Raw genomic sequence first — 57,003 nt, 5'->3', positions numbered from 1 at the left:
CTTTTCCGTTCCTGTCTGCTCGGCGCGCATCGGGGCTGGGGATGCGCACGAATTGCTGGCGTGGTCAGCGGGCGGTGTAGCCGCCGTCGGCGACCCATACGGCTCCGGTCACGAACGAGGCTTCAGGCGACAGCAGGAAGGCTATGACGGGTGCAATCTCATCCGGCCGGGCGAGCCGCCCCAGCGGGATGTTCCTGGCTGCGTCCTCGACTGTGAAGCCAAGGCGCTTCTGCTCGCGCTCCATCATGGGCGTATGCACACCGCCTGGAGCCACCGCGTTGAAGCGCACGCCACGCTGAGCATATTCCAGCGCCAGCACCCGCATCAGGTTGATGACGCCCGCCTTTGCCGATGCATAGGCACTCAAACCCACCTGCCCGACCGTGCCGAGTTCGGAAGCCGTGGCGACAAAGGCGCCGCGACCGGAATTCACCAGCCAGGGCGCGGTGACCCGCGCCAGAAGATAGACGCCGCGCAGATTGACCCGCATGACGGCATCCCAATCCTGGGCGCCGGTCTGCTCCAGCGCCGCCGTGAAGCTTATGCCGGCATTGGCGACGGCGGCGTCCACCCGGCCTTCGGCGGCGGCGATGCGGGCGACCGCCTCGCCAAGCGCCGACTCGTCGGCAATGTCCACCGTCACGCGTTGCAGCCCGTCCAGTTCGGGCAGCGCGGCAAGTGCAGCCTCGTCGCGGTCCAGCACATGGACGCGATAGCCTTTGCCGGCCAGCAGGATGGCAGTGGCGGCTCCAATTCCGGAGCCGGCCCCGGTTACCAGGGCAACAGTCTGTGCGGTCATGTTTTTTACGTCCTTCCAGTTTGTGGCTTTTCGACTTCAGGCGGCGGCTTCACCTTGCCCGGCAAGCATCAGCACGGCGTTGCGCTTTGACGCGCCCGACCATGCGAGAAAGAGCCCTGCCGCCGCGAAGACCAGGATTGTGAGGCCGAACATCAGGGCCGAAATCGCGGCGATATCTCCCTTCAGCCCTTGCCGCACCGAAGCCAGGATGTAGACAGGCAAGGGCGTGGTCTTCGCGGTGCTGACGAACAGCGAGACGATGACGTCGTCGAAGGAGATGGTGAAGGCGAGCAGTCCTCCGACCACCAAGGCCGGCGTCAAGAGCGGAAGCGTAACCGTCATGAACGCCAGGCCGGGGCTCGCGCCGAGATCGGCGGCCGCTTCCTCGAGCCTCGGGTCGAGCGCGCTGAGGCGCGCACGCACGATGAACGCCACAAGCGCACCGCCGAACAGCGTATGCGCGATGATCATGCGCACCAGCCCGGCATCGAGGTCGATCTTCACGAACCAGATGAGATAGGCGACGGCTTTGACGATCTCCGGAAAGGAGAGGACCACCAGCAGCAGCAGGCTGAGCGGGACGGCGACAGCTGCCGACCGGCGCGCAAGAACGGTCCCGCACACGCAACCCAGAACAATGCTTGCGATCGCTGTGCCGAGCGCCACGGTGACGCTGGTGCGCAGGGTCGAAAGGATGTTCTGGTCGGAAAGCACGCGCCCGTACCAGCGCAGACCCGCCCCCTTCCAGATGATCAGATAGTCGCCGACATTGAACGAATAGGCCAGCACCGCCACGATCGGGGCAAACAGGAAGACGGCCACGAGAAGCGACCACAGGCCGAGCATGATGGATCTTGGTCCGGGTACGGTGCGGCTCATCGGGTCAACTTTCTCGCCAAGGCCGGCAGGCGCTGGATCGCCGATGCCGCTCCCGCCATGAGGAGCACGCTGGCGACGACCACTCCCACCAGGGAGAGGGCCATTGCGGAGGCCAGCGGCCAGTTCTCGCCTTGCAGGAATTGCGAATAGATCAAGGTGCCTATCATCATGCCCTTGGCGCCGCCCATCAGTTCGGGGGTGACGTAGTCACTGGTCATGGTGATGAAGACGATCATCGCTCCGGCCGTGATGCCGGGCGCCGTCAGAGGCAGCGTTATGCCCAGAAAGGTCTGCCAAGGCCGGGCATAGAGGTCGCGGCTGGCCTCACGCTGATCCTTCGAAAGCCTGTCTATCGAGACGTAGATCGGCAGGATCATCATCGGCAGGAAATTGTAGACCAGGCCGAGTTGCACGGCGGTTTGCGTGAACAGCAGGCTTTCGCCCGTCCGCAGCAGCCCGACCGCTTGAAGCGCCTGCGAGACCATGCCGTTGCCGCCAAGCAGAATGCGCCAGCCGAGCATCCGCAACAGGTAGCTCGTCCAGAATGGCACCACGACCAGCACAAGCAGCCACGGCTTCAGCCGGTCGGGACAGCGCGTGCTGATGAAATAGGCGACGGGATAGCCGACAGCGATGCAGAGCGCCGTACCGAGCAGCGCATTCTGCACGCTGGCGGCGAACACCAGGCGGAAGGTCGGCGTGAAGACGTTGAGATAGTTGTCGAAGGTCAGAGCGCCGGCGACTGCGTCCGCGCCGTGGCCTTCGCCATTGTAGGTGGCGAAGCTTTGCAGCGCGATGAGCAGGACCGGGACGATGAAGAACGCCGCATAGAACGCGAAGGGCAGGACCACCAGCCACCAGTCGCGCACCATCCGCCCCAGGCGGCCCGAGACCGCGGGACAGTTTATGCTTTGATGCCGTTCGGCTGCTGCGTGCACGGATGCCATTCCTTGAGACGGCCCGACGGCCGCTGCATCGCCGATCAGGCAAACGCAGCGGATTGGGGCGGACGGCTCGTTGCCGGGCCGTCCGCTGGTGCGGTCAGCCGCGCGAGGCCGCCGCCTTGATCTCGTTGAACATCTCGATCCGCTTCGAAGGGTTGGAGCCTTCGACCTGCTGGAAGACGAGCCGTTGCGCGACGCCGTCGGGGAACACAATCATGTCCTTACGAACGAGGTTGGCGGGGAGCTTTTCGACCACGCCCTTCACACCGGTGTCGTAGCCGATGAAGGCCACTTCCTCGGCAGCAACGTCCGGGTCGAGCATGTAATTGATGAAGGCGTGAGCCGCCGTAACGTTCTTGGACCCGGTCGGCACCGCGTAGTGATCGCTCCAGATCACGCATTGCGGAGTCGGGTAAACCCAGGTGTAGCTGTCCGGGTCCTGCTCGAAGATATGACGGCAGCTGCCGAGATAGCCCTGCCCCAGGACATAGTCGCCGTTCAGCATTCCCTGGACCGGGTTCGCGTCGAAGGCCTTCAGATGCGGCACCAGTTCCTTGAGCAACACGTCCCTGGCATGTTCCAGGCGCGCCACGTCACCGGTGTTGTAGTCCTTGCCCTCCCGCCAGAAGACCAGCCCGAAAACGCTCGGCTGGTCGTTGAGGACCGATACGCGGCCGCTGACATCAGGCAATGCCGCCGCGCGGAAGAAATCGTCCCAGCTCTTGATCTCATCCTTGACGACGGTGTGATTGTAGAGGATGCCGATCGTGCCGAAATTCTTCATCACCGTGTAGCGATTGCCGGGATCGAACGGAGGATCGCGGAAATCGGTGCGGAGATTTTCGAGGTTCGGGATCTGCGCGTGGTCGAGCGGCTGGATAAGCTTGCGTTCGACCGTCTGCTTGACGTAGGCGTCGCCAAGCACGACGATGTCGTAGTCGGCGGAACCGGAGATTTCCAGCTTCGCGATGGCCGCCTCGACTGAATCGAAGGTGGCGACCTGGACCCTCGGGCCGGCGCCGGCGCTGAAACCTTCAAGCACCGCCGGGTTGGCGTAGCCTGCCCAGGAGTAGATGAACAGGCTGTCGCCGAGCTTGGCGGCGCCTGCAGCCGCCTTGGCATGCGCCGGCAGATCGGTTTCGGCAAAGGCGGCCGAGATGCCGTTGACGCTCAGCGCCGCTGCGCCACCGGCCATTGTCGCCAGGCGCAGGAAGTTTCTTCGCGTCCATTCCTGGGAAGCAAGTATCCGGATAGTCCCATTGCTGTCGTTCATGGTCGGTTCTCCATCTTGAGGTTTGTTGGAACTCCCGGTTGATCCGGGATTATTGTGCTGTGATCGGGGTGCCATGTGACCCAGACTTCGGCTCCGGGCGCGATGGCAGCATCCGCAATCCGGCTTGTGCAGGTGACGGTCTCGCCACGTCTGGTCCGGGCCATGATGCAGTGGTGCGAACCGAGAAACTGGCGCTCCACCACCGTCGCGCCGACCCGGCAAAGATCGGCGCGCGGCTCGGCTCCGAGCGGCATCAGTTCGACGCTCTCGGGACGAACGAGGACGGTGTTGGCGCCCTGCCCGCCATGGGCTGGAAGCCAGATGAATTCATCTTCGGCGATCTCGATGAGGCGGTGATCGCCTCGCCTCGATACGCTCCCGGTAAAGAAGTTCGACTGGCCGACGAAATCGGCAACGAAGCGGCTTGCCGGGCGGTGGTAGAGATCGGCCGGGGTGCCCACCTGCTCCAGGTGCCCCGCATTCAGGATCGCGATGCGGTCCGACATCGCGAAGGCTTCGTGCTGGTCGTGCGTGACGAACACGAAGGTGATCCCGACCTCCTGCTGGATTCGTCGCAACTCCGTCTGCATCGTCGCCCGCAGCTTTGCATCCAGCGCCGCAAGCGGCTCGTCGAGAAGAAGAACACGCGGGCGGTTCACCAGGGCGCGCGCCAGCGCCACCCTCTGCTGCTGGCCTCCCGACAAGGCGGCAGGTCGTCGCTTGGAGAGATCGCGGAGCTGAACGAGATCGAGGACCTCCTCGACGCGCCGGCGACGTTCGAGGCGCGCGACACCCTTGCGCCTCAGTCCGTATTCGATGTTGTCGTAGACATCCAAATGCGGAAACAGCGCGTAGGATTGAAACACGATGTTCACGTCCCGCTTGTGCGGCGGGATGCCGGTTACCGGATTTCTGCCGAGCAGAAGTTCGCCGCCGCTCGGACGCTCGAAACCGGCGATCATCCGCAGTGCCGTCGTCTTGCCGCATCCGCTCGGCCCGAGCAGCGAGAAGAACTCCCCTTCGCCGATTTCGAGATTCAGCTTATCGATGACCGGCGTAGCGCCTGCCCTCGAGGTGAAGACTTTCGAGATGTCCTTGAAGGTGATGGCCGCTTCTGCTTGCAACACGCTCACCTCACCTGTCCTTTTCGAGAACGGATCGACGTACATTCAAAGCCCCCGGAAATGTCCGCCACTGATGTTGAGCACGCTGCCGCTCATCCAGTCGCCGCCCTTGCCGAGGAGATGCAGAACGCCTTCGGCGATTGGCCGAGCGCCGCCAAAACCCAGCGGATGGGCGGCCAGATAGGCCTTCCTGCCTTCATCGGAATAGGGCCGGCCGGTATCACCTGTCGGCCCGGGAGTGATGGCGTTGACCAGTACCCCGTGCGGCTCCAACTGGGAGGAGAGCGATACCGTCAGTCCGATCAGGCCCGCCTTGGCCGTCGCATAGGCGGGAGAAAGCGTCGGCGAGCCGACGCGCGCGGCAAGAGAGCTTACGAATATGATCCGCCCGGCTCGGTTTTCCATCATCCCCGGGATAACCGCCCGCGAACACCACCAGGCGCCGTTGAGATCGACCTCGAGCACATGGCGCCAGTGGGCCTCATCGATCGTCGCCGCCTGCCCATGCGGCGCATCGAGGCCGGCATTGTTGACCAACGCGTCGATCCGGCCATGCGCCGCGACCACGTCCTCGGCCAGCTGCATGGCGCTTTCGGGATCCGTGATGTCGACATGGCTATGGCTGGCCTGTCCTCCGCCCGAGCGGATCGCCTCGGCGACGGCAGCCGCTTCGTCGAGCAGGATGTCGGCGACGACGACATGGCCTCCTTGCGCGGCCACTCGTTCAGCGATGCAGCGGCCGATGCCGCGCGCCGCGCCGGTGACGATGACGGTCTTGCCTTGGAGCCCGCCCATCAGGCCGCCTCGTCCCGCATGTCGCGCTTGAGGTGGGCCAGGACTTCGGCCAGAGGCAGAACGTCGGCGTAGCGGGCGTTGATGTCGAACAGGTTGGCGACATGCGCCGAGGCGCAACGGTCGCCGACGGCTTCTTCCGGGACAATCGCGTGAAAACCGTAATCCAGCGCGCTTTCGCAGGTCGAGCGAATGCAGCCGCTCGTGCTGCAGCCGGTGATGACGACGGTATCGATCTTCTTCGAAACCAGGATGCTCAGCAGATTGGTGTTGAAGAAGGCGCTGGCGCGTGGCTTTTCGATGAGCGCTTCGTCATCGCGCCGCTCAAGCTCCGCAATCAGCCGGACGCGATCGGAGCCGCGTATCATGTTCCGGCTGTGCGGGGTCTTCAGGCGGGTCACCGCCGGCAGGTCGGACTGGCTGGCATCGTAGGCCATCGTGGTGAAGATGACCGGGACATCGCTCCGAGCGCGCGCCACGGCGAGCAGGCCCTTGATGGACTGGGTCACGCGGCCGAGGTCGGAACCGAGTTCTTCCTCGGTTCGCGTCCACGCACCCGCCATGTCGATGACAAGGAGTGCCGGCCGCTCGCCCCAGCCGACACGCCCGGCAAAGCCCGCCTTGCGGTATTGTTCGAGCAGCTCGGCGTTGCCGAGGCGATGGACCATCTGCGTAGCTTGCATATCGTTCTCCAGGAATGCCGCCTCGACGGTGCGAAGGTCAGATCCAGCGCAGCGCCGGCGGGGACAGTTCGTCGGCCGAGCGGCCGGCCCAGTCATTTCGCGGGATCGTCGCCATGGCGCGCAGCTGCGCTTCGGCGAGACGGGCGGCGGCGGCGGCATGGTCGATGGTGAGCACCTTGCCGTCGCGCACCACCGGCCGGCCATCGACATAGACGTGGCGCACGGCGCGGTCGGACGCGGAAAAGACCAGCGACCGCAGCGGATCCCGGCACGGCTGCATGGCGGGAGCCGTGCAATCGACAAGCACGATGTCGGCCTTGCATCCGGGCGACAGGCGGCCAATGTCATCGCGGCCGAGCGCTTTGGCGCCGCCTACCGTGGAGGCCTCAAAGACGTCGGCAAGGCGCGCTTCCCGCGGATTGCCGGCCGTCAGCCGCGCCGCATAGATGGCAAGCCGCATCTCATCGAGCATGTTGTGCGGATAGACGTCGGTGCCGATGCCGATGTTGACGCCGGCCTCGCGATAGCGCCCAAGATGATTAAGCGAGATGCCGCGGCGCGCGAACACTGTTGGACAGTGGGCCACTGTCGCGCCGGCTTCCGCAAGCCGCTCCAGATCGCCGGTCCGCTCCCAATGCGTCCAGGGATGATGGTCGAGGAAGATGCCGTGGCCGATGATGGTGCGAGGGCCGAGGACGCCGAGCTCCGACATCCAGCCGATCGGCGTGAGGCCGTGGCGCCGCGTGATCTCCTGGAATTCGACGATCGACTGAGCGGCATGCGTCTGGAACGGCACCGAGCGCCGCTCGGCCTCGGCATAGGCGTCGCGCAACAGGCCTTCGCTGCAGGTGTCGATCTGCGCTGGAGTGACCATGCCCGTCAGACGGCCGCTCGGATGCCGTTCAGCCAGGTCGACCTCCTTCAGCGCGCGCTCGAAGGCCAGGCGACCTGCCGCTTCATCCCATTCGTATTCGACACGATGACCATCGCGGGTCAGCCAACGTCCGGAGCGGAACATCGGCGCCACGCAAACGCGGAGGCCGGATTCCGCGTGAATGTCGAGCCATCCTTCGCTGGGAACCGCCAGGTCGCAAAGCGTGGTAACGCCGGAGAGCAGCAGCTCGGAAAGCGCAACACCGTAACAGGCGCGCGCGCTGTCGGCATCGCGGTCGAGCACGGTGAGATATTCGTAGAGCGAGGAGTTGTAGAGTCGCGGGCTGCCGACCTCGTCCCACAGCCCCTTGTTCAGCGGCTCCTCGCCCGGATGCGAATGGATGTCCACCAGGCCCGGCATGACGAGATAGCGGCTGCCGTCGATCGTCTCGGCAGCGGGTCCGTCGTAGTTCGGTCCGACATGCAGGATGCCGTCCAGCGAGAAGGCAACGTCGACGTCGCGCATATAGACGTGGCACCCGGCCTCCTGGTCCCAGCCGACCACGGTGCGCGCCTGTTTGACATGCGTGATGGTTGCTCTCTCGGAGGGCAGTCGGTCGGTGGTCATCGGAGCTCCCATTGTTCTGTATATAGAACTGTATTCTTATTACGGGACACTGTGTTGCGTCGGACCTTTCCTGTCAAGATGATTCTTGGCCGGCTTCAGTCTTTTCGGCAGCGGGCGCGGCGACCGCGCGGGGCAAGGCGAGGACGCCGCCGAGAGCTATCGCGCCTGTCCCCGCAAGCATCAGCGCGTCGGGAGATTCGCCGAGCAGAACTGCTCCGGCGATCAGGGCAAAAGGGATGGCGCTGTAGCGATAGGGTGCGATCGCCGGCAGCGGCGCCGAGCGCACCGCCACGATCATCAGCAGGTTTCCCGCGGCGACCAGCCCCCCCAGCATGCCGATCAGCACCGCGCTCTCCAGATCGACCGCATGCCAGGTTTCGCCGGATAGCTGGGGGATGGAGATGACGGGAATGGCAAGGGTGGCGCAGGTGGCGACAACGAGCGAGGGAACGCGCTGTGCGCTGCCGCGCGTTATCACGTCGCGGGTGGTCAGGAGCACGATAGCGGCAATGCCGAAGAGAAAGTGCATGCCGACGCCCTCCGCCGAGGGGCGGGTGATCATGACGACCCCAAGCAGCCCGATGGCCAATGCCAGGCTCTGGCGGCGCGTCATCACGTCCCCGAACATCAGAACCCCGGCGACACTGGTCAGAATGGGCACGAGCTGAATCAGGGCGGTGATCGTTGCGACCGGCATGCCGACCAAAGCCATTACAAACATCACGCTTGCCATCGCATCGCATAAGGCGCGCAGCAGGACGGCTGGGCGAAGCGCCATCCAAAGCTGCCGGCCGATACCCAGTACCAAGCCGAGGGCGAGCAATATTGCGCCGCCGACGCAGCCGCGCAGCAGCATGACCTGGGCGGGGCCCAGCCGCTCCGCCAGGATCTTGATCGTCGCATCGTTGGCGGCGAACAGAGCCATGGCAAGACAGACCGTCACGATGCCGCGGGTCTGCGCCCCAGCGCGGATCATGCCGGTGACCTGGCCGCCATCCAATCGGCGAAGCGGCCGCAGGCCGCCCGCAAGTCGTTGGGATCGCGCGCGAAGCAAAGACGGAAAAAACCCTCGCCGCCCAAACCGAAAGCGGAGCCGGGGGCCAGACCGACGTCGGCCTCGCGGATCAGCGCGCTGGCGAAAGCGGTGGAATCGCTCACGCCGTCGACGCGGAAGAACAGGTAGAAAGCTCCGGGCGGCGCGAAGTCTATGCCCGGGAGTCGCGCCAACGCACCGGTGACGATGTCGCGGCCGGCACGCGCCCTTTCCATGAGCGCGGCGAGCGCGACCTCGCCCTGGTTCAGCGCCAGTGCCGCGGCGCGCTGCATGAAGACGGCGACACCGGAGGTGGCGTATTGGATCAGGTTTTCGACGGCAGGCCCGAGCGCTTCGGGCGCTTCGATCCAGCCGATCCGCCATCCGGTCATCGCCCAGTTCTTGGAAAACGTGTTGACGAACAGCACACGGTCGTCGGCAGCGACAACGCTGTGCAGCGAAGGCGTCGACCGCCGTGCGGGGTCATAGGTGAAGCGCGAATAGACCTCGTCCGCTATGATCCACAGGCCGTGGCGGCGGCAGAGATCGAGGATCGCGCCCAACTCGGCCTCGCTCGCCGTCCAGCCGGTCGGATTGGAAGGCGAGTTGAGGAACAGCGCCCGTGTGCGGGGCCCGATCGACCGTTCGATGTCGTAGAGATCCATGTGCCAACCGGTCGAGGCGAAATGCAGCGGCACTTGGCGCGCCACCACGCCCGCCACGCCGACGGCGGCGGCGAAGTTCGGCCAGGCCGGGGTCGGCACGATCACCTCGTCGCCTGCTCCCGCCGTGAGACGGATTGCGATCTGAATGGCCTGCATGCCGGATCCGGTCGCGAAGAACCGCTCGGCGCGGAATGGCGCGCCGAAGAGCCCGCCATAGAGCCTGTCGTGATAGGCGCCGAGCGCGCCGCGAAGCTCGGCCAGCCCCGCCTGTGGCATGTAGAAGGTCTCGCCACGAGCGAGCGCGGCGGCTGCGGCTTCGCACAGGAAGGCCGGCGTCGGCTGGTCGCCTTCGCCGACCCAGAGCGGAATGATGCCGCTGCGGCCGAAGCCATGGCGCATCACTTCGGCGATGCCGCTTGCCGGCGCCGCTGCCGCTTCAGCGCTCAGCCGCGCGCGCCAGTCGGCGGAGGAAAGTCCCGAGATCGACGTCATGCCCGGCTACCCGAAGTAAGTGGGATGTACCGCGCTCACCCGCCCGTCTGGACCTACGCCCCAGACGAGACGCCAGCGGTCGATGCAGGTGCAGGGGTGAGAAATTCCGAGCGAGACGATGTCGCCGACAGCGAGTTCCGTCGCTGGCGGCAGTGACATGAAAGCGTGCTGGTCGTTGAGCCTGTCGATCGTGCAGCCGGCGAGCGCCGCCGCGACGAGCCTGCCATCGCGGTGAAGCTGCAACGGCACCGGGAGACCCTGGTCGACAGGAGCGTCCCTCATGCCGAAGCCGAGGATCGCCAGGCCGGGCTCGGGTCGCGAAAGCACTTCCGCCCAGAGCTTCAAGGCGGGACGGAAGGAGCCGGAGGGGCCGTCGGGGTTTCGGCGCGTCATGGCCGCCATGGCGCGGGCATAGATACCGTGATCGTGAAAGAACAGGGCACCGCTTCTGAGGACGAGCCGCGCCGGCAAGAGATCGGCAATCACAGGTGCGAGACGATGCACCACCAGATCGAAATAGGCCGAGCCGCCCGCCGTTACGATCAGGGAGCGGGCTGGATCCATTCGGGCCCGGGCGTGGATTGCGGCATCGGCCAATCGATCGAGGAGCTCCGCAATCGAAGCCTCGACGGCCGGCGCGTCGAAACCCGGCAGTGCAGCAGCCCCTTCATAAGCAGCCACGCCTTCGAGATAGAGACCTTTCGTTCCGGACGTCCCGGCATTGAGCACGGCGTCGATCAGGGCCTGCGCGGCCTGTCGCGAACGCACGCCGCCCCGGCCCCTGCCGACCTCGACGGCGATGCCGAGCCGGGGAAGATCGGCGCGGTCGCGCCAGGCATCGGCCAGCGCCGCCAGACCTTCCGTCGAATCGACGAAGACCGTCAGCTCGGCCTTGGGATAGCGGGCCAGGAGGGTTGCGAGGCGCAGTGCAGCGCCACGGCCACCGATCTGATTGGCCAACATCACACGCGTAATGCCGTGCGAGAGCAGCACCGCCGCCTGCCTCGCATCGGCGACCGTCATGCCGTCGGCCCCCGCGGCCAGCAGGCGCAGTGCAAGCGACGGCGCCATCGATGTCTTCAGGTGCGGAAAGACACCGAGGCCATGCTTTACGGCAAAGCCGAAAAAAGCCTTGGCATTGCTGTCGAACACCGCCTCGTCGAGCGTGAGCAGCGGCAGGCTCATCTGCCCCGCTGCCGGATCGAGGCGCAGCGATACCAGCTCGGCCGCGGTGCCATCTTGCATAGCCGCGGGCATGCCGCGCAGATGGCCGCCGAGCGTCGCGCTGGTCATCGATCTATCCTTCGCCGGAGGGCGATCATTGATGGTCGTAAGGATTTCCGCGCGTCACGAAGGGAGCGATGACGACCTTGCCGGAAGCATCGGCCGAATAGCCGCGCACGCCCGCATAGGCGACGCCGTTGTCGTCCAGAAGCTTCTGAGCTTCCGCTTCCTTTCCGGCGGGCACATAGAGGAAGAAAATCCGCGTGCCATAATCCGGCAATTCGTCGCCGGCCGCCGATGCGGCCTTCCACAAACCGACCTTGGCGGAATCCAGCACCTCCTCGACATCGCCGATCTCGCGCGTCTTTCCCTTGGCGTCGATGACGACGATGTCAGGAAAATACTCACCGCCTTCGGCCGGCACCGACCGTTGGCGTGCCGGTGCATTGGTCAGCGTGACGTAGTCGGCGGGCCAGGTCTTTTGACCTGGAAACGGGAAGCGGTTGTTCGCGACGAACTGCACGACGTCGTCATGGCTGGGAACGGGCATTTTGTTGCTCCTGTCGTTGAAGGAAATCAGAGAATCGACCATTCGCGCCCGCGGGGCGTATCCACCCATTCGGGCCAGTTATAGCCGGTCGGCGCCTGGAAGTCGGACGGCAGCAGCGGCGCCACCCATCTGGAGCCGCCAATTCCGCCGCCGGTGCGCTCGCGGAACTCGGCTTGCGCGCGCCGGAGGATGGACGGATCGGTCATCAGGTCGAGGATCGTCGTCGAGATCACCTGCGCCGCCTTGCTCCACATCGGATCGATGCAATCCGGATCGCCGTTCATCGCGTGGCGCAGCCACTCGGGATAGCGGGCGCCCGAAGCCGGCGCCTTTAGCGTCGGCCGGGCCACGTAGAGGCGCACCGTCGGCGCATGCCAGGTGTAGTCGACATAGTCGTCGGCCGCGTAGTTGAACTGCCAGGCCGGAAGCTGGCCGCGGAAAGCCGCCTCGGCTTCGGCGGGCGGCGTGAGACGGGTCATGTTATCGATGAACGGTTCCGGCATCGCTTCATGGCCGAGATGCCGCTGGCCTTGCCTTGCGAACTCCTTGGCCTTCTCGCTCCACTGCGGCGCCCCCACGCGTTCGAAATTGCGGAACGTCGCCTCGGCCAGCGCATGGTTGGGCAATCCGGCGCGTGTCTTGGTGATCCAGGCCGAGCTTACCGAGCAGTGGGTCATGGCCGCTACATGCGCCGCGTTGCGATCGAGCACCGTGAAGGCGGCAGCGCACATTTCGAGGGTCGGCGCACGCATCGAATACTGGATCTGCGAATAGGCCGGAGCGAGATTGTCGGCGGCGGCCTGACCGGCGACAGGGATGAATTCATTCAGCGTCCAGGTGCCCGTGTGCGGCAGCATGGATTCCTTCATCAGCTTGGAATTGGTGTACATCAGGCAGACGGCGTCGATGGCGCCGGGAGCCCGCGCGGTGGCGTGCGCATGCGCGACGCTGCCGCCATGGCCCTCATTCTGCCAGGTCTCCGGCGCCTCGCATTCGAAGGTGTAGATCTTGCTCCAATAGGGTGCGCTGGTCGTGTCCCAGAAGACGCCGTTGGTCAGGGCGTTGAAGGAATGCGGGTGGAACGAGATAGCGGCATCGAGCCCGTCATAATAGCCGTGCGCCGCATGGACCGGCTTGGAGCCGCACATCTTTTCCGCCGGCTCGCCAAAGAATACGAGGGTGCCGGCCACGCCATGCGCTTCCATCGCATGCTTGGCGGCAAGGAAACCGGCGAATGAACCCAGGCCGAGGGCCGAGTGCGGGTCGGTGTGTCCCGCGGCGTGCTTTGTCGTGCCCGGGCGCGGCGCGCGGTAGGGCGCCGCCACCTGGGACTGACCCGGCACCGCATCATACTCCGCATAGCCCGCCACAACAGGCCCGCGCCCCTCGCCCGCCGGGTTCGTCCACCGCGCGCAGAAGGCGGTGGGCATTCCGGCCGAGCCCTGCTCCACGTCGAAGCCTTCCGCGCGCAGCCGGTCGACATACCATTGCGACGACCGGTACTCCCGCCACGAAGGTTCGTGGAAAGACCAGATCGTCTGGTGATCGCGCGACAGCGCCGCATGGGAGGATGCGAGAAAAGCGAGCGCCGATTTTTGGGGAATGGAGAGAGGTTCGACAGACATTGTGCACCGTGTTCAGCGCCGCGCTAATGTCGCGCGGCATAGCAATCCCCGACGCCGGAAGCGGAACATCCGGCGTTAGGCAAAACTGTCTTTTCAAGGGTGCAGGCGGAGCGGGGCTCGAACCTGACAGCTTGAAGCTATGCCAAGAGCCGGCGTCTCGCAATAGAAATTTTGGAGTTAAATCTAAAAATGGAGCAAGCTGCTAATTTTTTGCCTGTGTCAGGGACGTTGTGACGCCCGACAGGACGAGCCGCAAATGCGGCAGCCCGATTTCACGCATGGTTTCCACCTGCATCGCCGGCGACGTGACAAGCTTGGCGAGCGCCGCATTGCCGATCCCGATCAGGATGTCGCATAGCACCGAAATATCCACATCAGCGCGAATCCGCCCCTTCCTCTGATAGTCCGCGAGGATCGCTGAATACTGGCGTCGTATGATGAGGTCGAGCCGACGCGCCGTGCGGTGCGCGACGCCGTCCGTGTCCACAAATTGCGCTGACATCACCACCCGCCAGCATTCCGGAGTCAGATGACGCACGGCCTGATCCGCCAGCAGTTTCTCGAACTCTATGATGCCTTCCATCGGATCGTCCGGGATGTTGGCGATGAATTCGCGTCGCTCCGGCACCGCCGCCCGGATGTGGCGGAGCGCGATCTCCATCAGCAGGTTCGGCTTGTTCTTGAAATAATTGTAGACGGTGGCCGAGGCGACGGACGCCAGTTCGGCTATTTCCTCGATCTTGGTCTCTTCATAGCCCTGGTCGCGGAAAAGCGCGTCCGCCGCATCGAGCACCTGCTCTGTGCGTTTGATCTTGTGCTTTTCCCAAAGACCCTTTGCCATCTGCCGCCCTCCGTGAATCAAATCGTTCCATCCTTAAACCACGTTCGAGGGGCAATTATCTACCCTCAACTCAAATAATAGAGTTGACACTAAATTTACAGCGGGCAATATCAAGAGCGCCTAAACAACGCTTTTCAAACCCGTGAAGGCAGGCATGCTCAAGCTGATCGACAACCCTCCGGCATGGCCGAACGGAGCGCGCTGCGCCGTCTGCTTCGCCTTCGATTTCGATGCCGAAAGCCTGCTGCACCTCTATTATCCGGAGGATTCGCGCCGCCGCATCACGCTCTCGTCCACCTTGCGCTACGGTGCCAACGTCGCAGTGCCCCGATTGGTCCGGATATGGCAGCATTTCGGTATTCGCCAGACCGTGTATGTGCCGGGATGGTGCATCGAGACCTATCCGCGCGCCGTGGAAGCGCTGGTCGAAGCCGGACACGAGATCGGCCATCACGGCTGGCTGCATGAACGCGTCAACAGCCTGACGCCGTCCGACGAAGCCAAGGTCCTGCGGGCAGGCATCAAGGCGATCGAAGCCGTGACCGGCAAGCGTCCGGCCGGCTATCGCTGCCCCTCGGGCGCGTTCTCGCCGGATACACTCAATTTGCTCCTGGACGAAGGCTTTTCCTACGACGCTTCGCTTTCGGGAGACGACGTGCCCTACCTGATCGAAAGCGACCGCGGAGCCATGATCGAATTGCCGTCGGACCACGCGCTGGACGACTGGCCGCAATATATGAACAGCCGCGATTTCAACCATTTGTTGCCGATCCAGTCTCCGGAACAGGCGATGAAGGTTTTTCGCGCCGAGTTCGATGCCGCCTGGGAAAATGGCGGCCTGTGGTCGTCGGTCTGGCATCCTTTCGTATCGGGCCGCCCGGCGCGGGCGCAGGCCATGGTGGACCTATTGGAATACATGGTTGCGAAGGGCGGCGTCTGGTTTGCCACCATGGAAGAGATAGCGGCCCATAGCCGCGGCCTCATCGACCGGGGCGAGTGGTCGCCACGTCGCGAGCGCCTGCCGTTTTGGGAAAAGCCCGTGCCGCAGATCGCGCGTCCGGTCTTGTGACGCACGAAACTGTCAGCCGGTGCGGGTGCCGGCGCAACAGAGAGACAAGCCTCCCGCGTCGTTCAGAAAAAAGGGGAACCTATGCTGAAACATCTAATCGGACTCTCCGCCGTCATGCTGCTCTCGACGGCGGCAGGCTGGGCGCAGCAACTGCCGGAGCGCATCGCCCAGGCCGGCATCATCAAAGTCGGCATCGAGCGGGATCATCCCCCGATGGAATACGTCGATCCGGCATCGGGCGAGCTGGTCGGTTTTGACGTCGATCTGATAAACGCCATCGCCAAGGAGCTTGGCGTGAAGCTCGAATATGTCCATTCCCGCTTCGAGGGATTGACGCCCAACCTGCAATCGAAGCGCATCGACCTGATCATCAGCGGCATGTACGACACGCCTGCGAGGCGCGAAAACTTCGATTTTGTCGACTATCTCAATGCCGGCGCCGTGTTCTTCACACTGGACAAGAATACCGATATCCAGAAGCCACTTGACCTGTGCGGCAAGGTGGTGACGGCAAACCGCGGAACCTCGTATCCGGGCTCGGTCGAAAAATGGAGCACCGAGAACTGCATCCCTGCCGGCCTGCCGGCAATCCAGGTGATCACCGACACGGATATGGCGTCGGAATTCCTGTATCTCAATCAGGGACGGGCCGTTGGGTCGGTGCAGGGAACCGAGGCAATCCCGACGGTCCTAGCCAGCAAGGAAGGCCCCTTTCGCACGCTCAGCGGACCCTTTACCAATGTGAAGCTGGGTATCGGTTTTCGCAAGGAAGACCCGGAATTGCGCGACGCGGTGTTGGCGGCTGCCGAAAAGGTGTTCACCGGCGGCAAATATGCCGAGCTGATCGCGAAATGGAAGCTGGGCGCCAGCGCTATCGAAAAGCCCACGCTGAACGCAGGAGCGGCGCCGTAAGGCGCCTCCATCCCCGTGGTGCCAGGAAAGGGGCTTGCCTTGGAAAGTGTCGACATATCCGCGCTTCCGCACGCGCGACCTCATCACTATGGGCGCTGGTTCGGAGCGACGCTTCTTGTCGTCGCTCTGGGCTACATCGTATGGGCCTTCGCGGTCGGCAACATCGATTGGGCGACCGTCGGCGACTACATCTTCCATCCACGCGTGCTGCATGGTGTGGCGATGACCATCGTGCTGTCGGTGATTTCCATGGCGCTCGGTGTCCTGATCGGCACGGCTACGGCTATCGGGCGCACGTCGCACAATCCGGTCATCTCGATGGCCGCGGCTTTCTATACATGGCTGTTCCGGGGAGCGCCGATCCTCCTGCAGCTTCTCATCTGGTACAATCTCGCGTTGATCTTCCCGGTGATCGGAATCCCCGGCCTCTGGCAGGCTCCGACGGTGACGGTGATGACACCGTTCGTCGCGGCGCTGATCGCCTTCAGCCTGCACGAAGGCGCGTATACGTCGGAAGTGATCCGTTCGGGTCTCCTGTCGATAGATGCCGGTCAGCACGAAGCGGCAAAGTCGATCGGCATGGGCTACGCGCTGACGTTTCGCCGCATCGTGCTTCCGCAGGCGCTGCGCGTGGTTATACCGCCGCTCGGCAACGAATTCATCGGCCTCCTGAAAATGAGCGCGCTGGCCAGCGTGGTGGGTTTCCTGGAACTGACCGGCACGGCGCAGGACATCTACTACGTCAACACCAAGATCATGGAGATGCTGTTCGTCGCTACGATCTGGTATCTGGTGATCGTCTCCTTCTTCTCGATCCTGCAGATGTGGATCGAAGGGCGCGTGTCGCGGGGCTTCGTCAACGGAGGCAAACACTGATGGGCGTCGGCGAGCAACTTCCGATCGTGTGCGCGCGAGGCGTCGGCAAGCGATTTCAATCCTTCCATGCCCTCAGCGACGTGAACATGGACGTTCTGCCCGGCGAGGTCGTCTGCATCGTCGGCCCGTCGGGCTCGGGAAAGACGACATTCCTGCGCTGCATCAACCAGCTCGAGCGCATCGACGCAGGCTGCCTCTATCTCGACAACGAGTTGGTCGGCTACCGCGTGGAGGCCGGGGTCGTCCACAGGCTGAGCGAGCGAGAGATTGCCCGCCAGCGCCGCGCCACGGGCATGGTGTTCCAGCGTTTCAATCTGTTCCCCCACATGACCGCGCTGGAAAACGTGATCGAAGGGCCGGTGCAAGTCCTGGGCCATCCCAGGGCCCAGGCCATCGCCGAGGCCGAAGCTCTCCTGTCGCGGGTCGGCCTGGCGGCAAAGGCCGGGAGCTATCCCGCGCAGCTTTCCGGGGGACAGCAGCAGCGCGTGGCGATTGCCCGCGCGCTTGCGATGAAGCCGAAGCTGATGCTCTTCGACGAGCCGACTTCGGCGCTCGATGCGGAACTGGTCGGCGAAGTGCTGGCGGTCATGCGCAACCTGGCGAGCAGCGGGATGACGATGGTGATCGTCACCCACGAGTTGAACTTCGCCCGCGAGGTCGCCGACAAGCTGATCTTCATGGTCGAAGGCAAGGTCGTCGAAACCGGCACGCCGCGGCAAGTTCTGGACAATCCGGCTGAGCCCCGCACCCGCGCCTTCCTCTCCGCCGTCCTTTCGGGCAAGGCCGAGGCTGCGTAGCGACAGCGGCCGGAACGGTATCTCAGACGGTTCAAGAACAGGTATCCAATGAAGCTGGAGATAAATCCTCAACGTCTCCTCGCGGAGCTGCGAGAACTCGCGAGCTTCGGCGCCTATCGCACCGGCGTCCATCGCCCGACATTCTCGCCGCAGGATATGGCAGCCCGTCGCTGGATCATGGGCCGAATGAAGGCGGCCGGCCTCGATCCCCAAATGGATGGCACCGGGAACATTCTGGGCACGGCGGCAGGGCAGCGCCGCAGGCTGCTGGTCGGTTCGCATTCGGACTCTCAGAATTACGCCGGCTGGCTCGATGGTGCGATGGGCGTGGTCTATGCTATTGAAATTGCACGCGCCGTTGCAGAAAGCGGCCGATCCGACATCGCGGTGGAACCGGTGGACTGGGCCGACGAAGAAGCGCATTTCGCGAGCTTCCTCGGCAGCCGTTCGGCAATTGGAGAGGTTTCGGAGGAGGAGATCGATACGGCCCGCTGCGCTACGACCGGAAAGCCGCTGCGCCAAGCACTGACGGACGCCGGCCTTGGCGGACGCGAGCGGCTCAGGATCGAACCGGGGAGATATCTCGGCTATCTGGAAGCGCATATCGAGCAAGGCGATTATCTCGACGCCCACGGTCTCGCCGTTGGCGTCGTCACCACCATCGTTGGCATATGGCAATATCGGCTCACTTTCCGCGGCCAGCGCAATCATGCGGGTACGACGCGGATGGCGGTCCGCAAGGATGCCGGTGCGGCCCTGGTGGCGTTGATCCATCGCGTCGAGGAACGCTTTCGCGTGCTGGCCGGTGAGCGCACGGTGTGGACAGTCGGCAAAATGCGGCTCGAGCCCGGCCAAGTCAGCATCATTCCCGATCTCGCCGAGATGATGCTGCAATTGCGCGACGCCGATCCGGAGGTGCTTCGGCGCATGGATGTGGCGCTGCGCGACCTCGTGGACGAAACCAACGCCGCGGGCCCGTGCTCGGCCGATATGGAATTGGTGAGCCGCTCGGCTCCGCATGCCATGAGCGCCGCATTCAAGGAGGCTCTGGAAAGCGCGGCCGACGAGGTTGCGCCGGGCCGCGCCATCCGGATGCCAAGCGGCGCCGGCCACGACGCCCAGATCCTCGCGCAGGTGATGCCGGCCGGCATGCTGTTCGTGCCTTCCATCGGCGGGATCAGCCATCACTGGGACGAGAACACCCGGGACGAGGATCTCGTGCTCGGGTGCCGCGCGCTTGCAAGCGCCTGCGCCAGGCTTTTGACGAAAGCAGCATCATGACAATGTTCGCGACCTGGATCGTGCAAATGCTTGCCGCCAACGGCGTGGACACCGTGTTCGGAATTCCAGGCGTACATACGGTAGAGCTGTATAGAGGTCTCGCCGGGAGCAGCATACGACACGTGACCGCCCGACACGAGCAAGGCGCGGGTTTCATGGCCGACGGCTATGCGCGAGTAAGCGGTCGCCCCGGCGTCTGCTTCATCATCACCGGCCCCGGGCTGACCAACATCGCGACGGCCATGGGGCAGGCCTATGGCGATTCCATCCCGATGCTGGTGATCTCGACGGTCAACCCGGCTGGATCGATGGGGTCGGGCGCAGGCCATCTGCATGAATTGCCGGATCAGCGGCAGCTCATGACGCAGGTTTCTGCGTTCAGCCACACCGTACTGACCATCGACGAATTCCCCACGGTACTGGCCCGTGCCTTCGCGATATTTGCATCGGCTCGCCCGCGGCCGGTTCATATCGAGATCCCGGTCGACCTGCTGTCGGTCGACGCCTCGCGCCTGGGCCCGGCGCGCACACTGCCTGTACCGGATCGCCCGGCGGCCGCCGAGTCCGGTCTGGCGGCGGCAGCGAAGGAGTGCGCGCAGGCCTCGCGGCCATTGATCATTGTAGGCGGCGGCGCGACAGCAGCCGCCGATGCCATCTTGACGTTGGCGGAACGTCTCGATGCGCCCGTGCTGATGACGACCAACGCGCGCGGCATCCTGGCTCAGGATCATCCGCTGGCGCTGCCGATCTGGCCGGGAGGTGACGTCGGCGCATCGGTGATGGCCGCGGCCGATCTGATCCTCGCCATCGGCACTGAACTCGGGCCGACCGATTTCGAGGACCGCCTGGCCAATCACCGTGAGCTGACCGGTCGTCTAGTGCGTTGCGACATCGATCCCGAACAGACAGTGCGGGGACGCTTGCCCGACCTTGCGGTGGTTGCCGACGCCCGCGATTTTGCCGAGCGCCTGGCGGAACGCATCGAGGGGCGGAAAGCCGGAGACGGCGCGCTTCGAACGGCAAGGGCACGGGCGGCCGTCAGCAACAGCCTGCTGCGAAAGCAGCGCGCTTGCCTCAATTTGCTGGACCTGTTGCGCGATAGCGCGACCAATGCGGTGATTGTGGGAGACTCCACCCAGCCGGCCTATGCGGGCTGCCTCGCCTTCGGTGCATCCGCTCCATCACAATTCTTTTCCTCCGCGACCGGCTATGGCACGCTGGGCTATGCTCTTCCGGCCGCAGTCGGCGCGCGGCTCGGTCGACAGACGGACGGACCGGTGTTTGCGCTGGTAGGCGACGGCGGCCTCCAGTTTTCCCTCGCGGAAATGGGGACGGCCGTCGAGGCTCAAGCCGACATCGTCATGGTCCTCTGGAACAATCGGGGTTACGGAGAGATCAAATCCTACATGGAAGGCGCGGCGATCACGCCGCTCGGCGTGGATATCCACACCCCCGACTTTCGTTTGCTCGCCGGGGGTTACGGTTGGGCGCATATGACAGCCGATGATCCTGCGGCGCTGGCGGCAGCTGTGACGGCCGCCCTCGCCTCACGCCGGCCGACAGTGATCGAGATCGATGAAGCAACCTACGTTGCGGCGTTCGACCGCCCCACGCGCCAGATCGACGAAACCGCACAGGCCAGCGGTTGACAGCAGAAGAGCGTTTGGGCATCTTTTCCCTTAAAAGAATACTGTCCTTTATAAAGAACGTGGTTGCTTCGTTGCCCGACCCGTGCAGCGCCATCCAGACTTCGCGCAACACCGAACTTAGGGCTCCAATTTGAATGCCCCTGAAACCTGCTCCTGGAGTGAAGATGACCATCGAAAGACGCCACACCAATCAGCGAATGAGTCAGATCGTCGAGTTTCCCCTCTCGGGGAGAATGGTGGTCCTGGCCGGGCAGGTTTCGTCGAATCCCGATCTCGATCTGGCCGGCCAAACCAGCAATATCCTCGACAGGATCGATGCCTTGCTGAGCGAGGCGGGAACGGACAAATCCGCCATCACTCATGCCTATGTCTGGCTTGCCCACGTCACGGATTTCGACGCCATGAATGCAGTGTGGGATGCCTGGATAGCGCCGGGCCACGCGCCTGCCCGCGCCTGCGTGGAAGCTCGGCTGGCCGATCCGCGGTTGCGCATCGAGATCCAGGTCTTCGCCGTAAAATCCTGATCCGGCGCGTGGCGCCAGCCCGGCACCGAATTCGCTGTGTTTAGCGCCTGTGCTGGTGCGCGGCGATCGGATAGACACGGGCGTTCCCTGCCGTTCAAGAGAATGCCCTGAAAATGTCCGAGCGCCTCATCGCCAGATCCTCCACTCCGCTTCTGGCGGCCGCCGGCATTTCTCTCACCGCATTTTTTCTGATGACCGTGCAGGACGCTCTGGCAGTGGTCAGCCGCGTTCCGGGATGGACCATCCTCATGGTGCGCAGCCTGACGGTCGTCGCGGCGATCATGATCTTCAGCCGCCGAAGCGCCACTTCCGGCGTCCTGCGAAGCCACAGCAAGGCTGAACTCACCTCGCGAAGCATGATCATCCTCGCCGCATGGCTCTGCTTCTACCTCGCTGCCGAGACGCTCGCCTTTGGGCAACTCATCACCCTCTACTTTGTCGCGCCGGTCTTCGTGGCGCTCATGTCGGGACCGTTCCTGCGCGAGCCGCTCGCCCCGGCACAGTGGCTGCCGGTCGGCCTCGGCTTGGCGGGCGTGATGATCGCCAGCGATGTGCCGACGCTGAACGTCACGATCCCGGTTCTGCTGGCGCTTGCGGCCGCGATGCTTTGGAGCGTTTCCCTTGTCATGCTGAGACGCATGGCCGCGAAGGACAGCCCGTTGGTGCAGGTGTTCTACACCAATCTCGTATTCGCCGCCGCGACCCCGCCGATCCTCGCCTGGCTGCCTTACCCGGCGGATGCAAGGGATACATATCTCATGATCCTCTCGGGCGTCCTTGGCGGACTGGGCCAATATGCGCTCTATTCCGCGGCAAAACGCGCGCCAGCGCACCTCGTGGCAACATTGGCATATACGGCGCTGGTTTTCGCCTTCCTGGTCGGCTTCGTCGCATTCTCGGAAGTCCCATCACTGTCCGTGATCCTCGGCGCGGCCATCATCCTTGTCTCGGGCGTGCTGATGGTCGCGCTCGAGCGCCGGCGGGTGGGTTTGCCCGTCGTGAAACTATGATCGGCGTGATATCAAATCAGGATAGGTCGACGCTGCTCTACGAAGAGCAACATCAGTGCTACCAGCTTACGTCGCCGCCGTTCGGCGAAATGCTCTGGCCGACCATGAAGCTCGCCTCGTCCGAAGCAAGGTAGACGTAAGCGGGCGCGATCTCATCGGGTTCGGCAACGCGTCGAATGGGAAGCTGCTCCGTCTTCCACCGCCTCCAATCGGCATCGCTGGCCCGCCATGTCGCGGTATCAGTTGGGCCTGGGCAGACGCAGTTGACGGTTATCCCGTGGGCGGCAACCTCCTGCGCGACGGCGACGCTCAGTCCCACCACCGCGGCTTTGGTGGCGCTGTAGACGGCAGCACCGGCCGCCGGCTTGTGCGCAAGTTGCGAGGCCGTGTTGATGATGCGGCCGTAGCGCTGTTTCAGCATCGGCGGCAGTGCCTGTCGCATGCCGAAGGCGACGCCCCGCAGATTGACGTCGATCAGCCTCTGCCAATCCGTCCAGTCCAGCGTGAGGAAATCGCCCGCCGGCTGGCCGATGCCGGCATTGTTGACCAATATGTCGATGCGGCCGTGGCGGTCGATGGTCTGTCTCACCGCCGCCGACACATCGGCTTCGACAGTCACGTCGCATTGGAGCGAAAAAGCTTCGGCGCCGGTCGCCACGATCGCGGCGACAGCTTCTTCCCTGTGTTGATCCTCACCGCAATCGGCTATCGCGACGCGCGCCCCTTCCTTGCCGAAGGCAAGAGCGACGGCTCGCCCAATTCCGATGCCGGCCCCGATGACCAGGGCGCTGCGACCGCTTAGTCGTTGCATTCACGAGCTCCGCAATAATGCGCTAGGTGAGAGATTCTTCACGTCCGCGCACGAGTTGCGACAGGGCCACGGCGATAACCAGGGCGCCGCCGTAGAAGAGATCCTGAACGAAGGTATCGATCCCGAGGATTGAAAGTCCGGTGATGCCGGTGACGAGAAGATAGACGGCGATCACCGATCCCATCGGGTTGAAGCGCCCGGGGGAAATCGAGGTCGCGCCCAGATAGGCCGCGGCGAAAGCCGGCAACATCAGCTGCGTACCGGAATTGGGATCAGCCGAGCCGGAGGTTCCGGCATAAAGCACACCAGCTATGGCGGCGAAGACACCGGAAGCGAGAAAGCAGATCAGGCGCATACGCGTGACGGGGATGCCGGACAGGCGAGCCACGTCCCTACCGCGACCGACGAAGAGCGCCTTGCGGCCCAGGGAAGTGAACTCGAAGACGTAAAGCAGGAGCAGCGCGAGGGCGAGCGCGTAATAAAACGCCAGGGGAATGCCCAGAAAGCGGGTCAGGATGACGGCGTTGACAAGGCTCCAGTCGATGCCGCCAATCGTGCGCGAGTTGCTGATCCACAAGGTGATCCCATGCAGGAACGTGCCGGTTCCAAGGGTCACGATCAGCGAATGGATGCGGAAATACAGCGTGAAGAACGCATTGAGCAGGCCGGTGAGCAAACCGGCGGCCAATGCGACCGCGATCGCCCAGCCGATCGGCCAGCCGTGGCCGACATTGAGGACGGCAATCACCATCGACGAGAGCGTCAGGACCTGCGCGACGGAAAGATCGATGTCCCCCGCCGTCAAGGGAATGATCAGGCCAAGGGTCAGGATCACCAGAACGGCCTGCGAGCCGAATATCGTCGAGAAGTTCGGCCAGGTCAGGAACGCATCCGGGGAAATGATGCCGAAGATAGCGATGATGACAAGCCAGGCGATGAGCAGAGCGAACCGCTCCAGCTCCGTCAGAAAACCGCGGCGCCAATTGCGCTGGACCCCGCTCATATTCGATTTGCTGGTGGCGGCTGGGGTTGCTTCTGTCATGGGGAATTCTCTTTGAGAAGGACAGGTTCGCCTGCGAGGACACCGCTCAGGCTGTCGAGACACCGCTCGGTAATCGCGGCCTTGGTCACTTCGCGACCCGACAGGCTCGTCGCGACGCGGCCGTGACTGAAGATGAGCACGCGGTCACAGATCATCTCCAGCTGTTCATGATCGGAACTGGCGCAGATGATGGCGGCGCCGCGTTCGGCAGCAGCACGAATGAAGCCATAGACCTGATGGCGCGCTCCGACGTCGACGCCTTGCGTCGGCTCGTCCAGCAGGATCACGCGCGGCTCGGTCTGAAGCCATTTGGCGAGCACGACCTTCTGTTGGTTGCCGCCCGAGAGATCACGTATCAACCGGCTCGGATCAGGCGGGCGAACATCGAAATTCCGCACAAGATCGGCGGCGTGGCGAACGATCTTGCGCGCCGTCACGAAATAAGCCGGCAGGGACCGGCCGAATGCCGGCACCGCCAGATTTTCAGCCACGGTCAAGCCTTCGACGATGGCGGCTCGTTGCCGGTCGGCTGGAACCAGCACCATGCCGTGGCCTATGGCCCGAGCGGGCGTCATCGCCGCCAGCGGCAAGGCAAGATCGCCAAGCCGCAGATCGCCTGCCGTCGCAGGCATGGCACCAAAGAGGTGGTATGGGATCCTGTCGTAGCCAGAGCCTATGAGGCCGGTCAGGCCAAGCACTTCGCCTGCCCCGACAGCGATATCCAAAGGCGGCAGGCTTTCGCTGGCAAGGCCCTTCACGACAAGCGCCTCGGCGCCGCCTCGATACACCGGGGACAGACGCTCCATCGCCAGATCGCGGCCGACGATCGCGGCGATGAATTCGGCTTTCGAGGCCTGCGCGGTGGTGAGGCTCGCCGCGATGCTGCCATTGCGCAGCACCGTGGCGCGGTCGGTCAGTTCCTTGACCTCGTCGACGTCGTGCGAAACGAAGATGACGCTCGTGCCTCGCTGCGCCAACGTTCTTATCAATGAAAATAGATGATCGACATCGTCGCGCGACAGGAATGGCGTGGGTTCGTCAAGGATCAGCAATCCACCGTCGCGGCCGGATGTTTCTGCGATTTCCTGGAACGCGCGCACGATCGCAACGAGGGCACGCTCGACGGGCGCGAGGTTGGCGACGGGCATTTCGGGGTCGATGGCGAGACCATAGTCGGCGAAAATCTTTCGAGCCTCGCGATGCGCCTGCCGCCACCGGATCATCGGATTGGCTGTGCGGACCAGACGTCGCGCCAGCAGGTTTTCCGTGACCGAGAGCGACGGCACCAGACCGAGCGCCTGGTGGACGACTGATATGCCGTACCGGTTGAACTCGCCGGGAGGCAGCGGCAGCGGCAGTTCGCGTCCGCCAAGCGTCACGCGGCCGCCGTCCGGCGCGTAGACGCCGGAAAGCATTTTGATCAGTGTGGACTTGCCCGATCCGTTATGGCCGAGCAGACCGTGGATCTCTCCATGGTTCACGGTCAGCGTGACGTCGTTCACGACCTTGGCGCCACCGAAGGACTTGGTCAGCCCCTCGATGACCAGATTGGCGACGCTTGCGTCAGTCGCCATCCGCGACATCATTCCAGGCCCCAGAGCTTGCGGTAGCCGGCGACATAGGCGTCGCCGTAACCGGTGGAGATCTGGGGAGGCGTGCCGGCCGTGCTGGCGTTCGATGCATCGAATATATAGAGCGGCACCTTCGGATCCTTCACCGACGGCAAGCCGCAAAGCATCCTCATCTCGGCGTCGACGATCGCATGCGCCACCCAGTCGATGCTTTCGCCGATATCCATCTCGACGCTGCCTTGCTGAACAAGCTGCAGCACATAGGGGCTGCCGTTGAAAGTCGCAATTTTGACCCGGTCCGCGGACTGGGTGAGTTCGACGGCAGGAACCACGAACTGCGCCATGCCATCATAGATCGGCAGGATGTAGTTTATCGAGGAATCGCGCAGCAGCGCCGCCTGCACCGTCGACTGCATGCGGGTTGCCCAGTCGGTGACCGGCACGTTGAGGTACTGGACCTTGCATTCCTCGCACTTGTCCATGATCTCCTTGATGCCGTTCTTGAGCGAATTGGCGGAGAAGGAATCCTCGGCGACGATGGCGAGCACATTCGCCTTGCCCTTGGTCTTGAGAACCGCCCATTGGGCCATCAGGCGCCCAGCCTGAGTGTAATCGATCTGTACGTTCTGGAAGGGCGCCGGGGCGGGAGTGTCGAAGCCGGACGCATGCGCGGCCACGATCTTGACCCCCGCCTGATCCGCCTGCGTTGCCTGCGGAACGAGAACGCGCGGGTCCGACATCAGCACATCGACAAGATCGTAGCGCTGCGTGATCGCCTGGTTGATACCCTGGATCCATTGCGAGGGCTGGCCCTGCGTCTGGTAGTGGTCGTACTGAAAACCGATCTCCTTTGCGATCTCCGTCATGCGGTTCGCCACCGCGCCGGTGAACTCGACCGCGCTTGAGAAGGGTACGACCATCGCCTTCTTGCCGCTCATGCAGGCCTTGGCATCGAACGCCTCGCCGGGCGCAGCGAAGACCGGCAATTTCTGATGCTCGGTGATGCTGGCCTGAATGGCGTCCAGGTCGGTTGCCGCGGCTGGGGCGATCGCTGCAAGGCCGAAAGCGGTTGTGAGGCCGGCAAGGCCGGCAATGTATTTGATCATGGTATGCATCCCTCTCTGGATGATCCGCCTTCGGCGGATTTGTTGTGATTGCGAGCCTGCTCAATACCAAAGGCCCGGATTCTGCCCGTCAGCGGTTGAGCAGTTCGCAGTTTCTTGCGCAGGTTAGGATCGTGACGCCGGACATTTCACGCAACCGAATTGATTTGAAGCGGAATCTTCATGTTTTCTGATGTGAGCCACTCAGCATAGGAACGAATGCCGCTCGCCAGATCGATGGCGGGCCGCCAGCCCAGATCGCGCGCCGCCGCATCGAGCTCGTAAGGACCTTGCGGATCCGAAAGCGGGTCCTCGGCGGCGCCAACGGCAATCGGTGGGCCGGACACGATCTCCCGGACGAGATCGGCAAGCGCGCTCAGCACAATGCCCTGATCGGCTGCGATCGTGTAGGCAGGCGCGCCCAAGGACGGTGCATGAACGGCGGCGCTCAACGCGGCGGCAACGTCGTCGACATGAACATAATGGTAGCGCTGGCCGCGGCCGAAAGGCAGCGTCAACGGCTCCTTTTTCAGCCCGGCCAGGATCATGTCACGGATGGCGCATGCCGTTGGACGCCCAGGGCCGTAGACCGCCGCGATACGCATGCTGACGCCAGAAATATCGTATTGCCGACAGTAGGCCTCGAGGAGCGCTTCGCCCGCGATCTTGCTGGCCGCATAGACCGAGGACGGATGCAGGGCACGCTCCTCGCTCACGGGAAGATCCGTGGGTGTACGGCCGTAGACACTTGCCGAGGACGCGAAGACGAAACGCGGAACCGATCGTTTCCGGGCAAATTCCAGCAGATTCGCAGTGCTTAGGATATTCGTCCAGGCGACCAGGTCGGGCTCGTCGCGGTAGAGCGAAGGGCCTGAGATGGCGCCGCAGTGGATGATCGCGGCGAAGTCGTGCGACGACGCCACGCTCCACAAACGCTGCCGATCGCAAAGATCGCAGGCGACGACCTTCCTATCCGGATCCGGTGACATATCGAGACCGACAACCTCGCAGCCGCTCAGCGCCAGAACCTCTGCCGTTCTGGAGCCGACAAACCCGCCGGCGCCGGTTATCAGGACCGCGCGAGCCATTGCCGTTACCGGAGCCGCGGCGGGTGCGTGGCCCGCCAATGTTCGGCGATGTCGATGCGCCTCGTTACCCAGACGTCGTCGGCGGCCGCAACGTGGTCGAGGAAACGCTCCAGGTCTGCGGCCCGACCGGGCCGCCCGACGATACGTGTGTGGAGGCCGATGCTCATCATCCTTGGCGCGACCTGCGCCTCCCGCCGCAAGAAATCGAAAGCCTGGATCAGGTAGGCGGAAAAGCTCGGCGACTGATAGCCGTAGGTGTTGACATAACGTCCGTCATTGTTGTCGAGGGTATAAGGGACGACGAGATGGTCCTGGCCGCCGACGTCGACCCAATAAGGCAGGTCGTCGGAAAATGAATCGGCGTCGTAGACGAAACCGCCGGATTGGACGATCAATTTGCGCGTGTTGATGCTCATGCGGCCCGTGTACCAGCCCGTCGGCCGCGAGCCCGTGACTTCGGTATGGATGCGGATGGCTTCGGCGACCTGCGCGGCCTCCTGCTCTTCCGGCATCTCCGCGTATTGGATCCAGCGCAAGCCGTGCGAAGCGATTTCGAAATTCGCCTCTTTCATTGCAGCGACCGCTTCAGGATTTTTTTGCAGCGAAGTTGCGATGCCGAAGATGGTCACGGGCAGCTTGCGCTCGGTGAAGAGCCGGTACAGGCGCCACCAGCCGACACGGCTGCCATATTCGTACTGGGATTCGACATTGATGTTGCGGATATTGGCGAAGGCGACAGTGGGCTCCTCTGTGAGAAAAGCCTCGCTCTGGCGATCGCCGTGCAGGATCGAATGCTCGCCTCCCTCCTCGTAATTGATGACGAATTGCACCGCGAGCATCTTGCCGCCGGGCCACTTCGGGTCCGGCGGATTGCGGCCATAGCCGGCCAGGTCGCGCGGGTAGGTCACGGGGCTAGCTCCTCTTCAATAGGCAAGCGCGTGCAGGCTGGCGGCAAGCACGCGAATTCCGGCAACAATATCCTCCAGCGAGGAAAACTCCTCCGGCGTATGGCTGCGTCCGTCCTTGGAGCGGACGAATATCATCGCAACCTTGGCGATGGCGGCCATCTGCTGTGAATCATGACCCGCGCCGCTCGCCATCATAAGGAACGGCACGCCTTGCTCGGCGGCGGCGCGCTGCAAGGTGGCGACGATCCCGGGATCCGAGGGCGAAGGTTCATGGTCGATCATGACCCGCCAGTCGACGTTGAGACCTCTACGGCCGGCAACCTCGCGCATCAGCCCTTCATGCATTTCGTACAGCCGCCTGCGTGCCGCCGCATCGGGATGGCGGGCATCGATCGTGAACGCCACCTTGGCCGGAATAATGCCGGGGAAATTCGGCTCGACCAGCACGCGGCCGACGGTCGTGACGGCCGGCCGGCCCAGGCGATGCGCCGTGTTGATGAGGCCGGAAGCGATTTCGGCGAAGCCAGCCAGTGGATCATGGCGTATGTCCATCGGGAAGGCGCCGGCATGGTTCTGCACCCCGGCGAGTTCGGCGCTGTAATGGCGGATTCCGGTGATCGCATCGACCACGGCGACCGGGAGCCCCGCCTGTTCGAGGATCGGGCCTTGCTCGATGTGAAGTTCGAGGAAACTGTCGATGTCATTGCGCCGCGCCTCGGGAATGCGCTCGGGATCGAGCCCAACCGAGCGCATCGCTTCGGCGATCGTCTCGCCCGAAAAGCCGATCACCCGCTCCGGGTCGCCTGGAGCGATCCTGCCGGCCACTGCCCGAGAGCCCCAATAATTTGCATTCGGAAAGCGGCTCGATTCCTCTTCACAGAAGGCGACCGCTTCCAAGGTGCGCCTCGGCTTCCCGAACTGCTGCTTCAGGGCTTTGACCGCGATCAGGGCCGCCACGGCGCCAAGGGCCCCGTCGTAACGGCCGCCAGGCGTTTGGGAATCGATGTGCGAGCCGGAGACGACCGCCTTGTCAGCGGTCGACCCGCGAAGCCGCCCCCAGACGTTTCCGACGGTATCGCGGTGCACCTCAAGTCCGGCTTCCTGACAACTCCGGGCGTAGTAGTCAGTCGCCCCCACCCACTCGGGAGAATAGACGGTGCGGGAAACACCGCTTTCACCCACGGCACCATAAGAAGCGAGTTCGAAAATAATCTTCTCAACAAACGACGGATCTATCTCGATGACGGTGGCTGAATTGGGCACTGTTCCTCACTTATAGTCGACACTTGAGTTGGTTGGCCGAGCTCCGGGGGCACAACTGTCGCGGCTAGGAATGAATGTCACGCGCGGCATGCCAGGAAAATCGAATTATTCCGGTGGAGACGCATCAGAAAATCTGAAGTAAAAAGAATCGACGTGGAGAGCGGATTTGAACCACCGGCAGATCGAGACCTTCTACTGGGCGGCCCGTCTCGGCAGCTTTGCCCAAGCCGCACTCAGACTGAATGCGACACAGTCGGCGGTTTCGATGCGGATACAGGAGTTGGAAGCGCGTATTGGCGTTCCTCTGTTCGACCGCTCCCAGCGCACGGCTCGGCTGACATCACAGGGCGCATTGTTGATGCCTTATGCCGAAGAGATCCTGCTTGCCTCGGATCGTTTCATCCATGCCGTGACGGAAAAGGAGGAAATCGTCGGATATGTTAAGCTTGGGGTTGCGGAAATTGTGGCTCTTACCTGGCTGCCCACGCTCATACGCTTTGTGCGACAGACTTATCCTCGTCTGCAGCTCGAAGTTGAGGTGAGCTTGTCGCATCTCATCGAGGAGAAGCTCTACGCCGGTACGCTCGACGTCGCGTTTGCAGCCTGCGAAATGCCACAGTCACGCTTCGCTTCAAAGCCGATCGAGATGATCCAATTTGCCTGGATGTGCAGTCCCGAACTGCCAGCCGTCCCCGAGGTGCTGACGCCTCAGGGGTTGAGCGAACTTCCGGTCATTGCAACGTCGCGTGAATGGCAGTTTCGAGGATCGACGCTGATTTGGCTGACCACGAATGATGTCCATTTTCGCAATTTGACGATCTGCAATACGTTTCGCACAGCAGCAAGCCTTGCAATCGCCGGCCTTGGTCTCGCTTACCTTCCCGAGCAATTCTACCGAGGAGAGGTGGAATCTGGGCGCCTGCGGCGCCTTCGTTCCGACCCGGAGCCGTCGCCATTGCAGATCTATGTGGTACGGCCGCTCACTGGCACCACCCCAATTCATCTGTTGCTCGAGAAAGCAGCAGAGGCCGTGCTTGACGACCAGACGAATACCGGCGTGAATTTCGAAACTCCAGCACATTAGCAACCGAAACTCGCTGATCAATCAAATCGCTGGTGTAGGACTGGCGCGAGATGGCGCATTTCGCCGTGGCGGAAGGCCTTGGACGGGCACTCCGTCGCTTGGTTTAAGGTGTGAGATGTAGACTACTTGCAAGGGTCACCAAACGGTGAGTGAGTTCTAACCAAAGAGCATTATCGGCCTCACCAATATTTGGAAAATTTCCCCCTTTGATCCCGTTGATCACCGGCAATGTCGGATCTCATTCAAAGGAAGTCAGGCATCAACGGGCAGCATGAGGCGCAAGGCGAAGTTACAATGCTAGCATGAGCGTCCGCTGTTGGGTTCTGATCTCGGTAGCAGCAATGTCCGACTTTGAGGCGCATTGCTGCCATCCAGCCTGATCATTCTGTGACGAATGCGTCGTTTCGATAGACCACCGCGCGAGGACGCTAGATCGGCCCTTGATCAACGCTCGTAATCGTTATCGTTTGAGCGCTGTGTCTTGCGGTCCTGCTCCTCTGCCTGATGAGCCTTCTGTTTGTTGGCGTCCTTCTGCTTGGCTCTCACCTTCTCCTGCTGGGTGCCTGTGCGCGGCTGCTCTGGCTGGCGGGGATCGTCCCGAGTTGGCAGGTCTAGCCCTCGCGCCTCGCGCTCGGGGATCGGCTCGCCACCGCCACCACCACGACGCTGCTGTTGCCGCTCGAATTGCAGCCGCGCGAGACGGTCATGCATCTTATCGTTCACCTCTTCACGATACTGTTCGAACTGTCCTTGATGCGCCGGCGGCAGCGTCTCGCGCATGTTGTCCAGAGCCTGATTGACGCGGGCCATCTGACGCCGCATTTCCAAGGGGGTTTGCGCCATGTTCAAATCTCCTATCAGTGCATTCAATTCTCTCATACCAGGATGGGACAGGAATGAGTTCTGCCCCGATTGATCAGCTCCGCGATCCGCGGCAGGACCTGGTTGCCCCTCCCTTGTCCGATCGCGACGGAACTGCAGAAAATTGTTGCCGATCGACTCCGCTGCAGCGAGAGCCTGACCGACTACGCCCGCGGTCCGCATCGTCGTCACAGTCTTTTGCCATGCGGCAGCAATTGCATCGCCGTTCACGACAAGGGCTTGCCCATCCAGACGGCGTTGCCGCTTGGCCTCCACTCGCTCGATCGTCCTGGCGCTGACCTGGTAGCGCGGATCGCTCTGGGCGCGGCTGTAGGCTCCGGCATGCTCCTTCGTGAATGGACGCGTCATCGCATGGTCCATGCGCCGCGTCGCCACCATCGCAATGCCGTTCTCGCGTGCTTTTTCCGCAAAGGTCTCGCGCCAGGCTGCGAGATCAGGCTTGTAGAATTTCAGGCGCTCGCCATCGGCTGACCGTGCCTGCACCATCGCATGGATATGGACGTGCTTGGTGTCCTTGTGATGCGCCAAGACGAACTTGTATCCTGGCGCGCGCTCCTCGAGTACAGCGCGCGCCGCAGCCATGACGGCGTTGGCATCGGTGCCAGCTCTTGCCGAGAACAGCAGGTGATAGGCATTGCGGCGCTCACGCCCTGAAAACTGCGGCCGCCATTGCTCATAGACCGAAGCCGCAGCCTTCGTGGAATTCTTCACCCCGGGCACAGGCTCGCCATTTGCGTGGCGGACTTGGCTGTGGGTGCGGATGAACTTCTGCAGGAAATATTTCGCTTTGGGTTCACGGCTCACGGCCGCCGTTACTTCTGCCTTGGCGACCACCCCCGCCGCGCCCATGCCTTCAGACAAGCGCGCCTCGATCTTGTCGAGCGCCTTGCTGCGCGAATTCTCCCGACCGCCGGCCAGGACTCGCGCAAGCGGCCCTGCCCGCTCATCGGTGTGTGCGTAAACCTGCACCGCCTGACCATCCTGTGCGTAGATGAACGGCTTTGCACCGAAGGCCTTTTTCAGCGCCTCGCTCAAGGCGGCATCGGTGACCTGGCCGGCGAGCTCGAAACGAACCTCGATAAAATTGGTATTTTCCAATGGCGGGTCGAATGTCTCGCAAAACGTTTCCAGGAACGCCTTTCGTGCGCCGCCTGTCGCCAGGACCTGCCCGTCCTCGTCGAAAATCTCGATGTCGTGTTTCTCGCCTTTTTCGTCGTCGCGCTTGCCGATGTAATTGAGCAGCCGGGCGGCGGCTTCCCTGGTCGACGGCGGATTGGGCATGACCTTGAACACGGCAGGCTGCGCACCCGCCGCATAGCCTGCCCGTGCCGCCACGGCCCGCGCCTGATAGCCCGCCCTCGCCGCTCGCTCTGTACCGCCAGAGCGGCCAGCACCGCGACCGCCGCCGCCGCCGCGCCGCTTCCAGTCTTCCTCCTCCTCTTCCGGCCGGAAACCGGCGAGCGTGGCGCCATAGACCATGATCGGCGCGCTAGCGGCCTTGGGCGAGCTCGCAGCAGCAGTGGACTTCGGTGCCCTGTTGGACATGGAGCTCCCCGCCAGTCCTGTCCCTTCCGCCGACGAACGAGGGGCGTTCCTGCCGCCACCTAGCGTCGAGCCGGCTTGTCCTTGCCCGAGGCGTCCGCCGCCACCGGTCCGCTCATAACTCTTCATCGCCTGGAATTCACCGGCCTCGCGTCGGGCGCCCGTCACGGACTTGTCGTCGTCCAGGTCCTCACGCTTCACGCCGGACTCGCCTCGAAGATAGCGTTCGATTTCGGCCGCGTAGCCAGCAAGACGACCGCTCATGGCTTGGCCTCCCTCGCCTTGCGGGGATCAACGGTCATCGCCTTCAGTTCCTCGCGAAACTGCCGCACCAGGTTGCCCACGGCGACCAGCGCCTGTTCAAGATCCTCATCGTGGGCAACGCGGCCGTCATTCATGGCGCGCACGGCCTGATTGAAATTGACGCCGACGCGCCGCAGCTGGTCGGTCATGTCCACGATCGCCGGCCGCAACGCCTCTGATGCGATAGGCAGATGCCCGGCCTCTGCCCGCGCGAGACGCCGGACGACCTCGCTGACGGTTACGCGGTCCCGCTCCGAAATGGCTTTGAGGTTAGCCAGCTCGTCAGCCGAAAACCGGATGTGCGTCACCTCGCCATAGCGTCGTGACGCGCTCTTGACCGCTGCTTTCTGGGCGTCTGCATCCATCTCTCAAGCCCGCTTGCGGGCGCTAAGGCCCGCCAGGGCCGTGCCGCCTATTTTGTGTGTATCACAAAATAGGCTATCCTGCCAATAGGAGCCAGGGGAATGGAAAATACGGGCGCACGTCTTCTCACCCAACGCAGTTGCCCAACGGCGCGGTCCGACAACTGCAACTTCGAAGATGTCTCCATCGCGATTTGCTTTGATGTCTCCATGATGCGTTGAAGACTTGTTTCCATGTTAACATGGAAACATCAGGGCGATCCGCACTCCGGTCAGCCTGCCAGACCCCTTCCTCACTGATAGCAGCTCTGCAATGTCTGCACCCCGAGCGGGGCTTATCGGGGCGCGCCCGGGTTGCCAAACCGGTTCGCCCCGTTGACTATGTCACCATGTTTTGACCGTGATATTATCCATGTGTCCATGATGACTTGTTTCCATGTTAACATGGAAACAAGGAGCCTACGCCGGAAGGAGGCCCCCATGATCATCTCCGCTGCGATCCCCAAGGGCGGCACTGGCAAATCGACGATGCTGCGCACCCTCGCATCCGTCGCGCTGCATCGGGGCTATTCGGTCACTCTTATCGACGGCGACCGGCGGCAGAACATGAACCGCTGGTTCCAGATGCTGTGTGAGGCTGGCAATTGTCCCGACAGGCTCCAGCTGGTGAGCGCGATGACCCCGCAGGAAATCCTTGACGCCGCAGCCATTCACAACGGTGAGCGCTCCGTCGTCTTGATCGATACGGAAGGCACCACAAATGACAACCTCATGGCCGGGCTCTTCGCAGCCGATATTGTCGTCGTGCCGGTCTATTTTGCCCTCGACGATGTGACCGCCGCCATCCAGATCACGGACCACTACATCCCGCTGGCGGTCGAGAGCCGTGGTAGACCGCTGCCTGCGATATTCGTGCTGACCAAGCAGACCATCATCGATGGCAGGGCGCGAGCCCTGACCGAACTGCGCGCCATCATCCAGGCCAACGGCACGCCGATTGCAGAACACGTCCTGCACAATCGCGTTGCCTACCGCGACCTTCAGACCGGGCAAACCCTTTACAGCCCCGCGGTGCCCGATGCGAAGGCGGTTGCCGAGAGCGAAGGGGTCTTCGACGACCTTCTGCAAACCTTCATCGAAGCCACAAGGAACGCGGCATGAGCGAAGAACCCGCACCGAAACCCGGTGACGACAAGAAAGCCCGCATGATGAAGGCGATTTCCACGCAGCCGCCGGCATTGCCGAGCATGTTCATTTCATCCCCGAAAAATGAGGGGCAGAAGCTGGAGCCAAATGCCGGATCGGCCATGCCGCAGACGCTCGAGCCGGCATCGGGTGCAACGCCTGACTTTCGCAAGCTGCTGCGGCAGGGTCAGAAAAAGGATCCCGTCGCCGGAAAGAAGATTCGCGAGGAGGAGATGATCCGCTGCGGTTACTACCTGACGGCTGCGGAGCAGCGCCAGTTCAAGTTACTGGCGATCAGCAACGGGCACAGCATGACCGAACTGCTGCGAAAGGCTGTGCAGGATTATATCCGCATTCATAAGCATAAACTGCCAAAGGAATAATCGGCGGTATGGAGTCGCTGTCGCATGCTGTGACGGGTGATGTTCGTGGCTCTTTGCGACGCGCAAAAAAAGGGCCCGCGACGGAGTTTTCCGTCGCGGGCCCTGAGATGTGTTTGCCTACTCGGGTTGGTTGAGGTGTTTCAGCAGTTCACCGAGGATTCCGGCCCGTTTCGAACGATCGCCGGCTGCCGCTTTGTCCTCGACCAGCTTTGCAGCCATTTCGGGCGGCAGCGGCATGAAGTCGTAGCCGTGCGCAGTCGCGGCGTGGCGAAGATATCCAAGCGTTTCGAACGCGCGATCGTGGGTGCCAAGCCAAAGACGGGGCTCGTCGGTTTCTTCGTGCGGGAACGCTTGCAGGAAGTAGGTGCGAAGCGGTGGATCGTAGCCGATGACAGCGTCTGGATCCGAGCGGACCTGTCCGGGGACGGTGCCAGTGACAGTGATGGTGTAGCGGCTCATTGCAACCTCCTTTGCCGGTGGGGAAGCCGGCCCCTTGCGGGGCCGGCCACCGATGCCTCACTGGGGGTTGTTCCAGAGGATGACCTTCTTGTTTTCCTCGCCACCCGGGGCGGGAGCGAGATTGCCGAAGATGACGCCGATCTCGGGGGCTTCGAGCTTGACCGAGAGGTATTCCTCTCCCGAACGCTGGGAGATGCGGTGCCAGCCGGCTCCGATCTCGAAGCCCGTTCGCTTGTTGACGATCCGGTAGTCGGGTGCGTCCTCGCGCGACTTGTTGGTGTTCGGGATGAGGGTGATCGGGGCATTGACCCGGAGCGTGGCAAAGACGCCTTCCATCGAGCCGTCGGCCTTGGTGGTGAGGTTTGCGATCGTGGTGGCCATGGTAGTTCTCCTTCGGTTGCATCGGGACCATTCCCGATGGCGCCAAAGGAGAGGGCCGTCCTGCTGCGGTCATCTCGGCGAAAATTCTGGAAAATTCTATTTGCCGAAAAATAGCGGGCAGGCCCTTCGCCTGCCCGCAGACAAAAACAGAAATCGAATTTTCCAGAATATTCGCCGAGAGTACCCCCAACGGGGGTTGACCGCACAAAGCAGGCGGTCGTCTACAAAGGCGACATGAAACGGGAATGGCCCCGGATGCGGCAGATGGACAAGAACTCAGGCCGCCATCGCTTGACCGCCGACGCAACGCTGCCGGATCGCAGGAACAGGCTGCAGCCTCTCGGGTCATGTCGCCTGCGTCGTCAATACCTCGAACAGCAGCATGACGCGTGAACCGCCTTGCGCGTTCGGTATGGCGGCACAGCGGTTTCGAGATCGAAGCCGACTGGCAGCGAACTTCACGCCCCCCGGGGGATGATACCGCGCAGCCAGGTTGGATGACCAAGCAAGCCAGGATGTTCGGCACGCTTGCACCCGCTTCAGATGCGAGACGGGTCAAGATGATCATAGTGCACAACGCCCCGTGGCTCTGCGCGTGTGCCGGTTTCGAAAGGGGCCGGCCCATGCCGTTCATAGAAGTGGAGGTGGCGGCGCGGGGCCGGATCAGGCATATCGGAGGTCGGCCCCCCGGGCTGTCGGCGGAACCGCGCGTACATCATCCCGGCAACGCCAGACGCTCGTCCGGCATCATGCGGGCTTCGGCCTGGTGGCGAATGTCGGGACCGGCATGGCGGAGCATGGCGCACCAGTCTTCCACATTGTACGTCATCGCCATGCTGCCCCTGGCCAGATCGTAAATGACGCACGGCTTGTTCGCGATGGCGAGCCGAAGCACGTTGACGGCCGTCCCGGGTGATGCACCGTCCCAGACCATCATCCCAAAGTCGGCGCGCCGCGCCATCTCCCGGTCCTTGGCAGCGTGGAACCAATACCCGTGAGCGCCTTCAGGAGACGGGACATAGTAGGCGGCCCAGTCGCCCAGATTGTTGCGGGGTTCCTTGCCCGCATGGAAGACCCCGACATGTTCGTAGCCGTAGCCAGCGAGCAGGCCCTGCGCCTCGGCATCGGCTCCGGGCGCGTCGCCAATCAGCACGCCGTGCTCGGCAGCAACGATTGCGCCGATGCGAGCGATGGCAGGTTCCGGCAGCTCGAATATCTCGCGTGATCCACCTATGAATATCATCGACATCGTGACTTTCCCTTCTCTCCAGCGTCCCCCGCCCCGCGCCGGCCGCCCTCTCCCTCTGGCCCTGCGCGAGGGAGCGTCACCCGAAGGCCGAGACGGCGAAGCCGGCTCGGGGAACGGCGGGACGCCGCGACGAGAGCCCGGCCGGCCGCAGGCCGGCGCGCCCGGACCCTGCCGCTGCCGGAGGCGTTACGCGCGTGGAGCTAATGGCCTTTGTCGGCCAGCCAGAGGTTCATGTCCTGGATCGAGCGCATGAGCACCGACGGATTGTCTCGCCCAGGAATGAAGCCCCAGCTCTGCCAGTAGCGCTCGGCCTCGGCGTCGATCGCCCTGACAATGACCGCGCGGCCGCCAACAACATCGGCCCCAGCGATACAACGCTGCAGCGCGTCCTTGACCAGTCCGCTGCCGATGCCCTGCCCTGCATAGCGTTGATCGACTGCAAGTTGCCCGATCCGGAGACAGGGGATCGGATCCGGCGGTCATGCGGCGCGGATCGCGCGTGGCGCGCTGTTTGGTTGGATCACACCCTCAGTCCGTAATTGCCGACCACGGCCCCGCCATCGTGAACGACCAGGACGCGGGTGAAGCGGCGGCCTTGGTTGGTTCGCGCAAATCCGGTCAGCCGGGCATTGAGCGCCGGCCTGCCGCAGCCGAACGCGTCGAGCCGGTGCGTGTCATCGAGCAGTTCAACGGCTGAAATCGCCACCTATCGTTCCCACGGCGCTGACCTGCGCAGACGCTCGGCCGCCTTTGGCGATGGAGCCGCGGCAGGCGGCGAGATCGCCTGCATGAACGCGTCATAGGCGTCAGGCGAGAGCCCGATGACGGTCTCGTTCAGGACCGCGGTCTGGGCTTCATGGAGTGCTGCGCGGCGCATGAACTCGGTGCGCGACAGGCCAAGCAGTTCCGCGCCGCGGTCGATGATGGTGAGATCATCGCTACGAAACCGCATCGAAACGGATATCTTCCTATTTGCGGCGGCGGCCATGCTGCGTTCCTTTCCTGAATGGAATACGTCGGCGCAAAGCAGCATGACACCGGATTTGCGTGACGAAGCCATTCCTGTTCCCGTGACCGGCGTAAAGGCATCGGCAACGGCGGACTGGTCCGATCCGAGGTATGCTCCCTGCCGCAAAAAGAGAAGGTCAATCCAGGCGGCTGACGCGGCGGCCCTCGCTGCGCGCTTCGATAAAGGCGCCTGCGATCTTCATCATGAATGCCTTGCTGAAACGACCGAGGGGCTTACCGTCGGATTCGATGTACCAGGTGCGTTCGGCAATATCGTAGTTGTATTCGTCAACCACGATCCAACAGCGCTTGAGATCGGTCAGACCGGCGCGGCGGCACTCGATAGCGGAGACTTCCAAACCGACCCGATCGCCGGGCGGTGGCTGGGTGCTTATCGCCAGAGCGCGAGATGGGTCCGGCCATCTCTTGCGCCGCGGACAGCGATGACCACGCAGGTCGGCCGGCTCTTGCGGCCTTCCGTTTCGCCGCGCTGGTGTTGCCATGCCCAAAGATACGGGTAGGAAATTACCTGACCTGGCAGAAATCTACCGCTCATCATCGTATCCTTCCCCGCGCGCCAATCGGTCGATCTCGGCGGCGAAGAGTTCCGTGTGTTCCTGCGGCATCTCGGAGACACGGTATGCGCGGCGGGGATCGCCGCCGATGAGCATCCGTTCGTAGTGCTCGTAACTCATCAGCACGAACCGGGGTTTCCGGTGCTTGGTAAGAATAACGGGTTCGCGGCTGGCAACGTCGGTGACGTCGCCAACCTGTTTGTTCAGATCCCCCGTCGTGAATTGGCGCATGGCTGGGCTCCTTGATCAGTCCCCATATTATCTGGATTTTCTAGATTTGCAAGAAAACGGCGCTTACGCGCCGCCCTCCGCGAACCGCCACACGGGGATGCCAAGCCCACGCGCCTTGTCGGCAAGGTTTTCGGTGATGCCGGAACCGGGAAAGACGATCACGCCGTAGGGCACGACCGAGAGCAGCTGATCGTTGCGGCGGAACGGCGCCGCCTTGGCGTGCCGGTTCCAGTCTGGCTTGAAGGCGATCTGGGTGACCTTGCGGTTCTCTGCCCAGCAGGCGGCGATGCGCTCGGCGCCGCGCGGGCTGCCGCCGTGGAGCAGGACCATGTCGGGATGCTTCTCGCGAGCCTTGTCGAGCGCGTCCCAGATCCGGTCGTGATCGTTGCAGTCGAGGCCGCCGGCGAAGGCGATTTTGGTGCCGGCCGGAACGAGCACCTCGGTTTCGGCGTGGCGGCGGGCGGCGAGGAAGTCGCGGCTGTCGATCACCGCTGCGGTCATTGCCTGGTGGGAGACCTTGGAGCCGGTGCGCGGTCGCCATGCCGATCCGGTTTGTGCCTCGTAGAGGTCGGCAGCCTCATCGCGCATGATTTCGAGCACGTTGCGGCGCTCGATATAGGTGATGCCTTCCGCGGTGAGCCGTTCCAGCTCGACCGATTTCACCTCGGAGCCGTCCTGCTCCTGCTGGCTCGAACGCTGCGCCTCCTCATTGCGGTCGAGGCTGCGGGCGACGCGCTCGGCGGCGCGGTGGAAGACGTTTGCGAAGGACCAGAGCAGGTCGTCAAGATCGGGTTCGAGCCTGGTGTCGCCGAGCATGCCGGCGAAGGTCTCGACGATCCCGGCGAGGCCGGCCCGGATCACCTCGTCGTCGGGAAGTGGCCGGGGATCGGGTTCGTCCTGATGCGGGCGATGGCCGTACATCTGCAGTTCGAGGATGACGCGGTCGGTCGGCGAGGAGGCGTGGTAGGGCTCGTAGGCGTCGTCGAGCGGAAGGTCGTAAGCCATGGCGTGTCTCCGTCGGTTGTGGCCGCGGCTATCGCGGCCTGACAGCGCATCCCGGCCGCGCCCCGGACGCGGCCGCACCGAAGGCCGAAGCGCGAGCGGAGGACGGCGCAGCCGTTGCGGCCGCGTCCAGGGGGTGGCAGGGGTCGCCTCTCGGGCAGGCCGCGGGCGCGGCCTCTGCGGTGGACCGCGGCCATGCCTGCAGGCTATCCGGCGACGCCGCCCCTGCCCGCCTGCCGGCCCGACCCGTTCACCCGGGCGGCAGGAAGAGACGGGCATCTTCCGGAACGAGCTGATCGCTAAGCCATGCCGCGAGACGGCCGAGGCCGAGATGACGCAGATCGTCGTTGAAGTCGCCGAGCTGCGGCCGCAACACCAGGGCGAGGATCCCGGCCTCGCCTGCGCGCTGGCTGAGACGCTCGATGCCGTGCCGGCCGGCGGCGTCGGCATCGGCTGCGATGTAGAGGCGGCGGCAGCCGGGCGGAAGCCTCAGGCCGGCAAGGTGATTGGCCGAGGTGGCGGCGGCCACCGGCAGCACCGGCATCACCACCTTAAGCGACGCCATCGTCTCGAACCCCTCGCCGGCGGCCATGACCGGGACGGGGGCACCGGGCTGGTGGCCTAGCCAGATGCCGTTGCCAAGGAGATCCCCCAGCGAGCGGCGTGGATCGGCGAGTTGCGCCTTGCCCTGACCCGAAGGATCGAGCCAGATGCGTTGTAGACCGGTGATACGCCCGTCGAGGCTGGTGACAGCGGCAATCAGGGCAGGCAGCGTCCGCGTCTCGCCCGTTACGAGATCCCTGTAGTAGCAGCCGGGATGGAAGCGCAGCGCGCCCTCATGCGGGGAGAGCAGAATGCCGCGGCAGGCAAGATAGTGTTCCGCCAGCGTGCCCGCGATCGGCTGCGACATGGCGAACAGGCGACGCGCGGCGTCGGGAGAGCCGCGTGCCGCGGCAGGCTGGCGCTGCGCGCCAGCGGGCTGGGGTGGGAGCTGGGGCGGTGGCAGCGGCATGGAGAGGAAGCGACGTGCTTCATCCGCGACTTCGCGGAAGTCGACCAGACCACAGCTTTCGCGGATGACATCGAGCAGATCGCCAAATTCGGAGGTCGCCTCATCGACCCACTTACCCGCAGGGCCCTTGGAACTGGTCTTGAGCCGAACATGCATGGAGCGGCCGCGCGTGTTGCGGACATCGCCGACCATCCAGTAATTGCCGGAGCGATGGCCGTTGGAGAGATATTCCCGGCACACCGCCTCGGCGTGTTCGCCAAGGCGGCGTGCCAGCTCGGAGGCCGAGCCGGTCATGATCGCCTCCCCTCAAGTCGCCGAGGTACGGTCGGTGACACCAACCAGCGTATGGCGGTCGAGGAGCGCGGCGAGGATGGCGGACCCTTGCGCGGTCGTCGGGATGAACAGCCGGAGCTTCCAGGCGATGATCTCGGAGATCAGTCCCAGCGCCTTCAGCCGAGGGACCATCGCGTCGGTGAAGCCGATCAATTCGACACGATAGTCGTTCATGACGCGGCTGCGGCGCACAATCAGGCCATCGGCGAGCTGCAACCCGATCCGCCCCTCGATCAAGCCGGTCCATGCCTCGTCCGGAGCGAGGGTCGGAACATCGTCGACCCCGAGATTGCGCAACATGGTCGCGACCAGCGTCGGCGCGATGTGGCGCCCGATGATGCGTTCGCCGGCGTCGGTCTGCATACGATAGACTCGACAGTCGTCGTCCGGCAGCCGACGCCAGATCGGCAGCAGCAGACCCGTCACGATATGAAAGGTGCTGGTGATGAAGTCCGGGACGGCGGCGACTTCTGCCTGCCACAGGTCGCAGAACAGTTTTCGGTCGGCCGGCTGCCAATGGGTTTCGGCAAGGGCGTCGAGACCGAAGCGCAGCTCGTCGGTCGGCCGCAGCAGGCGTACGCGGTGCTCTATCGTGCCGTCGTCGAGCATCAGGCTCGCCGTCGGCAGCCGGATCGCCGCGCGGCTGGAACGTGTGTTCACCAGCAGAACCGATTGCGGCTCCGCCCGGACAATGGCCAGTGCGTCGACCAGGCCGAGCGGCCGGATACGGTCCTTGCGCGCGACGGTCAGCACATGCGACTGCGCGCCGGAGACCGGGTGCGCGTAGACGGTGCGGCGATCGGTGACGACGATGCTTTCGGCCGTGATCGTCTCCAGTCCCTTGTCATAGTTTCCGGCGGCGATCGCGCCCTCAACCTTCGCCGCCATCAGCTGCTCGAACACCTCGAACAACAGGTTCTGGGTTTCGATGCGCAACGCCAGCAGGCGATTGAGCCAGGTCGTGATCGGCGGCAACTCGTCGCGCAGCCCGCCCTCGTCAGTCGTCAGCGACAGCCCGGTCACAGTCTCGAAGGTCGTGAGCGAGCAGCCCTCGATCCTGCCTTGGTGCAGCAGATGATAGAACTGCCGCAGCGCCGCGCGGGCATAGGCGCTTTCGAGATTGTCTTCGGCACGGAACAGCCCTGCCCCGCCGGTCTGGCGCTGGCCGCGCGTGATCGCGCCCAGCGTGTCGAGCCGTCGTGCGATCGTCGACAGGAAGCGCTTGCCGGCCTTCACGTTCGCGGCCATGGGCCGGAACAGCGGCGGTTGCTTCTGATTTGTGCGGTGGGTCCGTCCGAGACCCTGGATGGCGTTGTCGGCGCGCCAGCCGGCCTCGAGCAGATAGTGCTTGCGCAGCCTCTGGTTCTTGACCCCGAGATCGGCGTGATAGGAGCGGCCTGTGCCGCCGGCGTCGGAGAAGATCAGAACGCTCTTGTCGTCATCCATAAAACTCTGGGTTTCTGCGAGATTGGCCGAGCCAGGGCGGTTTTCGACGGACAGCCGGTCGATGCCGTCGCGGCCGGTCTTCTTGACGATACGCCGGGTGCGGCCGGTCACCTCGGCGACGGTGTCGGTGCCAAAGTGGTGGAGGATCTGATCGAGCGCGCTTCCGACCGACGGCAGCGATGCAATTTTTTCCATCATCTCGTCGCGCCGGCGAACCGCCTCGCGGCACTGGACCGGGTTGCCATCTTCGTCGTGGACAGGACGCGAAAGGACGTTGCCCTCCGCGTCCGAATATTCCTCGAACAACTGAGTGGAGAAGGAATGCATCAAGTACCCGCCGACGTAATATGCCGCGTCCGCATTATGCAGAGCACGGCGGGTCAACTCTTTGATCTGCTTTTTCATTTCCTCATCTCCACTTGGCATAATCATGATGCCTCTGCTCTCAACAGCAGAAGGACACCCCTCATGGCTTCCCATCCCAACTCTCGCTCTGGCGGCGACCACCGCGCCGCCGTTCTCGACGATCGTGCTCTCGTCCATGGCTATCTGGCGCAGCACCCCAAGCTCGCGGCAGGTGCCCTGAGCGCGGCGCGACATTTCCTGAAGTGGGCAAGCGCCCATGCTATCGCCTACAAGGATCTTGATGCGGCAGCGGTTGATCGTTTCGCGCGGCATCGCTGTCGTTGCGGGCGCTATAGACCGCGCCAGCTGCGTGACCCGGTCTACATGACCGATGTCCGCCGTTTCCTCCGCTATCTGGAGAATGCCGGGATCGTGACCCTTCCGACCAGTGTCGAACGGTTGGACAAATACCTGCCAGAGTTCGCCATCCGGCTTAGAGCCGTCGGCTACAGCAAGGTGACCTATACCGGGCGACTGAGTCAGGCACAGCATTTCGCCGAATGGATCTTGCAGGCGCGTATTCCTGCAAAGGAGATCACTGACGTCACCATTGAACAGTTTGCTATCCACAATTGTCGGTGCGGTATCCGAACCAAGCGGGGCCGACGGGTAATTGGCACGGGAACCAAGGATCGCCGTCGCGGTGCTCGTCGTTTCGTCAATTTCCTGCGTGACCAAGGCGTGATCGATCCCTCTGCGCCACCCGATACTCTCGAGAGCGATCCGCGACTGGACGGTTTAGCCCAATGGCTGCGCCGCGAGCGTGGGGCGACGGAGGAGACGATCCGGCGCTATCGGCAAGAAGCCGGACGTTGGATCGATGTTCTCGGCAAGGATCCGGCGCACTACAATGCAGCGACAATCCGCTCGATCGTTCTGGATCAGGGTCCGGAACGATCGCGCTCTTCGATCCGAATGACGGTGACCGTGCTGCGCGCGTTTCTGCGCTTTACCGTCAGCCAAGGGCTTTGCGCCCCATTTCTGTTGCATGCAGTGCCGCCAGCAGTTCGACGGAAGCTATCAACCGTTCCGCGCGTGATCCCGGCGGCAACGATTGAAGATATCATTGCATCCTCTGGCACGACGACACCGGTTGATATCCGGGATCGCGCCATCCTCCTCCTGCTCGCGCGAATGGCGCTGCGGGCGGGGGATGTGTGGCAGTTGCGCCTTTCCGATATCGACTGGCGGGCCGGTCGATTACGGTTGCATGGCAAAAGTCGTCGCGGGACGATGCTACCGTTGCCCCAGGATGCAGGTGATGCACTTCTCGCCTACATCGAGGATGCGCGGCCCGCCGTCTCGACGGACCGGGTATTTCTGCGGACTCAAGCGCCGTTTACTCCGCTGCGGTCTTCGGCCGAGATCGCCGGCATCGTCGCCCGCATCCTGAAGCGTGGTGGATTTTCCCACCTGCCGACAGGATCCCATGTGTTCCGTCACTCACTGGCGTCCGCCTGGCTGCGCGACGGCGCCGATCTTGATCAGATCGGCATCGCACTCCGGCACGCCTCTCGGGACACGACGGCGATCTACGCGAAGGTGGATGTCTCGATGCTGGCAGCCGTTGCCCAGTCTTGGCCGGGAGCAGCATCATGATCCAACGCCACGTCAATCGCTATATCCAGTTGCATCGCGCCCTCGGTAAGAAGTTCGATGCGCAGGAACAGGCACTGAGCCAGTTCGCTGCACTCGCCAGCGAAAGAGCCGCCACCATCATAACAGCCGAGTTGATACTGGAATGGGTGCGTGAAGCGGCTACGCCGAACGCCGCCCGTATCCGTTTTGGCCTCGCTCGCGCCTTTGCCGAGTTTCTGCACGGTGAAGACCCACGGCATGAAGTGCCGACCGCAGGGCTGATGGGCCGCGGCAGAAGGCGGCGGCCAGCTCCGTACATTCTGATGCCGGATCAGATCGCAAGCATCATGGCGGAGGCCCTGAAGGTGCCGGGCTTGGCTCCGATCAGCCCGCTTACATATCATCATCTGTTCGGATTGCTTGCCTCGACTGGGCTCCGCATTTCGGAAGCTATTTCCCTCCGCTGCGATGATCTGACGGATGACGGCCTTATGGTTCGCAGCGGCAAGTTCGGTAAAAGCCGCCTCGTCCCGTTGCACGCTTCAACCCGGACTGCGCTTGAGCAATACCTTGCCGTCCGACGGGAGTTTGGTGGCGCAAGCGACATCTTTTTGTGCTCGGTCACGGTCATGCCCCGACCAAGACCAGAGCCCATGTGGTCTTCGTCCGGATTGTCAGACAGCTCGGGTACCGCAACCCGACAGGGCCGGATCCCCGGCTGCACGATCTGCGCCACACCTTCGCAGTGCGATCTCTGGAATCCTGCGGGAATGATCCGCAAGCTATTCTGCGACACATGCGTGCACTGAGCACTATCTCGGCCATGCCGAGGTTGCCAACACCTATTGGTATCTTGAGGCGACACCTGTCCTGTTGCGCACGATCGCTTCAGCAACCGAAGGCGCTTTCGTCGGAGGTGCGATATGACTCCGCTCGCTCCTGACCTTTCCGCGTTCCTGCAGAGCCACCTCCCAAACGAACGTGGTGCAAGCCCGCATACAATCTCGAGCTACGCGCATGCGTTCACGCTCTTGCTGCGTTTCGCCGCGGCCCGTCTCAAACGACAGCCCTCCGACCTCATGATCGAGGATCTCGATGTCGGGCTGGTGAGAGCATTTCTGCAGCATGTGGAAGAAGGGCGGGACAATACCGCCCGTTCTCGCAACGCACGGCTCTCGGCGATCAAGGCGTTTTTTCGCTTCGTCGAACATCGGCAGCCGGCCTGCCTGGAACAGGCCATGATGATCCGCGCGCTACCGGTCAAACGAACGGACACTCGGCTCATCGACTACCTGACACGGGAAGAAATCCGAGCGCTGCTTGCGGCGCCTGACATCCGCACGCGCGGCGGCCTGCGTGACCGCGCGATGCTCCATCTCGCCTATGCCGCGGGTTTGCGGGCATCTGAACTATTGGCGATGCGGATGGGAGACTTCCCTGATAGGTCGCTTTCCAGCGTCCGCGTCCTCGGCAAGGGACGGCGAGAACGTATTCTGCCACTCTGGAAAGAAACTCAGGCCGCATTGCGTGCATGGCTGGCCGTTCGCCCGTTCGGTCACGGTCCAGAACTGTTCCTGAGCCGGGACGGCAAACGCATGAGCCGCGATGGATTCGCGTACCGGCTCCAACTGCACGTCGCCAAAGCCGGTAAAACGGTGCCGTCGATTGCCGGCAAAAGCGTCACGCCGCACGTGCTTCGGCATAGCTGCGCCATGCACACGCTCCAGGCAACCGGAGACGTTCGCAAGGTGGCGCTGTGGCTCGGCCATGCCAGCATCCAGACCACCGAGATGTATCTGCGCGCCGATCCGACCGAAAAGCTCGCGCTTCTCGACGCGCATCATCCCCCGCTGATCAGGGCTGGCCGGTTCCGGGAGCCGTCGGACAAGCTGATGGCCGCTCTCGCGGCCGCAACCAACCCACGGCACCAGTAAATCTGGAACAGCCATCATGAAAACAGTGCCGGGCGGCCTCCGCCCGGCACCTATGATTATGCCAAGTGGAGATCAGGAAATGAAAAAGCAGATCAAAGAGTTGACCCGGCGTGCTCTGCATAACGCAGACGCGGCATATTACGTCTTATCCCGAGTTCGGGATAAGACGTACTCGCGCGGCGTGACGTCGACATGCAGATCCGACCATTCCTCGGTTGGGATCTCGGCAAGGCGTCGTACCATCAGCGCTTCGCCGGTCGAGACGATCTGCACGACTGCCGAATGGCCGTCGGCGAGGTCCTGCTCGATCGCGCCAATCAGCGTTGGCGTCATCATCGAGGTGATCAAATGCGAGAAAAAGCGCTGCTTGGTGCTCTCGAAGGCCGAGCGCGCCGCAGACTTGGCGTTACGGTTCAGCGTACCGGACTCATTGGTGATGTTGGTCGCCTCGAATGCGGCGGTCAGGTTGTTGTGGATGACCTCGAATGCGTCGGCATAGGCGTTGTAGATACGGATCTGTTCCTCGGTCAGCGCGTGCTCGAGCAGGTCGTATTCGACACCGTCATAGGAAAGCGAACGGGCCGCATAGAGACCGAGCGACTTGAGATCGCGGGCGAGCACTTCCATCGCCGCGACACCGCCGTCCTCGATCGCGGCGACGAATTCGGCACGGTTGGCGAATGGAAAATCCTCGCTGCCCCAGATGCCGAGACGCTGCGCATAGGCCAGGTTCTCGACCGCGGTCGCACCGGTCGCGGAGACGTAGACGACGCGCGTCGGGAAGGGTGTGCTGCAGCCGCAGACCCGCCTTGCCCTGCTGCGACGGGGCTACGTCGCCGCGCTCGCTTTTGCCGCCACCGGCGTTGGCCATGGCGTGCGCCTCGTCGAAGACGATCACACCGTCGAAATCCTTGCCGACCCAGTCGAGGATCTGAGCGATCCGGGATTTCTTGCCCTCCCGTTCCTGCGAGCGGAGCGTCGCATAGGTCGTGAACAGGATGCCCTCGGCAAGGCCGATCGGCGTGCCCTGCCGATAGCGCGAGAGCGGCTGGACGAGAAGTTTTTCCTGGCCAAGTGCAGCCCAATCGCGCTGGGCGTCTTCAAGCAATTTGTCCGACTTGGAGATCCAGATCGCACGGCGGCGGCCCTGCAGCCAGTTGTCGAGGATGATGCCGGCGACTTGCCGTCCCTTGCCGCAGCCGGTCCCGTCACCCAAAAACCATCCACGGCGGAAGCGGACAGCGTTCGCAGCGCCTTCTGGCGCGGCCGAGACGACATCGCAGGTCTCGTCAACCGTCCAGGCGCCGGTGAGATGGCCGCAATGGGCTTCACCCGCATAGACGACGCTTTCTAGCTGGGCGTCCGACAGCAGGCCTTCGTCGATGATCGCATCGGGAAGAAGCGGCCGATAGGAAGGTTTTGGTGGCGCGACGGCGGCCATTGCGGCCGACTGCACGAGCGGCGTCGGATGCGGCTTTGCGCGGGGAATGTCGATCGACTGGAGCGCGTACGGTTCGTAGATCGTGTCGGTGAGGCGGCCGCTCTGCTGCGGCATCCAGTCGCGCAGCTCATAGGCAAGTGGCACGGCCCGGGTGCTGCTCGCCATGACCGGGCGGCTGGGCACCACCCGCCGGGCGGCCGCACGGACCGGCCGGATGACTGAAGCAGCTGGCGAGGCGGCCACAGGTGCGGTTCTTGCTCCCGATCGGCCACCCATGTGCATGGCGGCACTGCGCAGGATGCCGCTGGACAATGCACCGATTGAGTCCGGAAAGCCGCCCGGTGTCCGGGGCGGCAGGGCGGAGATCCAGGAGAGCAGCGTCTCGACATCCATGGCCTTGCGCGGCGAGGCGACGAAACGCGACGGATCGGCGGCCGGCACCTTGTCGATGATCGTCAGGCGGGTCTCAGTGGTGGTTCCGTGGCGGGCGTAGACGCGGCCGTCGATCGCCGCCGTGAAGATGACCGTGCCCTGCTGCTGCAGGCGTTCGAAGGCGAGCCGCCATTTCGGGTTTTCGGGAGACAGCCCGGCGCCGGTGATGGCGACAAGACGACCGCCCGAACGCAGGCGTGCGAACGCGGAAGAGAGGTGCCGCCATGCCGCATCGGCGACATGGCCGTCGACATAGGCGCCGACGCTGAAGGGCGGATTCATCAAGACGAGGGACGGCTCAATGGCCGCGTCGAGATGGTCGTCGATATGGGCAGCGTCGTGCCGCGAGACGGGGAACCGTGCAAACAGCAGGCCGAGGAGATCGGCCCGCGTCGCGGCAAGCTCGTTGAGGGCGATCGAGGCGCGCGCCATCTCGGCATGAACGGCGAGCAGACCGGTGCCGGCCGAGGGTTCGAGAACGAGGTCGCAAGATGCGATCGCCGCGGCGTGCGCTGTCACGAAGGCGAGCGGCAAGGGCGTCGACAGCTGCTGCATGGCCTGGCTCTCGTCGGAGCGTCGCGTATGGGTGGGAAGAAGGTCGGCGATGCGCTTGATCATCGCCAACGTTGCCTGCGGCGTGGTGGACCGGGACAGGATCGCAGGGCCGAACCGGCGCAAGAACAGCACCTGGGCGACTTCGAGCGCCTCATAGGCGTCCTTCCAGATCCAGAACCCTTGCGCATCGCTGCCGCCAAAACTTGTCGTCATGGCGGTGCGCAGTGCGGCGGCGGTGACAGGCTTGCCCTGCTCGAGGATAGGCAGAAGCTGCATTGCCGCCTGGTGGATCGCCTGTGCGTTGTCGATGGCGGCGGGCGCGGGCGCGTCGAGGGGAGCGGCCGTCCGGGCGCCGGCCGATGTGGTCGTGACGATGTTCATGGAGATGTCCTTCGCGAGAGGGGAGTTGCGCCCGCCGGCACTCTCCCTGCGCCAGCCGGGCCGCACTCCTCCCGGCTCCCTCTCCCTCTGAGACCGGTTCACTAAGCGGGTTGCGTTCTGCGCAAAGCCATGACTCAATGCGCGGACAGGGATGCGGCGGCGACCTGGAGCTGTGGAGGTGATGCGACGCTTCAGAATTGGCAGTGCGGTCTACGAGGAGGCGGCGCCTGAGCTGCAGGCGGCGCTGGCGAACGCCTATGCCCGCACCGAGCGTCCGCTATGCCTGTGCCGCGAGCCGGGCTGCCCGATGTACATCGCCCGCATCGGCGCCCTTCATCTGATCAAGCGCATGCCGCTGAGCGGCGGCGGGCATGATCCATCCTGCGATTCATACGAATCGCCTTACGAGCTGTCCGGCCTGGGCGCCTTGATGGGCAGCGCGATACAGCTCGATCCGCAAAGCGGCATGGCGGCCCTCAAATTGGACTTCAGCCTGTCGAAGACAGGGAGCCGCGCAGCATCCGTGCCTGCGGGGCAAAATTCCGACAGCGTAACCGCCGATCCCAGGAGGATGTCGCTGCGTGGCCTCCTTCATTATCTCTGGCACGAGGCCGAATTGACGGTCTGGACATCCCGATGGGCCGGCAAGCGACATTGGTGGAATGTCCGCTGGCATCTGCTCGAGGCTGCCGGGCAAATGACGGTGAGGGGCGGATCGCTCGCGGATATCCTGTTCGTGCCCGAGCCGTTTCGGGCCGAGAACAAGGAAGCGATCGAACAGCGTCGCAACGCGGTTCTCGGCATGGCGCTCACGCCGAAATCCGGCCCACGAAAGCTACTGGTTCTGGTCGGCGAGGTGAAAGAGATTGTTCCTGCCCGATCCGGTCAGAAACTCGTCATCAGGCACCTGCCCGGCTTTCCCTTCATCATCGATGATGCATTACACCGCCGTTTGCAGGCACGTTTCGAGAAAGAATTGTCTCTGTGGGCAGCGGATTCAAGCTCGCATCTCATGACGATCGCGACGTTCGGACTGAACCCGGCCGGCCTCGCCATTGTCGAGGAGGTCGCGTTGATGGTGGTGTCCGAGAACTGGATTCCCTACGAGACGGTCCCGGAGAAAAGGCTTGTCGATGGGCTCGCCCGCCTTCGCGAGAAGAGCGTGAAGGGATTGCGCTTTGACCTGCAACCCGACCAGCCGATCGCCAACGCTTTGCTCCAGAACAGGGATGAGCCGATCGCGCTCTTTGTCGTTCCGGCCGGAGCAGACGAGAACTACGAAGCGTCGCTCGACGAAATGATCGCCGCACGACCGGAGATCGGCTCCTGGGTGTGGCGGGTCGGCGAAGGCGATATGCCGCCGCTACCGCCTTGAGCGTCGGCGGAATTTCCGTCGATGCTTCAGTATGCCTTAGGCCAGGCCCAGCTTCTTCTTGAGCTCGGCATTTTCCTTGCGCAGACGGTCGGCAAGTAGATTCTTAAGGCGCTTGTTTTCTTCTTCGAGTGCGACAAGATCGCGAAGATCGCCGCTGTCGGAGGAAGGTGCGGCAGCCCTCTTCCAATAATAGTAGGTCTGCTCGGATATGCCGGCCTGGCCGACCGCAATCTTGCTGGTCGCGCCGCCAGCGATCGATTTCTCGATCTGGGCAAGCTTCTGGGCGCGTTCCTTCTCGGAATATGTCTTGCGGGCGGTCTTCGCTGCCACGGGAGCTTCCGCGGCTGGGGGCGCAGGTTTCGCTCCGTTTTTGCGGACCGGCTTTACGAGCTCTGCCTTCGCTTTCTTTGCTGCCGGAACTCTCTTCTTGGATTCAGGCACTTCCACTTTGGCTGGGGCTACTGTCGTCTGAACAGTCTGAGCGTCCTGAAAATCGGCCATGAGATACTCCGCTTGTGGTTTTTCCCCTTCTTCAGCATCAAGGGGCCTTATACTGAAGTCAATGACCCGGGAATTTGGAACTGCAGCATGAGCCTGCTGCGTCATCTCCGTGGCAATTTTGGACAGGTCGAGATCGCCCCAGATCGAATGGCTTGGCTTTTGCTTGCCGCGCCTCTGTTTCACCTCCACGATGAATGGCCGGATCTGGCGCTTCATAGTCTGTTCCTGATGTGAGCATGACTTGCAAGCCAAGTCGTTTGTTCGTGTTAGCGAGTACCCGACGTATCGCTTTCGTCGTGCTTTATCGGAGAAACCCCGCAACGAGCAAGCGGTGTGTCATGGGCCTAGGGCAACCGGCTCAATAAACGGGGGCAAACATTCCTACCGAGAGAGAGCTGTCTCATACACGCCATGGCTCAGGCGTCTAGCCGGCGGAGTGCGATGACTGTGCACAATCGGGCTGGAGCGATTGCAATCCTTATATTCTTGGGAACTAATCTTCTCATGGCGGCGGATGAGCTGGACGCGCTTGTTTTCGGGATGGCGGTCGACAGCGTTCGTGCGCTTCCTGTTCCTTTCGCGGAAAAAGTCGCGGAAGTCGCCCACAGAAGCCAGGGCGTCGTGCTTTTCAATTTGCGCGTCGATGGCGACATGGAACTTCAGCGCGTTGCCGCCATCCGGTATCCAAGCAATCAGACAGGCGTTCTGGTGCTGGATAAGCAAGGCTTGTTGACCAGCCATTGCATGGTCAATGGCACTTTCTCCTGCTTTATCGCTCCGTTGGAGGACTGGAACACGCTGCCGCTCGGAACTCAGGCCAGGACGAGTATCGCCGGCCCGGCCAGCCTGTTCATCGGCGCTTTACGTAATGCCGGGTACCTCCCGCGTGGCAGGCACTGACCCCAAGTTTTGCTGAGGGCCGGATGCTTATATCGTCGGCGCAGTTGGCCATACGGTCTCGCATGTCTCAACAGCTTGAGGATGGGCCGTACGCGGGTGCATCCATTGAGCGAAAGTCGGTCACCGTGATGGAGACGCTTCACCGCCGAAGCGCGGTTCTTATAGATGCCCATCGTCGTCTTCCTTCATCAGCTCCGACGCAATCGGACTTTGGACAGGAACTCGTCGATCTCGAGATCCGACAGATCATCGAGCAGCTTGAAGACAGCACCATGCCTTCCGGCGTTAACGAGAATCGTGCGTTTGCCGCGATGTTCGGCCCACCCGGTCTCGGGGTCTGCGTTGCGGGCGGTCCCCCTGAGCTCGACAGGGATTATGTTCCAGATCGCCTCGAGCTTTTCCGCGCGGGTCATGCTGTCGCTCGCGCCGGTCTCGTGGGCGATGATGGCGGCGCGCATCTTGTCTGGCGACTGCCGATCCGTGAGATCGCAGAAGCCATGAAACCAGCGCTCGCGGCCCCAGATCCGGATCGCGAGGAATACGCTGGTGACGTTGCCGGCCTTATACTCAGAAATTCCGAACATGCCGGTGCGCATGAAGAGCGGCGGCAACAAATCGAGCATGAAATGGTATTCGGACGCGGTGATCTCGAACCACTCGGCTGAATAGGGAGTGCCGGAAAGCGGATCGATGCCGGGAGTGTCTTTGTGTCGGCTGAACAGTTGAAACATCTGCTCGCGGGTGGCAACGCCGTCGAGCACCTTCCTGAAGGGTGGATATGCGGTCATGGGGTCTCCTGAACGCAGCTCGGCCACGCGCGGCATTACCGCGCCATGGCAACTGCTTGCTGTATTGTGGCTGGCGACGGGCAGAGTCCGCGGCCGGCGCGTGCACTGGCGATGATGGGATTTGCAGGGGTTTAGGCGGCGCGTCGCTCAGAGGAACACGAAGCGTCTCGACCAACCCCGGTGATGGCACGGACGGCGGCGGCGAGCGCCGGAATGTCGTCCAGCATGCCGAGTGCGACGAAGTGGTTGGCCCCGCCGGTATAGTCCTTGCGGCCCTTGCAGGTGCGGATCAGGATGCCGTGACCTGAGGACAAACCGAATTGGCCGACCTGGATGTAGGCGCGGTCATGGTGCAGGGTTATTTCACCGGAAACGGCTATGCCCGCCTTGTTCGAGCGCAGGTCAAAGCTTCCCTGCGGCAGGGCAAGTTCGGCGGCGAGTTTCTTCAGCCGTGAACGGGCTATCGTGTGGAAACGTCTCTTCTGCTGCTCGTCGTAGGAGCAGCTTCTGTTCCAGTCGAACATGTCGATCTCCATGAAACGCAAGCGCCCGGGGTCGCGATGGCGATCCCGGGCTCGAGAGTGAGTTGGAACTGAAATGGGTCCGACGGGAGTGCCGGGCCTGGTGCGAGCGGGAGGTCGGTTATTCGGCGGCCTGGAGGTGGTCCGCCTCGTCGCCGTCGATGGTCACCGGCTCATCGGCGGACGGATCCGCATCGTCGGCGAGGAAGGCCGGCAGCTCAGCGGCACCGCCGTCGAGGGCTGCCTCGTCCGACATGTCGCCGGCGACCGCGTCGCCAGCATCGGTAGCCACTTCATCGACCTCAAGGCGCAGCGGCTCGGGCAGCCAGTTCGATCCTTCGAGAAGACGGGCGGCTTCACGGGCCATGATGTCCTTCTTCATGTGGTCGATCAGCTGCGCGGAGTCTGCGCCACGCGCTTCACGGACAGCCTGTAGAATCCGCGTCTTAGTGAGCCGCCCGAGGAACTCGACCGTAGGCGTCCAGCCGGCGTCGAGCATGTCGAACTGGAGCGAGCGGCCAAGCACGTCTGCATGCTCGAGCGCCTTCGCTCGCCTGTTCCAGGGTTCGACCACCGCATTGAGGGTCAGCGAGACGCAGTGCGCGAACAGCGCCTTGCGGCTTGCTTCATCGAGACCGAGAAGGAAGTCCCACAGGCCATCCGCCTCATTGGGCAGATCGCGATCCCACGCTTCGTGCCGCTCGGCGATCTCCTTGGCCCACGGCGTTTCGGCAAGGCCATCGACTTGGCTGAAGCTGCCGCTCTTCAGGCTAATCTCCAGGCACGTGTCCGGCGCGAAGCGATAGAAGACCTGCAGGACGAAGGCATGGAGTGCGGCGACGAAGGCGATGTCGACGTCACCGGCGAGCGCGTTGCGCAGTGCCAGCGTCCGCTGCGCGGTCAGGTCGAAGACGAGCCGATCGGGCAGTGGCTTTATGCCATCGTCCTCGCCGTCATCGCCAGAGGTGTCGTGCACCGGTTTTCCGTTGACGACAACACCATCGCCATCGTCGTCGCCATTGGTTCGGGTTCCGCCGTCGGCGCCCTGTTCCTCGCCCTCATCGAGGTCGCCGGTTTCGGTCCCCGGCTCGTCCTCGGACCGCACGAAACCGGCATCGACCTGGAGCGTACCGTTCGCGGCAAGCGTGACGAACACACCGGCGATGGCCTTCTGTGCGGGATCGTAGCTTTGAGGACGATCATCGATCGCATCGAGCTCGGAACCCAACTGGTCGAGCTTCGCCTCGATTGCTTCATCGGCATCCTCGGCCTTGGCATAGTCCGCATCCAGCTTGTCGTATTCGGCCTTCAGCGCGTCGTAGCGTTCGATCTCCTCGGCGCTGAGCTCTTGCGCCTCGGCGTAGATGCGCCGCATGCCGGAGGTGTGGCCATAGGGAAAGCTGATCGCGGCCTCGATCCATTTCCAGCCTTCGGCGCGGATCACCTCGGCATCCACCTTCAGCCTGTCGAAGACAAGCTGCTCGAGGAGTGCGGCATCCTGGAACCAGCCGCCGGAATCCTGCTCGAACAGATCGCGAAGGATGACCCCGCCCGCAGCCTCATAGGCTTTGGCACCGACATAGACGGCACGGCGATCATCGGCCCGCACCGTGGTCTCCGTCAGCAGGCGCCTGATGTAATAGGGTTCCTGCATCTCCGAGCTGGAAATCCGCTCCCAGACCTGCTCCTGGCGCGCGTGATCGTCCGAGATCGAGAAGGCCATGATCTGCTCAAGACGGATCTCGTCATTCTCGTAGAGCTCGAGAAGCTTTGGCGATACCGATGCCAGCCGCAGACGCTGTCTCACTGTGGCCGGCGACACGAAAAAGCGGGCGCCAATCTCGTCCGGATCGAGGCCCTGATCGCTGAGCGTCTTGAAGGCCCGAAACTGATCGAGCGGGTGCAAGTCGGCGCGCCGCAGGTTTTCAGCAAGAGAGTCCTCCTCGGCCGAGGTCTCCTGCCCGCGGTTGACGATGCAGGGGATTGGCTCGTTCTTAGCCAGGCGCTTTTGCTTGATGAGGATGCCGAGCGCCAGATAACGCCGCCCGCCGGCGGGCACCTCGAACGTGCCGGTCTCCTCGCCCTCACCGTCGAGCACGGGACGGACGTTCAGGCTCTGGATCAGCTTTCGCCGTCCGATGTCTTCGGCCAACTGCTCGATCGACACGCCGTCCTTGATGCGCCGAACATTTTTCTGCGACAACATTAGCTTGTCATAGGGAATATTCTCCGCGGCGTTCATCGCGATCTTCTGAATGGCGTTCTTTGCCATGGTCAGGTTCTCCATAACGGGCGGCCCGGGGCCTCTCCCCGAACCTCCAAGCCCGTCAGTGCGCCAAGCACAGCCCTCTAACTCTTTGACCAGAAAGGAGAAAAGCCGAGTTGGAAGACTAGCCACCAACATCTCCGGAGGGCGAAAAACCCTC

53 protein-coding genes and 3 pseudogenes (1 of these 56 only partly in view) are annotated in these 57,003 nt (G+C 63.3%); 16 read left to right on the top strand and 40 right to left on the bottom strand.

The window, feature by feature from the left end; genetic code table 11:
- The 15 genes from hydA to NKI85_RS26075 all read right to left on the bottom strand — a co-directional run.
- A protein-coding gene (hydA, locus tag NKI85_RS26145) for a dihydropyrimidinase (RefSeq protein ID WP_352528230.1) crosses the window boundary here: on the bottom strand, position 1 shows a 1-nt sliver of it. The gene continues 1,415 nt to the left of window position 1, outside the view; a 1-nt sliver of its 1,416-nt coding sequence is all that appears in the window; the start codon is cut by the window's left edge — 1 of its three bases falls inside, at position 1; its stop codon lies beyond the left edge, outside the window.
- A gap of 63 nt (positions 2–64) precedes the next feature.
- Positions 65–799 carry an SDR family NAD(P)-dependent oxidoreductase gene (locus NKI85_RS26140; RefSeq protein WP_352528232.1) on the bottom strand — a complete coding sequence of 245 codons (735 nt, stop codon included), beginning with the start codon at positions 797–799 and terminating at the stop codon, positions 65–67.
- Between the two features lie 36 nt (positions 800–835).
- On the bottom strand, positions 836–1,678 hold the full coding sequence (locus NKI85_RS26135; RefSeq protein ID WP_352778766.1) for an ABC transporter permease: 843 nt from the start codon (positions 1,676–1,678) through the stop codon (positions 836–838).
- A complete protein-coding gene (locus NKI85_RS26130) occupies positions 1,675–2,616 on the bottom strand; it encodes an ABC transporter permease (RefSeq protein WP_352528236.1) in 942 nt (313 codons plus the stop codon). The genes NKI85_RS26135 and NKI85_RS26130 overlap by 4 nt, the downstream gene beginning before the upstream one ends.
- Positions 2,617–2,719: 103 nt before the next feature.
- The gene (locus NKI85_RS26125) at positions 2,720–3,895 is read right to left on the bottom strand and encodes an extracellular solute-binding protein (RefSeq protein ID WP_352528238.1); all 1,176 of its coding nucleotides are present in this window, start codon (positions 3,893–3,895) and stop codon (positions 2,720–2,722) included.
- Entirely contained in the window at positions 3,892–5,064 is a 1,173-nt protein-coding gene (locus tag NKI85_RS26120) for an ABC transporter ATP-binding protein (protein WP_352528240.1), read from the bottom strand. Before NKI85_RS26120 ends, NKI85_RS26125 begins: the two co-directional genes overlap by 4 nt.
- Positions 5,065–5,814, bottom strand: a complete 750-nt coding sequence (locus NKI85_RS26115) for an SDR family NAD(P)-dependent oxidoreductase (protein WP_352528242.1) — start codon at positions 5,812–5,814, stop codon at positions 5,065–5,067.
- Positions 5,814–6,494 carry an isochorismatase family protein gene (locus NKI85_RS26110; RefSeq protein ID WP_352528244.1) on the bottom strand — a complete coding sequence of 227 codons (681 nt, stop codon included), beginning with the start codon at positions 6,492–6,494 and terminating at the stop codon, positions 5,814–5,816. The genes NKI85_RS26115 and NKI85_RS26110 overlap by 1 nt, the downstream gene beginning before the upstream one ends.
- A gap of 37 nt (positions 6,495–6,531) precedes the next feature.
- Entirely contained in the window at positions 6,532–7,995 is a 1,464-nt protein-coding gene (locus NKI85_RS26105) for an amidohydrolase family protein (protein ID WP_352778763.1), read from the bottom strand.
- Between the two features lie 73 nt (positions 7,996–8,068).
- The gene (locus tag NKI85_RS26100; protein ID WP_352778760.1) at positions 8,069–8,995 is read right to left on the bottom strand and encodes a DMT family transporter; all 927 of its coding nucleotides are present in this window, start codon (positions 8,993–8,995) and stop codon (positions 8,069–8,071) included.
- Positions 8,968–10,185, bottom strand: a complete 1,218-nt coding sequence (locus tag NKI85_RS26095; protein ID WP_352528250.1) for a pyridoxal phosphate-dependent aminotransferase — start codon at positions 10,183–10,185, stop codon at positions 8,968–8,970. The genes NKI85_RS26100 and NKI85_RS26095 overlap by 28 nt, the downstream gene beginning before the upstream one ends.
- Positions 10,186–10,191: 6 nt before the next feature.
- Entirely contained in the window at positions 10,192–11,478 is a 1,287-nt protein-coding gene (locus NKI85_RS26090; protein ID WP_352778758.1) for an alanine racemase, read from the bottom strand.
- Positions 11,479–11,503: 25 nt separating this feature from the next.
- Positions 11,504–11,959 (bottom strand): hypothetical protein, encoded by a 456-nt coding sequence (locus NKI85_RS26085; RefSeq protein ID WP_352528254.1) that lies wholly within the window; start codon positions 11,957–11,959, stop codon positions 11,504–11,506.
- A gap of 26 nt (positions 11,960–11,985) precedes the next feature.
- Complete coding sequence (locus NKI85_RS26080; RefSeq protein ID WP_352528256.1) at positions 11,986–13,584, bottom strand: zinc-binding metallopeptidase family protein; 1,599 nt, start codon at positions 13,582–13,584, stop codon at positions 11,986–11,988.
- Between the two features lie 202 nt (positions 13,585–13,786).
- Positions 13,787–14,425: a TetR/AcrR family transcriptional regulator gene (locus NKI85_RS26075; RefSeq protein ID WP_352778755.1), complete on the bottom strand. Its 639-nt coding sequence runs from the start codon at positions 14,423–14,425 to the stop codon at positions 13,787–13,789.
- 154 nt (positions 14,426–14,579) lie between these two features.
- Between NKI85_RS26075 and NKI85_RS26070 the strand changes: the two genes are divergently transcribed.
- The 8 genes from NKI85_RS26070 (at position 14,580) to NKI85_RS26035 (ending at position 22,543) form a co-directional block, all read left to right on the top strand.
- Complete coding sequence (locus tag NKI85_RS26070) at positions 14,580–15,494, top strand: polysaccharide deacetylase family protein (RefSeq protein WP_352528260.1); 915 nt, start codon at positions 14,580–14,582, stop codon at positions 15,492–15,494.
- A gap of 81 nt (positions 15,495–15,575) precedes the next feature.
- Entirely contained in the window at positions 15,576–16,406 is an 831-nt protein-coding gene (locus NKI85_RS26065; RefSeq protein ID WP_352528262.1) for an ABC transporter substrate-binding protein, read from the top strand.
- Positions 16,407–16,445: 39 nt separating this feature from the next.
- A complete protein-coding gene (locus NKI85_RS26060) occupies positions 16,446–17,282 on the top strand; it encodes an amino acid ABC transporter permease (RefSeq protein ID WP_352528264.1) in 837 nt (278 codons plus the stop codon).
- Positions 17,282–18,079 (top strand): amino acid ABC transporter ATP-binding protein, encoded by a 798-nt coding sequence (locus tag NKI85_RS26055; protein ID WP_352528266.1) that lies wholly within the window; start codon positions 17,282–17,284, stop codon positions 18,077–18,079. The genes NKI85_RS26060 and NKI85_RS26055 overlap by 1 nt, the downstream gene beginning before the upstream one ends.
- A gap of 48 nt (positions 18,080–18,127) precedes the next feature.
- On the top strand, positions 18,128–19,360 hold the full coding sequence (locus NKI85_RS26050; protein ID WP_352528267.1) for a hydantoinase/carbamoylase family amidase: 1,233 nt from the start codon (positions 18,128–18,130) through the stop codon (positions 19,358–19,360).
- Positions 19,357–21,009 carry a 5-guanidino-2-oxopentanoate decarboxylase gene (locus NKI85_RS26045; RefSeq protein WP_352528269.1) on the top strand — a complete coding sequence of 551 codons (1,653 nt, stop codon included), beginning with the start codon at positions 19,357–19,359 and terminating at the stop codon, positions 21,007–21,009. Before NKI85_RS26050 ends, NKI85_RS26045 begins: the two co-directional genes overlap by 4 nt.
- A gap of 164 nt (positions 21,010–21,173) precedes the next feature.
- Positions 21,174–21,533 (top strand): RidA family protein, encoded by a 360-nt coding sequence (locus tag NKI85_RS26040; protein WP_352528271.1) that lies wholly within the window; start codon positions 21,174–21,176, stop codon positions 21,531–21,533.
- Between the two features lie 113 nt (positions 21,534–21,646).
- Positions 21,647–22,543 (top strand): DMT family transporter, encoded by an 897-nt coding sequence (locus NKI85_RS26035; RefSeq protein WP_352528273.1) that lies wholly within the window; start codon positions 21,647–21,649, stop codon positions 22,541–22,543.
- 58 nt (positions 22,544–22,601) lie between these two features.
- Here the strand turns inward: NKI85_RS26035 and NKI85_RS26030 are convergent, their stop codons facing one another.
- The 7 genes from NKI85_RS26030 to NKI85_RS26000 all read right to left on the bottom strand — a co-directional run bounded on the left by NKI85_RS26030 (position 22,602) and on the right by NKI85_RS26000 (position 30,329).
- Positions 22,602–23,354, bottom strand: a complete 753-nt coding sequence (locus tag NKI85_RS26030) for an SDR family NAD(P)-dependent oxidoreductase (protein WP_352528275.1) — start codon at positions 23,352–23,354, stop codon at positions 22,602–22,604.
- 22 nt (positions 23,355–23,376) lie between these two features.
- Positions 23,377–24,396, bottom strand: a complete 1,020-nt coding sequence (locus tag NKI85_RS26025) for an ABC transporter permease (RefSeq protein ID WP_352528277.1) — start codon at positions 24,394–24,396, stop codon at positions 23,377–23,379.
- Entirely contained in the window at positions 24,393–25,970 is a 1,578-nt protein-coding gene (locus NKI85_RS26020) for a sugar ABC transporter ATP-binding protein (protein ID WP_352528279.1), read from the bottom strand. The genes NKI85_RS26025 and NKI85_RS26020 overlap by 4 nt, the downstream gene beginning before the upstream one ends.
- A gap of 8 nt (positions 25,971–25,978) precedes the next feature.
- Positions 25,979–27,073, bottom strand: a complete 1,095-nt coding sequence (locus tag NKI85_RS26015) for a sugar ABC transporter substrate-binding protein (RefSeq protein WP_352528281.1) — start codon at positions 27,071–27,073, stop codon at positions 25,979–25,981.
- A gap of 146 nt (positions 27,074–27,219) precedes the next feature.
- The gene (locus NKI85_RS26010) at positions 27,220–28,158 is read right to left on the bottom strand and encodes an NAD-dependent epimerase/dehydratase family protein (protein WP_352528283.1); all 939 of its coding nucleotides are present in this window, start codon (positions 28,156–28,158) and stop codon (positions 27,220–27,222) included.
- Positions 28,159–28,163: 5 nt separating this feature from the next.
- The gene (puuE, locus tag NKI85_RS26005) at positions 28,164–29,066 is read right to left on the bottom strand and encodes an allantoinase PuuE (protein ID WP_352528285.1); all 903 of its coding nucleotides are present in this window, start codon (positions 29,064–29,066) and stop codon (positions 28,164–28,166) included.
- 15 nt (positions 29,067–29,081) lie between these two features.
- Positions 29,082–30,329, bottom strand: coding sequence for a hydantoinase/carbamoylase family amidase (locus NKI85_RS26000; protein WP_352528287.1), 1,248 nt, complete (start codon positions 30,327–30,329; stop codon positions 29,082–29,084).
- A 166-nt stretch (positions 30,330–30,495) separates the two neighbouring features.
- Here NKI85_RS26000 and NKI85_RS25995 point away from each other — a divergent pair, with 166 nt between their 5' ends.
- Positions 30,496–31,413 (top strand): LysR family transcriptional regulator, encoded by a 918-nt coding sequence (locus NKI85_RS25995; RefSeq protein WP_352528289.1) that lies wholly within the window; start codon positions 30,496–30,498, stop codon positions 31,411–31,413.
- 444 nt (positions 31,414–31,857) lie between these two features.
- Here NKI85_RS25995 and NKI85_RS25990 read toward each other — a convergent pair whose 3' ends face one another.
- A complete protein-coding gene (locus NKI85_RS25990; RefSeq protein ID WP_352778748.1) occupies positions 31,858–33,588 on the bottom strand; it encodes a relaxase/mobilization nuclease domain-containing protein in 1,731 nt (576 codons plus the stop codon).
- A 509-nt stretch (positions 33,589–34,097) separates the two neighbouring features.
- Positions 34,098–34,505 carry a hypothetical protein gene (locus NKI85_RS25985; RefSeq protein ID WP_352528293.1) on the bottom strand — a complete coding sequence of 136 codons (408 nt, stop codon included), beginning with the start codon at positions 34,503–34,505 and terminating at the stop codon, positions 34,098–34,100.
- A gap of 477 nt (positions 34,506–34,982) precedes the next feature.
- Between NKI85_RS25985 and NKI85_RS25980 the strand changes: the two genes are divergently transcribed.
- Positions 34,983–35,663, top strand: coding sequence for a nucleotide-binding protein (locus tag NKI85_RS25980; protein ID WP_352528296.1), 681 nt, complete (start codon positions 34,983–34,985; stop codon positions 35,661–35,663).
- Entirely contained in the window at positions 35,660–36,070 is a 411-nt protein-coding gene (locus tag NKI85_RS25975) for a hypothetical protein (RefSeq protein ID WP_352528298.1), read from the top strand. Before NKI85_RS25980 ends, NKI85_RS25975 begins: the two co-directional genes overlap by 4 nt.
- Before the next feature lie 117 nt (positions 36,071–36,187).
- Here NKI85_RS25975 and NKI85_RS25970 read toward each other — a convergent pair whose 3' ends face one another.
- The 11 genes and pseudogenes from NKI85_RS25970 to NKI85_RS25920 all read right to left on the bottom strand — a co-directional run.
- Complete coding sequence (locus NKI85_RS25970) at positions 36,188–36,529, bottom strand: hypothetical protein (RefSeq protein ID WP_352528300.1); 342 nt, start codon at positions 36,527–36,529, stop codon at positions 36,188–36,190.
- A gap of 57 nt (positions 36,530–36,586) precedes the next feature.
- Positions 36,587–36,910: a DUF736 domain-containing protein gene (locus NKI85_RS25965; protein ID WP_006205585.1), complete on the bottom strand. Its 324-nt coding sequence runs from the start codon at positions 36,908–36,910 to the stop codon at positions 36,587–36,589.
- Between the two features lie 715 nt (positions 36,911–37,625).
- Positions 37,626–38,159: a hypothetical protein gene (locus tag NKI85_RS25960; RefSeq protein WP_352528302.1), complete on the bottom strand. Its 534-nt coding sequence runs from the start codon at positions 38,157–38,159 to the stop codon at positions 37,626–37,628.
- Between the two features lie 200 nt (positions 38,160–38,359).
- Entirely contained in the window at positions 38,360–38,569 is a 210-nt protein-coding gene (locus tag NKI85_RS25955) for a hypothetical protein (protein ID WP_352778774.1), read from the bottom strand.
- Between the two features lie 110 nt (positions 38,570–38,679).
- Positions 38,680–38,865 carry a hypothetical protein gene (locus tag NKI85_RS25950; protein WP_352528304.1) on the bottom strand — a complete coding sequence of 62 codons (186 nt, stop codon included), beginning with the start codon at positions 38,863–38,865 and terminating at the stop codon, positions 38,680–38,682.
- Complete coding sequence (locus NKI85_RS25945; protein ID WP_352528306.1) at positions 38,866–39,147, bottom strand: type II toxin-antitoxin system TacA family antitoxin; 282 nt, start codon at positions 39,145–39,147, stop codon at positions 38,866–38,868. It lies immediately after the preceding gene.
- Positions 39,148–39,304: 157 nt separating this feature from the next.
- Positions 39,305–39,723, bottom strand: a pseudogene (locus NKI85_RS25940) (hypothetical protein).
- Entirely contained in the window at positions 39,713–39,973 is a 261-nt protein-coding gene (locus tag NKI85_RS25935) for a type II toxin-antitoxin system prevent-host-death family antitoxin (RefSeq protein ID WP_352528308.1), read from the bottom strand. The pseudogene NKI85_RS25940 and the gene NKI85_RS25935 overlap by 11 nt, the downstream one beginning before the upstream one ends.
- 63 nt (positions 39,974–40,036) lie before the next feature.
- A complete protein-coding gene (locus tag NKI85_RS25930) occupies positions 40,037–40,978 on the bottom strand; it encodes a DUF2493 domain-containing protein (RefSeq protein ID WP_352778743.1) in 942 nt (313 codons plus the stop codon).
- 247 nt (positions 40,979–41,225) lie between these two features.
- On the bottom strand, positions 41,226–42,281 hold the full coding sequence (locus NKI85_RS25925) for a DUF7146 domain-containing protein (RefSeq protein WP_352778741.1): 1,056 nt from the start codon (positions 42,279–42,281) through the stop codon (positions 41,226–41,228).
- A gap of 12 nt (positions 42,282–42,293) precedes the next feature.
- Positions 42,294–44,111: pseudogene (locus tag NKI85_RS25920) on the bottom strand (strawberry notch C-terminal domain-containing protein); the annotation flags it as partial.
- Between the two features lie 123 nt (positions 44,112–44,234).
- Between NKI85_RS25920 and NKI85_RS25915 the strand changes: the two are divergent.
- The 3 genes from NKI85_RS25915 to NKI85_RS25905 all read left to right on the top strand — a co-directional run bounded on the left by NKI85_RS25915 (position 44,235) and on the right by NKI85_RS25905 (position 47,683).
- Entirely contained in the window at positions 44,235–45,770 is a 1,536-nt protein-coding gene (locus tag NKI85_RS25915; RefSeq protein WP_352528314.1) for a tyrosine-type recombinase/integrase, read from the top strand.
- On the top strand, positions 45,767–46,558 hold the full coding sequence (locus tag NKI85_RS25910) for a site-specific integrase (protein WP_352778738.1): 792 nt from the start codon (positions 45,767–45,769) through the stop codon (positions 46,556–46,558). Before NKI85_RS25915 ends, NKI85_RS25910 begins: the two co-directional genes overlap by 4 nt.
- Before the next feature lie 114 nt (positions 46,559–46,672).
- Positions 46,673–47,683 carry a tyrosine-type recombinase/integrase gene (locus NKI85_RS25905; protein ID WP_352528318.1) on the top strand — a complete coding sequence of 337 codons (1,011 nt, stop codon included), beginning with the start codon at positions 46,673–46,675 and terminating at the stop codon, positions 47,681–47,683.
- Between the two features lie 162 nt (positions 47,684–47,845).
- Here NKI85_RS25905 and NKI85_RS25900 read toward each other — a convergent pair.
- A pseudogene (locus NKI85_RS25900) lies at positions 47,846–50,492 on the bottom strand (strawberry notch-like NTP hydrolase domain-containing protein); the annotation flags it as partial.
- A gap of 181 nt (positions 50,493–50,673) precedes the next feature.
- Between NKI85_RS25900 and NKI85_RS25895 the strand changes: the two are divergent.
- Positions 50,674–51,867 (top strand): DUF1173 domain-containing protein, encoded by a 1,194-nt coding sequence (locus tag NKI85_RS25895; RefSeq protein ID WP_352528320.1) that lies wholly within the window; start codon positions 50,674–50,676, stop codon positions 51,865–51,867.
- Positions 51,868–51,903: 36 nt separating this feature from the next.
- On the opposite strand, the gene NKI85_RS25890 is transcribed toward NKI85_RS25895, so the two are convergent.
- Entirely contained in the window at positions 51,904–52,584 is a 681-nt protein-coding gene (locus NKI85_RS25890; RefSeq protein ID WP_352528322.1) for a transposase, read from the bottom strand.
- 288 nt (positions 52,585–52,872) lie between these two features.
- On the opposite strand from NKI85_RS25890, the gene NKI85_RS25885 reads away from it, so the two are divergent.
- Positions 52,873–53,268 carry a hypothetical protein gene (locus NKI85_RS25885; protein ID WP_352528324.1) on the top strand — a complete coding sequence of 132 codons (396 nt, stop codon included), beginning with the start codon at positions 52,873–52,875 and terminating at the stop codon, positions 53,266–53,268.
- A gap of 188 nt (positions 53,269–53,456) precedes the next feature.
- On the opposite strand, the gene NKI85_RS25880 is transcribed toward NKI85_RS25885, so the two are convergent.
- From NKI85_RS25880 to NKI85_RS25870, 3 genes are all read right to left on the bottom strand, one after another.
- Positions 53,457–54,092: a DUF1419 domain-containing protein gene (locus tag NKI85_RS25880; protein WP_352778735.1), complete on the bottom strand. Its 636-nt coding sequence runs from the start codon at positions 54,090–54,092 to the stop codon at positions 53,457–53,459.
- A gap of 95 nt (positions 54,093–54,187) precedes the next feature.
- Entirely contained in the window at positions 54,188–54,580 is a 393-nt protein-coding gene (locus tag NKI85_RS25875) for a hypothetical protein (RefSeq protein WP_352528328.1), read from the bottom strand.
- A 118-nt stretch (positions 54,581–54,698) separates the two neighbouring features.
- A complete protein-coding gene (locus NKI85_RS25870; RefSeq protein ID WP_352528330.1) occupies positions 54,699–56,849 on the bottom strand; it encodes a ParB/RepB/Spo0J family partition protein in 2,151 nt (716 codons plus the stop codon).
- Between the last annotated feature and the right edge of the window lie 154 nt (positions 56,850–57,003).

This window comes from Mesorhizobium sp. M0571 (genome assembly GCF_040320985.1).
In the GTDB taxonomy this organism is placed as follows: Bacteria; Pseudomonadota; Alphaproteobacteria; order Rhizobiales; family Rhizobiaceae; genus Mesorhizobium.
The sequence above is the reverse complement of the archived record's forward strand: the minus strand, read 5'-3'. Positions and strand labels throughout refer to the sequence as shown.

Coding starts and splice junctions, on each gene's coding strand:
- NKI85_RS25960 (WP_352528302.1), bottom strand. CDS start 38,159: ATGTCGATGATATTCATAGGTGGATCACGCGAGATATTCGAGCTGCCG.
- NKI85_RS26025 (WP_352528277.1), bottom strand. CDS start 24,396: ATGACAGAAGCAACCCCAGCCGCCACCAGCAAATCGAATATGAGCGGG.
- NKI85_RS25910 (WP_352778738.1), top strand. CDS start 45,767: ATGATCCAACGCCACGTCAATCGCTATATCCAGTTGCATCGCGCCCTC.
- NKI85_RS25875 (WP_352528328.1), bottom strand. CDS start 54,580: ATGTTCGACTGGAACAGAAGCTGCTCCTACGACGAGCAGCAGAAGAGA.
- NKI85_RS25870 (WP_352528330.1), bottom strand. CDS start 56,849: ATGGCAAAGAACGCCATTCAGAAGATCGCGATGAACGCCGCGGAGAAT.
- NKI85_RS26115 (WP_352528242.1), bottom strand. CDS start 5,814: ATGGGCGGGCTCCAAGGCAAGACCGTCATCGTCACCGGCGCGGCGCGC.
- NKI85_RS26050 (WP_352528267.1), top strand. CDS start 18,128: ATGAAGCTGGAGATAAATCCTCAACGTCTCCTCGCGGAGCTGCGAGAA.
- NKI85_RS25905 (WP_352528318.1), top strand. CDS start 46,673: ATGACTCCGCTCGCTCCTGACCTTTCCGCGTTCCTGCAGAGCCACCTC.
- NKI85_RS26075 (WP_352778755.1), bottom strand. CDS start 14,425: ATGGCAAAGGGTCTTTGGGAAAAGCACAAGATCAAACGCACAGAGCAG.
- NKI85_RS26055 (WP_352528266.1), top strand. CDS start 17,282: ATGGGCGTCGGCGAGCAACTTCCGATCGTGTGCGCGCGAGGCGTCGGC.
- NKI85_RS25885 (WP_352528324.1), top strand. CDS start 52,873: ATGGCGGCGGATGAGCTGGACGCGCTTGTTTTCGGGATGGCGGTCGAC.
- NKI85_RS25935 (WP_352528308.1), bottom strand. CDS start 39,973: ATGCGCCAATTCACGACGGGGGATCTGAACAAACAGGTTGGCGACGTC.
- NKI85_RS26095 (WP_352528250.1), bottom strand. CDS start 10,185: ATGACGTCGATCTCGGGACTTTCCTCCGCCGACTGGCGCGCGCGGCTG.
- NKI85_RS25965 (WP_006205585.1), bottom strand. CDS start 36,910: ATGGCCACCACGATCGCAAACCTCACCACCAAGGCCGACGGCTCGATG.
- NKI85_RS26140 (WP_352528232.1), bottom strand. CDS start 799: ATGACCGCACAGACTGTTGCCCTGGTAACCGGGGCCGGCTCCGGAATT.
- NKI85_RS25890 (WP_352528322.1), bottom strand. CDS start 52,584: ATGAAGCGCCAGATCCGGCCATTCATCGTGGAGGTGAAACAGAGGCGC.
- NKI85_RS25930 (WP_352778743.1), bottom strand. CDS start 40,978: ATGGCTTACGACCTTCCGCTCGACGACGCCTACGAGCCCTACCACGCC.
- NKI85_RS25980 (WP_352528296.1), top strand. CDS start 34,983: ATGATCATCTCCGCTGCGATCCCCAAGGGCGGCACTGGCAAATCGACG.
- NKI85_RS26105 (WP_352778763.1), bottom strand. CDS start 7,995: ATGACCACCGACCGACTGCCCTCCGAGAGAGCAACCATCACGCATGTC.
- NKI85_RS26120 (WP_352528240.1), bottom strand. CDS start 5,064: ATGTACGTCGATCCGTTCTCGAAAAGGACAGGTGAGGTGAGCGTGTTG.
- NKI85_RS25925 (WP_352778741.1), bottom strand. CDS start 42,281: ATGACCGGCTCGGCCTCCGAGCTGGCACGCCGCCTTGGCGAACACGCC.
- NKI85_RS26090 (WP_352778758.1), bottom strand. CDS start 11,478: ATGACCAGCGCGACGCTCGGCGGCCATCTGCGCGGCATGCCCGCGGCT.
- NKI85_RS26065 (WP_352528262.1), top strand. CDS start 15,576: ATGCTGAAACATCTAATCGGACTCTCCGCCGTCATGCTGCTCTCGACG.
- NKI85_RS26110 (WP_352528244.1), bottom strand. CDS start 6,494: ATGCAAGCTACGCAGATGGTCCATCGCCTCGGCAACGCCGAGCTGCTC.
- NKI85_RS26045 (WP_352528269.1), top strand. CDS start 19,357: ATGACAATGTTCGCGACCTGGATCGTGCAAATGCTTGCCGCCAACGGC.
- NKI85_RS26030 (WP_352528275.1), bottom strand. CDS start 23,354: ATGCAACGACTAAGCGGTCGCAGCGCCCTGGTCATCGGGGCCGGCATC.
- NKI85_RS25975 (WP_352528298.1), top strand. CDS start 35,660: ATGAGCGAAGAACCCGCACCGAAACCCGGTGACGACAAGAAAGCCCGC.
- NKI85_RS25880 (WP_352778735.1), bottom strand. CDS start 54,092: ATGCCGCGCGTGGCCGAGCTGCGTTCAGGAGACCCCATGACCGCATAT.
- NKI85_RS25985 (WP_352528293.1), bottom strand. CDS start 34,505: ATGGATGCAGACGCCCAGAAAGCAGCGGTCAAGAGCGCGTCACGACGC.
- NKI85_RS26010 (WP_352528283.1), bottom strand. CDS start 28,158: ATGGCTCGCGCGGTCCTGATAACCGGCGCCGGCGGGTTTGTCGGCTCC.
- NKI85_RS26085 (WP_352528254.1), bottom strand. CDS start 11,959: ATGCCCGTTCCCAGCCATGACGACGTCGTGCAGTTCGTCGCGAACAAC.
- NKI85_RS26070 (WP_352528260.1), top strand. CDS start 14,580: ATGCTCAAGCTGATCGACAACCCTCCGGCATGGCCGAACGGAGCGCGC.
- NKI85_RS26020 (WP_352528279.1), bottom strand. CDS start 25,970: ATGGCGACTGACGCAAGCGTCGCCAATCTGGTCATCGAGGGGCTGACC.
- NKI85_RS26015 (WP_352528281.1), bottom strand. CDS start 27,073: ATGATCAAATACATTGCCGGCCTTGCCGGCCTCACAACCGCTTTCGGC.
- NKI85_RS26135 (WP_352778766.1), bottom strand. CDS start 1,678: ATGAGCCGCACCGTACCCGGACCAAGATCCATCATGCTCGGCCTGTGG.
- NKI85_RS25915 (WP_352528314.1), top strand. CDS start 44,235: ATGGCTTCCCATCCCAACTCTCGCTCTGGCGGCGACCACCGCGCCGCC.
- NKI85_RS26080 (WP_352528256.1), bottom strand. CDS start 13,584: ATGTCTGTCGAACCTCTCTCCATTCCCCAAAAATCGGCGCTCGCTTTT.
- NKI85_RS26040 (WP_352528271.1), top strand. CDS start 21,174: ATGACCATCGAAAGACGCCACACCAATCAGCGAATGAGTCAGATCGTC.
- NKI85_RS25970 (WP_352528300.1), bottom strand. CDS start 36,529: ATGAGCCGCTACACCATCACTGTCACTGGCACCGTCCCCGGACAGGTC.
- NKI85_RS26035 (WP_352528273.1), top strand. CDS start 21,647: ATGTCCGAGCGCCTCATCGCCAGATCCTCCACTCCGCTTCTGGCGGCC.
- NKI85_RS25945 (WP_352528306.1), bottom strand. CDS start 39,147: ATGGCCGCCGCCGCAAATAGGAAGATATCCGTTTCGATGCGGTTTCGT.
- NKI85_RS25895 (WP_352528320.1), top strand. CDS start 50,674: ATGCGACGCTTCAGAATTGGCAGTGCGGTCTACGAGGAGGCGGCGCCT.
- NKI85_RS26125 (WP_352528238.1), bottom strand. CDS start 3,895: ATGAACGACAGCAATGGGACTATCCGGATACTTGCTTCCCAGGAATGG.